At 55.4% G+C, this 57,671-nt stretch carries 41 protein-coding genes, 1 tRNA gene and 1 pseudogene (2 of these 43 cut by a window edge); 21 read left to right on the forward strand and 22 right to left on the reverse strand.

From position 1 onward, the window contains the following. The 10 genes from KQI65_07085 to istB all read left to right on the forward strand — a co-directional run. Window positions 1-147, forward strand: partial view of a T9SS type A sorting domain-containing protein gene (locus tag KQI65_07085; protein MCB2204496.1) — the 3' portion only. Its footprint begins 1,194 nt before the window's first position; 147 of the gene's 1,341 nt are visible here — the last part of the coding sequence; its start codon lies beyond the left edge, outside the window; it ends in the stop codon at window positions 145-147. Window positions 148-514: 367 nt separating this feature from the next. Next, complete coding sequence (locus tag KQI65_07090; GenBank protein ID MCB2204497.1) at window positions 515-1,483, forward strand: NYN domain-containing protein; 969 nt, start codon at window positions 515-517, stop codon at window positions 1,481-1,483. A gap of 44 nt (window positions 1,484-1,527) precedes the next feature. Further along, a complete protein-coding gene (locus KQI65_07095) occupies window positions 1,528-1,773 on the forward strand; it encodes a hypothetical protein (protein MCB2204498.1) in 246 nt (81 codons plus the stop codon). Between the two features lie 648 nt (window positions 1,774-2,421). Further along, the gene (locus KQI65_07100; protein MCB2204499.1) at window positions 2,422-4,143 is read left to right on the forward strand and encodes a T9SS type A sorting domain-containing protein; all 1,722 of its coding nucleotides are present in this window, start codon (window positions 2,422-2,424) and stop codon (window positions 4,141-4,143) included. Window positions 4,144-4,378: 235 nt separating this feature from the next. Next, on the forward strand, window positions 4,379-7,693 hold the full coding sequence (locus KQI65_07105; protein MCB2204500.1) for a hypothetical protein: 3,315 nt from the start codon (window positions 4,379-4,381) through the stop codon (window positions 7,691-7,693). Then, window positions 7,665-8,414 carry a T9SS type A sorting domain-containing protein gene (locus KQI65_07110; GenBank protein ID MCB2204501.1) on the forward strand — a complete coding sequence of 250 codons (750 nt, stop codon included), beginning with the start codon at window positions 7,665-7,667 and terminating at the stop codon, window positions 8,412-8,414. Before KQI65_07105 ends, KQI65_07110 begins: the two co-directional genes overlap by 29 nt. A 471-nt stretch (window positions 8,415-8,885) precedes the next feature. After that, window positions 8,886-9,872 carry an NYN domain-containing protein gene (locus tag KQI65_07115; protein ID MCB2204502.1) on the forward strand — a complete coding sequence of 329 codons (987 nt, stop codon included), beginning with the start codon at window positions 8,886-8,888 and terminating at the stop codon, window positions 9,870-9,872. Between the two features lie 44 nt (window positions 9,873-9,916). Continuing rightward, window positions 9,917-10,078, forward strand: a complete 162-nt coding sequence (locus KQI65_07120) for a hypothetical protein (protein MCB2204503.1) — start codon at window positions 9,917-9,919, stop codon at window positions 10,076-10,078. Between the two features lie 184 nt (window positions 10,079-10,262). Beyond that, the gene (gene istA / locus KQI65_07125; GenBank protein MCB2204504.1) at window positions 10,263-11,708 is read left to right on the forward strand and encodes an IS21 family transposase; all 1,446 of its coding nucleotides are present in this window, start codon (window positions 10,263-10,265) and stop codon (window positions 11,706-11,708) included. Next, window positions 11,705-12,514 (forward strand): IS21-like element helper ATPase IstB, encoded by an 810-nt coding sequence (gene istB, locus KQI65_07130; GenBank protein MCB2204505.1) that lies wholly within the window; start codon window positions 11,705-11,707, stop codon window positions 12,512-12,514. Before istA ends, istB begins: the two co-directional genes overlap by 4 nt. 358 nt (window positions 12,515-12,872) lie before the next feature. Here the strand turns inward: istB and KQI65_07135 are convergent, their stop codons facing one another. Further along, the gene (locus KQI65_07135; GenBank protein MCB2204506.1) at window positions 12,873-13,253 is read right to left on the reverse strand and encodes a hypothetical protein; all 381 of its coding nucleotides are present in this window, start codon (window positions 13,251-13,253) and stop codon (window positions 12,873-12,875) included. A gap of 392 nt (window positions 13,254-13,645) precedes the next feature. Beyond that, a complete protein-coding gene (locus tag KQI65_07140) occupies window positions 13,646-15,766 on the reverse strand; it encodes a hypothetical protein (GenBank protein ID MCB2204507.1) in 2,121 nt (706 codons plus the stop codon). A gap of 951 nt (window positions 15,767-16,717) precedes the next feature. Here KQI65_07140 and KQI65_07145 point away from each other — a divergent pair. From KQI65_07145 to KQI65_07155, 3 genes are all read left to right on the forward strand, one after another. Beyond that, window positions 16,718-17,929 (forward strand): glycosyltransferase family 4 protein, encoded by a 1,212-nt coding sequence (locus tag KQI65_07145; protein MCB2204508.1) that lies wholly within the window; start codon window positions 16,718-16,720, stop codon window positions 17,927-17,929. Further along, window positions 17,914-23,223: a hypothetical protein gene (locus tag KQI65_07150; protein ID MCB2204509.1), complete on the forward strand. Its 5,310-nt coding sequence runs from the start codon at window positions 17,914-17,916 to the stop codon at window positions 23,221-23,223. Before KQI65_07145 ends, KQI65_07150 begins: the two co-directional genes overlap by 16 nt. Before the next feature lie 74 nt (window positions 23,224-23,297). Next, a tRNA-Gln gene (locus tag KQI65_07155) sits at window positions 23,298-23,370 on the forward strand. Window positions 23,371-23,490: 120 nt separating this feature from the next. Here the strand turns inward: KQI65_07155 and KQI65_07160 are convergent. From KQI65_07160 to KQI65_07210, 11 genes are all read right to left on the reverse strand, one after another. Then, window positions 23,491-24,894 (reverse strand): Omp28-related outer membrane protein, encoded by a 1,404-nt coding sequence (locus KQI65_07160; GenBank protein ID MCB2204510.1) that lies wholly within the window; start codon window positions 24,892-24,894, stop codon window positions 23,491-23,493. A 158-nt stretch (window positions 24,895-25,052) separates the two neighbouring features. Next, the gene (locus KQI65_07165; protein MCB2204511.1) at window positions 25,053-26,048 is read right to left on the reverse strand and encodes a cytochrome C; all 996 of its coding nucleotides are present in this window, start codon (window positions 26,046-26,048) and stop codon (window positions 25,053-25,055) included. 190 nt (window positions 26,049-26,238) lie between these two features. Further along, complete coding sequence (locus KQI65_07170; protein MCB2204512.1) at window positions 26,239-27,405, reverse strand: 4Fe-4S dicluster domain-containing protein; 1,167 nt, start codon at window positions 27,403-27,405, stop codon at window positions 26,239-26,241. Continuing rightward, a complete protein-coding gene (locus KQI65_07175; GenBank protein MCB2204513.1) occupies window positions 27,402-27,995 on the reverse strand; it encodes a PH domain-containing protein in 594 nt (197 codons plus the stop codon). Before KQI65_07175 ends, KQI65_07170 begins: the two co-directional genes overlap by 4 nt. A gap of 80 nt (window positions 27,996-28,075) precedes the next feature. Beyond that, window positions 28,076-29,947 (reverse strand): L,D-transpeptidase family protein, encoded by a 1,872-nt coding sequence (locus KQI65_07180; protein ID MCB2204514.1) that lies wholly within the window; start codon window positions 29,945-29,947, stop codon window positions 28,076-28,078. A 110-nt stretch (window positions 29,948-30,057) separates the two neighbouring features. Further along, on the reverse strand, window positions 30,058-30,792 hold the full coding sequence (locus KQI65_07185; GenBank protein MCB2204515.1) for a phosphocholine cytidylyltransferase family protein: 735 nt from the start codon (window positions 30,790-30,792) through the stop codon (window positions 30,058-30,060). Between the two features lie 6 nt (window positions 30,793-30,798). Continuing rightward, the gene (locus KQI65_07190) at window positions 30,799-31,674 is read right to left on the reverse strand and encodes a CDP-alcohol phosphatidyltransferase family protein (GenBank protein MCB2204516.1); all 876 of its coding nucleotides are present in this window, start codon (window positions 31,672-31,674) and stop codon (window positions 30,799-30,801) included. Beyond that, entirely contained in the window at window positions 31,671-32,720 is a 1,050-nt protein-coding gene (locus KQI65_07195; GenBank protein ID MCB2204517.1) for a histidinol-phosphate aminotransferase family protein, read from the reverse strand. Before KQI65_07195 ends, KQI65_07190 begins: the two co-directional genes overlap by 4 nt. A 145-nt stretch (window positions 32,721-32,865) precedes the next feature. Continuing rightward, on the reverse strand, window positions 32,866-33,648 hold the full coding sequence (locus KQI65_07200; GenBank protein ID MCB2204518.1) for an SDR family oxidoreductase: 783 nt from the start codon (window positions 33,646-33,648) through the stop codon (window positions 32,866-32,868). Window positions 33,649-33,665: 17 nt separating this feature from the next. After that, window positions 33,666-34,460 (reverse strand): PorT family protein, encoded by a 795-nt coding sequence (locus KQI65_07205; GenBank protein ID MCB2204519.1) that lies wholly within the window; start codon window positions 34,458-34,460, stop codon window positions 33,666-33,668. A 10-nt stretch (window positions 34,461-34,470) separates the two neighbouring features. Continuing rightward, window positions 34,471-37,707, reverse strand: a complete 3,237-nt coding sequence (locus KQI65_07210) for a choice-of-anchor D domain-containing protein (GenBank protein ID MCB2204520.1) — start codon at window positions 37,705-37,707, stop codon at window positions 34,471-34,473. A 168-nt stretch (window positions 37,708-37,875) separates the two neighbouring features. Here KQI65_07210 and KQI65_07215 point away from each other — a divergent pair, with 168 nt between their 5' ends. From KQI65_07215 to KQI65_07250, 8 genes are all read left to right on the forward strand, one after another. Further along, a complete protein-coding gene (locus KQI65_07215; GenBank protein ID MCB2204521.1) occupies window positions 37,876-40,611 on the forward strand; it encodes a BamA/TamA family outer membrane protein in 2,736 nt (911 codons plus the stop codon). A gap of 1,165 nt (window positions 40,612-41,776) precedes the next feature. Continuing rightward, window positions 41,777-42,829, forward strand: coding sequence for an OmpA family protein (locus KQI65_07220; GenBank protein MCB2204522.1), 1,053 nt, complete (start codon window positions 41,777-41,779; stop codon window positions 42,827-42,829). 6 nt (window positions 42,830-42,835) lie between these two features. Beyond that, a complete protein-coding gene (locus KQI65_07225; protein ID MCB2204523.1) occupies window positions 42,836-44,239 on the forward strand; it encodes a hypothetical protein in 1,404 nt (467 codons plus the stop codon). Between the two features lie 4 nt (window positions 44,240-44,243). Next, window positions 44,244-46,487, forward strand: coding sequence for a tetratricopeptide repeat protein (locus tag KQI65_07230; GenBank protein ID MCB2204524.1), 2,244 nt, complete (start codon window positions 44,244-44,246; stop codon window positions 46,485-46,487). A gap of 374 nt (window positions 46,488-46,861) precedes the next feature. Next, window positions 46,862-47,236: a thioredoxin gene (trxA, locus tag KQI65_07235; GenBank protein MCB2204525.1), complete on the forward strand. Its 375-nt coding sequence runs from the start codon at window positions 46,862-46,864 to the stop codon at window positions 47,234-47,236. Between the two features lie 318 nt (window positions 47,237-47,554). Next, window positions 47,555-48,592, forward strand: coding sequence for a sensor domain-containing diguanylate cyclase (locus KQI65_07240; protein MCB2204526.1), 1,038 nt, complete (start codon window positions 47,555-47,557; stop codon window positions 48,590-48,592). A gap of 125 nt (window positions 48,593-48,717) precedes the next feature. After that, window positions 48,718-49,314, forward strand: coding sequence for a YceI family protein (locus tag KQI65_07245; protein ID MCB2204527.1), 597 nt, complete (start codon window positions 48,718-48,720; stop codon window positions 49,312-49,314). Further along, window positions 49,304-49,789 (forward strand): MarR family transcriptional regulator, encoded by a 486-nt coding sequence (locus KQI65_07250; GenBank protein ID MCB2204528.1) that lies wholly within the window; start codon window positions 49,304-49,306, stop codon window positions 49,787-49,789. The genes KQI65_07245 and KQI65_07250 overlap by 11 nt, the downstream gene beginning before the upstream one ends. 16 nt (window positions 49,790-49,805) lie before the next feature. Here the strand turns inward: KQI65_07250 and KQI65_07255 are convergent, their stop codons facing one another. The 9 genes and pseudogenes from KQI65_07255 to KQI65_07295 form a co-directional block, all read right to left on the reverse strand. Continuing rightward, window positions 49,806-50,555: a sulfite exporter TauE/SafE family protein gene (locus KQI65_07255; GenBank protein ID MCB2204529.1), complete on the reverse strand. Its 750-nt coding sequence runs from the start codon at window positions 50,553-50,555 to the stop codon at window positions 49,806-49,808. Between the two features lie 37 nt (window positions 50,556-50,592). Then, a complete protein-coding gene (locus KQI65_07260; GenBank protein MCB2204530.1) occupies window positions 50,593-51,072 on the reverse strand; it encodes a FixH family protein in 480 nt (159 codons plus the stop codon). Beyond that, the gene (ccoG, locus tag KQI65_07265) at window positions 51,069-52,490 is read right to left on the reverse strand and encodes a cytochrome c oxidase accessory protein CcoG (GenBank protein MCB2204531.1); all 1,422 of its coding nucleotides are present in this window, start codon (window positions 52,488-52,490) and stop codon (window positions 51,069-51,071) included. The genes KQI65_07260 and ccoG overlap by 4 nt, the downstream gene beginning before the upstream one ends. Before the next feature lie 141 nt (window positions 52,491-52,631). Next, entirely contained in the window at window positions 52,632-53,255 is a 624-nt protein-coding gene (locus KQI65_07270; GenBank protein MCB2204532.1) for a cytochrome c, read from the reverse strand. A gap of 15 nt (window positions 53,256-53,270) precedes the next feature. After that, window positions 53,271-53,435 (reverse strand): annotated as a pseudogene (locus KQI65_07275) (cytochrome C oxidase subunit III). Continuing rightward, entirely contained in the window at window positions 53,432-53,623 is a 192-nt protein-coding gene (locus KQI65_07280; GenBank protein ID MCB2204533.1) for a hypothetical protein, read from the reverse strand. Before KQI65_07280 ends, KQI65_07275 begins: the two are co-directional and overlap by 4 nt. Before the next feature lie 18 nt (window positions 53,624-53,641). Beyond that, the gene (gene ccoN / locus KQI65_07285) at window positions 53,642-55,753 is read right to left on the reverse strand and encodes a cytochrome-c oxidase, cbb3-type subunit I (protein ID MCB2204534.1); all 2,112 of its coding nucleotides are present in this window, start codon (window positions 55,751-55,753) and stop codon (window positions 53,642-53,644) included. Then, window positions 55,753-55,989: a cbb3-type cytochrome oxidase assembly protein CcoS gene (gene ccoS / locus KQI65_07290; GenBank protein MCB2204535.1), complete on the reverse strand. Its 237-nt coding sequence runs from the start codon at window positions 55,987-55,989 to the stop codon at window positions 55,753-55,755. The genes ccoN and ccoS overlap by 1 nt, the downstream gene beginning before the upstream one ends. A gap of 1 nt (window position 55,990) precedes the next feature. Further along, window positions 55,991-57,671, reverse strand: the 3' portion of a protein-coding gene (locus KQI65_07295; protein ID MCB2204536.1) for a heavy metal translocating P-type ATPase metal-binding domain-containing protein. Its footprint extends 764 nt past the window's final position; 1,681 of the gene's 2,445 nt are visible here — the last part of the coding sequence; the start codon falls outside the window, past its right edge; its stop codon occupies window positions 55,991-55,993.

Raw genomic sequence — 57,671 nt, forward strand, 5'->3', positions numbered from 1 at the left:
CGCCTAGCAGCTGAGTTGTCAAGAAATGACTTTGATGTTGGAACAAGAAACAGTGTAATAGACACGGGAAATCTTAGCTGTGGAGTGTATTTTATCCGGGCCATCGCGATGAGTCGGATGAAGGTCTTCAAGATCGTGATTCAATGAGTCTGTGCCTTGTGGTAAGAAAATGACAGGTGGATTGCGCCTTGTGTGACTTCCCTATAAATGTGCGGTGAAAACCGACAAGGTGCTTGTTGTGACCTCCTCCCTGCAAAGTTAGCCAGTGCATATGTGAGAACTATCAGCCTATTTCCCATGTCACGAAAGGGGAAAATACCTGGATGAGGATGTCCAAATTCACCGAAGAGCAGATCGCGTTTGCCCTGCGCCAGGCAGTTAACGGCTTTCGTCTAGACTAGGTCTGTTGAAAACTGATGAGTTATGTGAATCACGCCTATGTTGTTGGGATTGTCCTGTCTGCACTAATAGAGCTATATTCCATCTATCGCTCACAAAGCAGTGCACACTGGATATGCCCACACAACCTCCCAGCCCAGAAAAAGGCTACGCAGCCGTCTTCGTCGACTTCGAGAATGTTTTCTACTACCTGAAGTCGCAATACACGGACCTTCCTGATTTGACCGAGTATACCCTGGAGCTCATTCGGAACCTCCGCGTATATCTGGAACAGGAGCTTGGATTAGCTCCGATTGTTCGGTACGCTTACGCAGACTTCGAGCGTTTGGCTGCTGCTCCACTTGGATCGCTTTACCTAATGGGCATCGAGATCAGGAACGTCATGGGAGTGCAGCATAAAAATGCAGCAGATATGCGCCTGTGCATCGACGCCATGCAGATTCTGTACACAAGGCCTGACATTGAAGCGTTTGTCTTTGTCGCCGGTGATCGTGATTACATCCCAGTCATCCAGCACATCCAGACGCAGGCCAAAACCGTCAAAGCCGTCGCGTTCCGAGGGAACCTATCCGGTGATCTGCTGCAGAATATCGGTGACGACAACTTCGTTGACGCTACGAGCCTGTTCGATGAAGAATCCCTGAAGCGGCTGGAAAAGGAGGCCGCATACGCCCGGTTGGCTGAGCAGCACCGTGAGCAAGCACGGAAGGAGGCACTGGAGGCGAAGAAGCCTGAGCCGCAGGCTGTACCCGAGCAGAATACCGAGCCTGTGAAGCCTCAGAAGGAGAGTGTAGGCTCAAGGTTCCGGAGTCCGGTGCCAGTGGTCACGGAGGACCAGAAGCGCTGTCTGGATCTGATGCTCACGGAATACGGCTCCCATCCGGAAATTTGGCTGAGTCCCTTTCTGCGGAAACTGACCGATGTTTTGCCTGCCTTGGCGGATTTCGAGAGAAAGAACATCCTGTACGATCTGGAGCAGTTCGGCGCGATCTGCGTGGAACAACGGAAGGGTGAGCCTTACGACTATAGGGTCATCCTGGTCAACTACAACCATCCGACTGTTCGGGAGTTGAATCCTGGGTGAAGTTGATTATCCAAGTCTGAAACGCGCTTAACAGGGAGAATTCCGTGACAAAATCGATTGAACATGACATTTTCGACTTTGAAGCCATTCCAATGGGGCAGTCTCGACATATTGGCACAGATGAATACGGATTTTCCACGGCTTTACGTGTTCCAGGAGGGTGGATTGTGCGCCTGCATGAGCTGAGAATGGAAGCCATGATGTCGAATGTGATCCAGGGCATTTTTGTGCGGGAGCCAGAAAAACTGATTCTTGACTATGGTATCCTGAATGCGTATTATCACTTCTGAGTCGATCTGTTTGATCTGAAATGAGTTGATCGATGGGGGAACTTGTCCGACTCTGTCTGCTGTCCGCAATTCTGCTTGTGGGGGTCTCTGCATGTTCAGAGGATGCCGCTGTTGATCCGCAGCCGCCAATGCATTCCATTGACACGGCTGGTGCCGTGCATCTGGCACTGGGAACGCCAGTCGATACGGATGACTCCGATGATTACCTGATTGTCAGGCGTCAGTGTATGACGTCAGAACCTCATGGACAGATTTGGGGTAGATTCTAAGGTGGTATTTCCGTAGAATCAGATAACGACAGGAGGTACCTATGAGTGACTCAACAGACCCGAACTCAGTCGCACGAGAGATCAAGCGAAGGACATTACGGCAGCGAAAACAGTTCAATCTGCGTTGAAAGGCCCCACAGCAACGTTCAAAACTACACCTTAGCAATCAACCCGATGTGTCCAAGAAGATCTGAAGATATACACATCAGAGACCAAGCATAGGATATTACAGCAGACAAACAGAACGACTCGACTGCAACCATCAAAACGACACCAATGATATCAGTCCAATGTGTTAAAGACGATCTGACGATGTACAGTGATTACAAAGTAATAATTATTCATAGGCAAATATTAGTCACAGATAACTGGTAATAAGATGGGATACGTTAAAAATTTCAAATTGACACACCAGAGTAAAACCATACTTGTCGCTTTCTGCTGGCTGTGGTCGCTCATTGTAATGCACACTGTTATCGGGCATGCACAATCTGAGTCAAGGTGGCTTCCGAATCAGGAAACAACCGGAGATTGGGAGATACTCGAAATGCCGCCAGTAACACATTATGAGCATCCGGGATTCTCTCAGTGGTGTACGGCGCTCGGCGATATCAATAACGATGGTTATGATGACTTTGCCGTGGCCTCGTCTTACGATACTACGTTTATCTTTCTTGGAGGGGACACCCTGAACCATGAGCCAGCCCTTTTCCTGCTTGGAGGTACGACGGGCATAGCTAGTGGTGATTTCAACGGCGATGGCAGGATGGATCTTGCAACGGCGATTGAATGGAGGAACCGGGATATGGATCCTGATGGACGGGGTGAAATCAGAATCTTCCTCCACCATGAGGAACCGCCACATCTTGGACCGCATGCAGATATGATCCTCAGAGGGGATTCAGGGAGTTACTGGGGTGGTTTCACTTTTAATGATCTCAGGTGTGGTGTGCAAAGCCTCGATTTCAACGCCGATGGGTACGATGACTTGCTCGTAATGAGATATTCTGGACAGGTTGCACCTATATACCTGCCTATTATCTTTCTTGGCGGAGAGGAAATGGATGCCAATCCAGATATCGAGGTGTGGCCGGTAGATCACGGTGGTACAGACATCTACACTTGGGATTTTATGTCCGGTGACCTTAACGGTGATGGATGCGATGATATTCTTCTATGCGGTAGTCTTTATAATTCACCAATAAGAGTTGACTATTGGGATCTGTTTCTGGGGAATAAGAATGGAACAAATCCATCACCCTATCGAACACTGAGATCGGATATTGGATGGAGCCCACGGAACGTAGCTGGATCTGCTGTTTACGATGTGAATAACGATGGTATTGACGATATAATTGATGCCGGACAGCACAGGGAATATGGGGATCCTTTGGTGTTTCTGGGAAGCCCATCACTCCCGGAGATTATTCAACCAAACGATTCGATTCAAAACCCATGGCCGGACCGCTATGGAATTGTTGGGGCGTGGAGTATTCATCCAGTAGGCGATATGAACGGGGACGGGACAAAAGATTTGCTGATAAGTTGGGCAACCTACCTCATTAACACAGGGAGTCTATACTACCTTTACCCGATGTATAAAAGTGGACTCTGGCGTGAACACAGTGGTCACATCGGGATGATTCCGGATGAAGATCATGTGAAAAATGGTGCTTACAACGTTGGCGATGTCAATGGGGACGGCTATGATGATTTTGCTGTCTCTGGAAGGGGAAAAGCAGAGCCTCCTGCAGTTGGATGGTGGTTGACTCGTCGGTTTATCATCTGTCTAGGGGCAAAAAAACTAAGCACAAATGTTGAAAGTCGATTATCAGCCAATCCTCCACCAGTAGCGGTCTTCCCAAACCCGGTCCCGAAAGGCACATCGCATCTGACTCTCACTATACCGATTCGATACAGCGGCTCGGTGCCCGTTCGGATAGTGAATATCTTGGGTAAGTTAGTAGCTTCTTATGAAATACAATACAGAGAAACCGCATCAGAGTATACACTAGAGTTGCCGAAGGTTGAGGCAGGAGTATATGTATTAAAAATAGGAATAGGCGATGACGCAGCCTATTCCTTCATAACCATTTTATAATGTATATGGTGGCTCAATGAAACATGTAGTAGTACTAATGCTCACATTGTGTGTGACAGCACACGCTCAAGATCCAGACTTTTGGATTGGGTCTTATGGACTGACACCGAGTTGGGATCCGACAATTAGGACAGCCCATGGTGTAAGAGGTATGTTGAATCCCTTGACGGCACCTCCAACCCCGGATCCTTCCGCTGATCCGAGATCTAGTATGAACTGCCTATCAGATAGTATTATGTCACAGGCAAAATGGCTTGGGATGAATCTTGTCGGAGTAAGCATCAAAGGAGGTGACGCGCCCGAAGACCACGTAATACCAAGTGAGAATTATTGGAACAATAATGCGGTGGTAGAAGTTTGTGAAGCAGCGAATGCCAAAAATCTCCGAGTTCTAGTCCGTGATGGTGAGCTTAGTAGGAGATTTATGGGAGAGCGTATAATGATTAATCCAGAATCAGTTGTAGATTATGCATCTCATATCGGATCACCGAGTTACTACATCGAAGAATTTGAAGATCATTTTATCAATGATGGACCATTTTCGAAATCACTCACTGATCCAAATAGTTCTGAAAACTGCATTCTGATTAGTCAGACGTCTCAAACGGTTCATGGGATCTCGATTGATAGAATAAGAGAAATGTCAGCATACAGAGTTGGTGATGCGGATGTACCTAATCGAACATCCGGTATGTATCAACTATCGTTAATAGTAAAATATGATGATAGCTTCGGAGCGCCGCTGCCGATGGACAATACTAACCCAATATTAAATATCAATATTCAATATACAGATCCAAATACTGGGATCCAATTTTTAACTTATTCTCTGACAGGAAAACATTTCTTTCATGATACACCAAGTGGAAGGGAGCGACTTACTGGAGTACAAGAGATTGTTATTGGAGAAGTGGAATTGTTGCAGACAAACGGTAGACCAGGCGGTGAATTAATGTATGCCCAGTACGGAAACTCGCAAAGTCATTTATGGTGGAGCTGGACGGATGTTGAGTCGGTTCGAGGTACCACGCGACTTAGGGAACACAAGGGGGATCTCGAAAATGTTAGAGGCGAATTTGATATTACAATAAACTACGGGACAGCCGATTCGCGTATCTATGTCGATGCCGTTTGTCTTACAAACCCTGCCACTTATGGACTATGGAATCCAGACAATCAATGGACTCTCCCGATACATAGTTCGCACAGATCTCAAGCTGAGGAGAGATTAGCATACTTATGTCAAAATAACGATCCCGTTCTTAAGGGATCGGGTGCGCTGCCAGGGCTTAGGTATGTTGTTGGTGAGGAGCAAGTTGCAAGTAATGGGACTTATTATACGACAATATTACTTTCGAAGCTAATTAAAACGCAAACAGGTGAACAGGTGGAGTTGTTTTCTACGTACGGATCAGAGACAATCACCACTACTACTCCACTATTAGCTACTGAGATGATTACAGGGCCATATAATTACCCAATATTGGCTGATCACCCCAGACCCACACTGCCTTCCGTTGCTGCTAATGATTATCTAACGCCTCTGTATGATTATGGAGATAGACCGGATGGATATTCCGGAATGTGGGAGTTGTTGTATGCAAATATGGTCGCTAGAATAGAATATGCATCCGAAACTCCTTGGGTCCCTTACATCCAAAACCATACAAATCTGCTGCATGACAACATTCCAGATAATTGGTATGATGGTATTCCTAACAGAGAACCGTCTGCAGCAGAGCTGAGAATGCAATGTAATTTAGTGCTTGCTTTGGGAGCAGATGGTGTACTATTTTATGCATTCTCATCGGTCCCTTTCACATCGGTTGTGCCACCAACTCCACCTGCTACACCAACAGTGTCTGCGTCGGACCGCATGTTGCCTAATCCCAGTGCTGGAGTGAATTGGGATGACCCATTAGATCTGAATAATGGTACCATGGGTTTTATCGGTAATGAAGGAAATGAAGATGCCAGAAGAATCCTTGATTGGAATGGTGAAAACAAGTGGGACTCAACTCAGGCATACATTGAGACATTTCTTAAGCCTATTGGCTCATTTATATCTCAACATCTGAATTGGAAAAACGGAATTCAATGGAACAGCCGTTGGAGGCAAGAAGCAGGAGCATCCGAATTGGTGTCTATGATTGTAAGTAGAAGACAGGATATTGCCAATAGTGTTGACAGCCAAGATAAAACATACGTGATTGCTTCAGAGTACGAAGTGAAAGCAAGTAACCCACCTACTGGGTGTACCGCGGAGACAAAGTACTTGTTTGTTATTAACGGTAATACATACGATGGAGTCCTGCACTCTGCAAACGATCCGATTGGACAACGGCACATAACAATAAAGTTATCAACGCTTGGTGGAACAGTAGGGCAGTGGCGGGTTACAAATGTAGTAACAGGTGATATATGGATTGTGAAAGCAAGCGAAACTCCTGATGAGATGTCATATTCGAATGGATTTACGGAATATTTTGCGCCGGGTGCTGCGAACCTGTTTCGTCTCGACCCGATGTTGAGCGAAACCACAGATATGAATCCTATTGCAGGAGGGACTTGTGTAGATTATGATCGAAGTATCTATGTAGAACCAGAAGCCACACTCCGATTGTACGGCACAGATGAATTGTTGTTTTCCGCGGGGAATGGACTTTATTGTGACGGAGATCTCATAGCTCTTGGTACAACGTTTGGTTCATGCGATGCATTGATGCCGTGGATCGGAATTGTTGCGCGAAATGGAGGCAATGTATCATTGCAGAGTGTGGATATTATGAATGGTAGCGTAATCGCAGGTTCTGGCGGCGTGGTGGATCTCGATGAGATTTGTGAAATATCGTACGTAGACTGTGCATTATGGAATCTAGGTGGTGATCTAACTAGTACAGGAACTATTTCCCACGACATAAAAAACCATCTCATTCATGTTGGGTCATCTGTCTCACGACTGTTCCGTGATCATGCGGTTGGTATCGCAGAGTGGGGGAATTCAGCAATTACTTGTCATTCAAATGAGTATCGAATTCTCGTTGATGAATGTAAATTTGATGGTTTTTGGCGAGGAGCTTATGCTTGGGACGGTACAATCCTAGGAGATGTTGACCATAGCCCACCAGCCAGTGGCGGCAATAATAGTTTTTCATTTCTCTCCGAAGGTCTGGTCGCACTCCAAGGAGGGTGGATTCACTTCGGAGCGTTAGATGATACACTTTCTTCTACAACTGAACGTAACGAGTTTCTCTCCATCGATCCAGATGCTATCCAAGCGATGACTGAGCCATATGGGTATATTCTTGCTAAATCTTGTTGGTGGGAACCGTCCAATTGGGGTGCCACGCCGCCGTCACCACTTCATTATAGCGGTAACGTATCATACGATCCGCTGCTGCTCTCTGATCCTATCCCTTTTACAAGGACGAACAACGATTACGCTCTTAGCAAATCGGTGACGACATTCATTCCAGGTGGTACCAAGGGTCAGATTATTTCTGCCGCTGCAAAACATAATCATGGAGAGTTTGCGGCGATTATTAGCTAGTTATTTAAAAACACCGGCCGCAACCAATGTGGAATATTCCTTCCTACGCTTCGTTGCTCAAGCACTCAGTGAAAATCAGTCCCAGGAGGAGGTAAATGCTCTTCTTTCTCTGTGTCTAGCACGTAGTGACTCACAATCGAAACTGCTAGCTGCGGATATTCTTGCGAGCAAAGGATTGTTCGATGATGCGATCGCACTTCTAAATGCGAACACCTATACGAGTATGAGCAATCTACATAAAGGGGCTTGTGTTCGCAAGGCGCTTTATTACCCATGGGTGCTTGATGGAGGCTATGCTGAGGGAATAAGCGTCGTTGATACTATAAATGCAATGCAGGATAGCATTATGCTGCGTGCATTTGAGCTTTATCCTTTGGTCTATAGCCGCCTATCATATGCGACTACTCAGCAAAAAAATAATTACGAATGGCAAAGTTCATTGTCTAGTAACCAGAAGAAGGATATTAATATACTTCAATATTATCCAAGCCCTGTGGCTGATCACACAACTATTGCTTTCATGAATGAGTACGAATGCACTATAAACATAGCGATATATAATTCCTGTGGTCAGAAAATTCAGGTGCTGGCAGATCAGTATTATAGCAAAGGTGTTCATTATGTTGACTGGAATGTGGGAAATATTTCTAATGGATTGTATTTTTGTAGAATGAATGCTGATGATAATGTCGTCCAAATGAAAATGCTCCTGATACGTTAAGAAAATATACTACTTTATTTAGGGACGGAACCCATAGATCTGCAATCTATGGGTTCTGTCGTATAACAACTATCCTTGCTGGAAGTACTCGGTTGTATTAGGATATTATATAAAGAAAAAACAACACAGATTCTGGGATTGTAACCATGCGAACGATGCACAAATATAGTATCGAATCAGAAAAGTCCCTCATCCTGACTTTCTCCATGAAAACTGAGCAGGTGTAAATGTTAGTATTATCGGCATCTATCCTGTGTCACGGAGAGGACAAGAGCCCCATATGAGAATATTCATAGCCCGCCGACCAAAGAACGCCGGTGCCCTCAGGCAGTCGGAAAACGTGACCTGGGGAGATGAAGTACGTAGGAGACTTCCGAGTAACGAGAAGCACATTCATGCTACTGCAATCGCCTATTTAGGTCTAACTGAGCTATATTGTTTATATAGATCATCACAACCAAAACTGTGGACATGCCAACACAGCTCTCCAACTCAGAAAAAGGCTACGCAGCAGTCTTCGTCGACTTCGAGAATGTTTTCTACTACCTGAAGTCGCAGTACACGGACCTTCCTGATCTGACGGAATACACCTTGGAGCTCATAAGGAACCTGAGGGTCTATCTGGAGCAAGAACTGGGCTTATCTCCAATCGTCCGATACGCCTATGCTGATTTCGAACGGTTGGCTTCAGCTCCATTGGGTTCATTGTACCTGATGGGCATCGAGATAAGGAACGTCATGGGCGTGCAGCACAAGAATGCGGCGGATATGCGTCTTTGCATTGATGCCATGCAGATACTGTACACGAGACCAGATATCGAAGCGTTTGTCTTTGTCGCCGGTGATCGCGATTATATCCCGGTGATACAGCACATCCAGACGCAGGCAAAAACCGTAAAAGCCGTGGCATTTCGAGGGAATCTCTCCGGGGATTTGCTTCAGAACATTGGTGAGGACAACTTCGTCGACGCGGTGAGTTTGTTCGAGGAAGAATCCCTGAAGCGGCTTGAAAAAGAAGCAGCATATGCCCGACTGGCTGAGCAGCATCGTGAGCAAGCACGGCAGGAGGCTCTGGAGGGGAAGAAGTCTGATCCGCAGGATGAGGCTTTGCCGCAGGCTGTACCCGAGCAGAATACCGAGCCTGTGAAGCCTCAGAAGGAGAGTGTAGGCTCAAGGTTCCGGAGTCCGGTGCCAGTGGTCACGGAGGACCAGAAGCGCTGTCTGGATCTGATGCTCACGGAATACGGCTCCCATCCGGAAATTTGGCTGAGTCCCTTTCTGCGGAAACTGACCGATGTTTTGCCTGCCTTGGCGGATTTCGAGAGAAAGAACATCCTGTACGATCTGGAGCAGTTCGGCGCGATCTGCGTGGAACAACGGAAGGGTGAGCCTTACGACTATAGGGTCATCCTGGTCAACTACAACCATCCGACTGTTCGGGAGTTGAATCCTGGGTGAAGTTGATTATCCAAGTCTGAAACGCGCTTAACAGGGAGAATTCCGTGACAAAATCGATTGAACATGACATTTTCGACTTTGAAGCCATTCCAATGGGGCAGTCTCGACATATTGGCACAGATGAATACGGATTTTCCACGGCTTTACGTGTTCCAGGAGGGTGGATTATCCGTTTGCACGGCCTTCGTGGTAACGAAATGGCTTAGGTTGTGATCCAAGGAGTTTTCTTGCCAATGTCTAAAAGCGCAGATACTGATCAGCGACAATTAGATTTCCTGCCTGGCGACAATTAGAATTCCGGTATCGCGAAGCCCGTTTTAGGAGTTCACGGCTTCGCTGCACCAGCCGGAGTTCTGTATGGTCACCGACAAACAGGTAAGGAGTTTACGCATGCACTTCAAGAAGACCGGGAAGATCGGTGCATCAGCCCTACGCGCAGGAATGGACGAGAAGACCGCCCGGAAGTGCCTGCGCAGCGGCAAACTGCCGAGTGAATCGCAGCCGGACCGCTCATGGCGAACGCGGGAAGACCCGTTCGCAGAGGACTGGGCAGAGGTCACTGATCTGCTCGAGAATGAGGAGGAGCTTCAGGCAAAAACGATTTTCGCCTTCCTGCAGCGGCGATCGCCGGGCAAATATCAGGATGGGCAGTTACGCACCCTCCAGCGCAGGATCAAGCAGTGGCGTGCGCTGCACGGCAGTGGGAAGGACGTCATATTCCCCCAGGTGCACGTGCCGGGGCAGCTGAGCGCTTCAGACTTCACCCACATGGGGAAGCTCGGTGTTACGATCACTTCTCAGCCATTCGATCATTTGCTCTTCCACTTTGTGTTGACCTACTCGAACTGGGAGACAGGAACGGTGTGTTTTTCCGAGTCGTTCGAGAGTCTCTCCGAAGGACTGCAGAACGCGTTGTGGGAGCTTGGCGGAGTAACGGCTTCTCATCGCACCGACCAGCTCAGTGCTGCGGTCCAGCAGGATCTCGGTGGCCGTCGCAGCTTCACGAAACGGTACGCAGCGCTGATGGACCACTATCGAATGTCGCCGCAGAAGATCCAGGCAGGTGCCGCACATGAGAATGGAGATGCAGAGAAAAGCCACGATCTGATCAAAACGGCCGTTGATCAGGAGCTCATGTTGCGTGGCAGTCGTGATTTTGCCAGTCGCGCGGAGTACGAACAGTTCTTGCATACTCTTTTCGCCCGGCGCAATGCCGGTCGGCAGGTACGCTTCGCCGAAGAACAGTCTCAGCTGCGTGCCTTGCCTGCACGGCGATTGGAAAGCGCGCAGGTGGCACAGGTTCGTGTGCGCTCTGACAGTACGATCTCGGTGGCACGAAACGTGTACTCGGTGCCCAGTCGTTTGATCGGCGAGCGCGTTGAAGTGCGTGTGACGGCGGAAGAACTCACGGTACGATACGCGGGCACTGTCGTCGCGGCACACATCCCCCGGTTGCGAGGCACGGGCGGACACCGGATCAACTATCGGCATGTGATCAGCTCGCTGGTGCGTAAGCCCGGAGCGTTTGCCCACTACAAGTATCAAGCGGATCTGTTCCCGAGCACGCGCTTTCGTATGGCGTACGACATCCTGCTGGCACAGCGCGGCGCGGCGGCCACCCGGGAGTACCTGGGGATCCTCGAACTGGCAGCGCAGGAAAGCGAAACGGCTGTCGACGATGCCTTGCGCATCCTGATCAACAGTGCACACGCGCTGAGTGTGGAGGCGGTCACGGCGCATCTGCACGCAGGTACGCCGTCGCGTCCGGTAAGCGATGTTCATATCGACCGCGTTGATCTGACGGCGTACGATCGGTTGACACGGAGGGTGGCGTGAAAAACCAGCCTACCATCTCCGCGCAGCTGAGCGAAGCACTCAAAGAGCTGCACCTGCCGGCAATCCGGCGCGAATACGCGCAAGAAGCCGAACGTGCACGCTTGGAGTCGCACGGCTACGAGCAGTATCTGCTGCATCTTGCCCTGTACGAACGGGCTTCCCGTCAGGAGAACCGGATCGCACGGCTCTTGAAAGCCTCACGACTGCCACTGGAAAAAACGCTGGAGACGTTCGAGACGCGTCGCCTCCCGAAGCGTATCGCCTTGCAGGTCCCCACGCTCATCGAGGGCTCGTTCGTTGAACGAAAGGAGAATCTGCTGGCGTTCGGGAATCCGGGAAGTGGGAAAACGCACCTGGTCTGTGCAATCGGTCATGAGCTGGTTCGCCGCGGGATCAGCGTGTTGTTCACACCGGCCAGCCATATGATCCAGGATCTGCTTCGTGCCAAGCACGAGTTGCGTCTGGAGAAGAAGCTCAAGATGCTCCGCAAGTTCTCCGCCATCATCCTTGATGACATCGGCTATGTGCAGCATGATCGTGATGAGATGGAGGTCCTGTTTGCGCTTCTGGCAGAGCGTTATGAGCGGGGAAGCATCCTCCTGACCAGCAATCTCCCGTTCTCGAAGTGGGAAACCATCTTCAAGGATCCGATGACGACAGCCGCTGCCATAGACCGGCTCGTCCATCACAGTGTCATCGTCGAGCTCAACGTGCAGAGCTACCGGCTTGAACAGGCACAAAAATCAACGGAGAAGGCGAATCCGGTGAAGGGCAGAAAACGAAAACCAGAAGAAACAAAGAGATAACCCAAGATGACACGGCCTGAGTCCACGCTCCCTATCGTGGTGATGGCCATCTCATCATTCATTCATGTATAAAAGTGGCCAAACAGAAAACGGGAATTGTAATTGTCGTCAGACGGGAATAATAATTGTCGTTGCACAGCTGGAATGATTGGTGAATTGGCAATACGGGATATGCTCATTCAGCTGCTGTCCGCAGAATGAAGAACATCCGTGATGAGGAGATCTATTCAGATATCAAAGCCAAAATTAGTAGCAGATTGAAGGACTGGTCGATCAGCGTCCTTACCCAGTTCGCAGCCGAGTATAAAAAAATCTAGCATCAGGATGAGGAAGTAAAGAGAAGCATCGCTTCTCTTTACTATTTACCCCAATATAAGAACGTCCACATGGTGTCCGGGATCGTCGTGTTGACCTTGTACCATGTCTGGTAGTATTCATAATCCAGGGCGATGCGCTTGCTGTCAAGGTCATGTGAGAATCCGCAAATAATAGCAGCGATCAGTGCTGCATCTTCGCTGATGTATCCCTTGTATCCGGTTGGCTGACGCTCAATATAGTGTTTGATGCTGCCTGCCGTGGGGGAATTCTGGCGTAGGTTTTTCGTCTTCGGCATCTGCAGAAACCAGTCTACGGATGTTTGGACCTGTGATACGGCATCATCGGCCGTTGAATCATATTCTATGCTTGGAAATACTTTGAGCATCTCATCGATGAGCTCTTTTTTTATTTTAAATTTCATAAGGTTTTACTCCTTAATAGTGTTTTGTAGGCCTTTCGTGGCCTTATATCCCGCTTGCTAAGCACGAAAATGCTTGAAAAGCTGGGTAAGTTTGATTGGGGTGTTGAAATATTCAACACTGGCGGGTTACCAGGGGGAAAGAAAGATAAAAAGCGTCGCTTTTTATCTTGAAAGCAAGCTTTCTCACCCCCGGTGGCCAGGTACCTGGCCATACATGGCCTGTAAATAGGCGCAAAAGTGCCTATTCCAGCCCATATTCCCCAAATAGGCCAGGGAGGCCAGCTAGCCAGCTGTTTTTTCACTCGTATATTCATATATATAATATTTTCTATCATTGAAATAGGGTTTTTACCTGGCCTACCTGGCCTATTACCTAAAACAGGCTGGAATCGTTAATTATTGGCGAAAATCGGGCCATCTACCTGGCCTCCTACCTGGCCTACCTGGCCTTTTTTACTGGGATCACCTGGTATCAAGTACCCTGCGGACTGGATTTCTCGGAGGAAATCCACAGTCATTGCGTAACATGAGTAGCGGTCATCGCCAATGCGGCGCCGTACGGTATCTGATGTATGGAGATATCCTCTTTCCCGCAGCTCCTGCACGATTGATGTGACTCTTCCGCGTCGGTTTTTCGTGTATTCTTCGAGATATACCGTCGGAAGGTAGCCTTTGATGAAGAAGGAAGAGTAGTCCGTGTCATTCTCGTGCACTGGCGTCTCACGTTTGGAGGCCAGTACCACATCTTCTATGACTGCATCCGTCATCGACTCGATTTCAGTAGCATTGTTCATGAATAATGCTTCCTCATCGGCTGTAATCGGTACGGGAATGGAGTATCGGTACCCGAGCGTTTGATCTTTGATGTCTGCATAGACATCTCGAAGCACTGTTCGAACGTAGTGTCCCATCCTTGCCTTCAGCTTCTCCGGGAGATTTGGATCGATTGGCCCCTTGAAGCCGGAAAAGCTGTACACGAAGAACTGGTTGTTCTTTTCGTCCTTCGGCATTTCACCGCGCCGGACAAAAACGGGAGTTTTGCTGTTGCTCATGAGTATGACATGTAGGTTGTTTCGCACCGGCAGCTGCGGCTGACCCTTCTTATTTACTTCCATGTATTCGGAGCCTGAAAACTGCTTGAGCTGCTCGTACCTGATGCGACCCTCCCTTGTACTTTCATCGATTAATATTAGCTTTTTTTCAGCGTACGGGTTGAACTGGCCCAGAACGTCATGCGGGGTCAGGGACATAGAAGGAAAAATAGAAGAAATCATCTCGGCGGCCTTCGATTTTCCACTCGAACGCTCACCGATGAAGATCAGGGTAGGTAAAGGAGTAAAGTTCGTATAGGCATACATCGCCATCCAGCGTTTGATAAAATCTTTGTGCTTTCCGAACCATTCGTCAAGGCGGTCCTCGATGAAGTCGTTGTCCTGCAGGTCCGCAGGACGTGCTGCTATTTTTACTTTTACTTTTCCTTCGGTTTTCAGCATCTCGAAGTTCGATTCCTCGAAATCGGCTCTCGGATGGTATTCGATGGATGTAAAGTCATGGATATGCCGTTCGGTCACGAGATAGTCGAACAGATTCTCTTTTGCTTCCTTTGATTTCGTCCGTGTACGGATGAAGAATTTCTCTTTCCCTACATCCTGGAACGAAAAGACATCCCCTACTATGCCAGCTTCGTAGACTTTGGACTTATGCGACCAGAAGCTGCCACATTTCTTTTCAAGGATATCATCCGATGTTTTCTCCCACCAGGTCGTCCCGCCGTTACAGCTGCTGCAATGAATGTAGTGCTTGTATTCGGTGGAGTGGTAAGAAATAAAGGCAGACGGATTGCTGTCCGTGTGAAACGGGCAGTAGATGGCAGTCTTCTCCATGATTTCTGCGGCCATGATTTCGGATCCATCAGCACGACAAACCCTCAAAGTGGGTAAAAATTCATTGTCCAGGGCTTTGAGATTGATCTTTGACCCGGTGGCGATCGGATAATCATCCACATGAATGGGATTCCGGTCCCAGTTGCACATGAATTCTGCGTCACTGGGGCTTCCGTAGAGGAATCGACCGGCGTCGCGTACCTTCCGGTCGTAATTCGGGAAATGCTGCTCACAAAACACTTCGACAAATGCTTTGTACTCAGCACCGTTGACGATCGGGCGGTCAAGCGGGATAATAAGGTGAAATCGGTGTTCTTCGGGGGAGTGGGATTTGCTCGTGACCAGGATGTAGCTGAGGTTAAGCTCATCGAGCTTCGCTACAGCGTCATCGATCGTGGCATTGTGGTCGAGATCCACCATAATGGCATCGGCATGGATGAAATTGTCGCCTAGCCTTTTTCCATTCCAATGAATGGTGGAATAGTTTTTCGAGGTGAGAACGTCTTTTACGTCCTTGAGGGGGATTTCGGTCCATTCGAAGATCGTATTGTCGGCTCCGTCAAGTGTGAAAGGTTTGACGGATAGTGAAAGCGATTTAAGAGTGTTTGTTTCCTTCTGTTGATGTAACATCTGTTAATTGTCCTGTAGCTGTAGGTGTAGAGTAGTCAGGACCGTGCATGACGGTCAGGACTTTATGCAGGGCCTCGCTGAATGCAATGGGCTCAACCGAGGCTGCATGGCTGTAAAATTGATCGGATAGTTCTTGGAGTTCCGGCGTGTTCTGGAACCAGAAGGTGCTTCTGTTTGTCCGCGAGTGCGCGATGATCTGCGCTCCTGACAGCAATAGAAAAGCACTCAGGTACTGGTCCTGTGTCGGAAAAGAATCGTTTTTCAATTGAAATGTCTCCGGATCGGAGTGTAAGGTGAGCGGGCGCCGCACGCTCATAGTGGCAGTAGTCTGCTGTTGTCTACTTAGGTTATAAACTATTTTGTTGGAATAGTCAAGTCGGAATCAGAAGAAAATAATACGCCAGCGGGCTTACCCCTTGCTGCTCAAACCCCTGTCAGCATTGACTCAAATGCCTGAAATGGCCCCCTGAAAAAAAATGAAAAAAATATTCTATCTGGCCTTGCCAGATCGGAAAATCGCCTTAATGGGCAGGAAATATTTCAGAAGAAAAAATATGGGAGAGCAGAATGTGGGGGGTGGGTTTCCGTGTGGCCGATGATCCTGGGAAAAGGCGGAGGGTTAGGTACTAAGTACTGTGATCTCTAAAGATTAAGTTTGGAGTCGATTTCTGTCATCGTGTACTTCGCCGCCGGGCAACCTGCGCCGTTGCGAAGCAAGTCATCCCAAAGTCCACGCGCTCACGAACCTTGTGTTCAGCCTGCGTTGCCGCCGTCAGTAAACCGCAGTATATTGAAGCAGATTGAAGGAAATCGCAGTGTCCGAAAAATGGTCATTCTGGCTGATTTTCACCTCCGATTCGCCCTGTGAAAAACATCACGAAATGGTACATGAATGGTACATGAGGAAGGCGCCGCTGCAACTCATAGCCATTAAAGGACTTACAGAAGCCCATGCATATTCTCTACATCTGCCAGTATTTTCCGCCGGAGATGGGGGCGCCGGCGGCGCGGGCGTTTGAGTTCAGCCGGCGGTGGGTGGCGATGGGACACCGGGTGACGGTGCTGTGTGGGATTCCGAATCATCCGACGGGGGAGGTGTATCCGGGATACCGGAAACAGTGGCGGCGCAAAGAGGTGGTCGAGGGCATAGAGGTGCATCGCATGTGGGTGCATGTGGCGCCGAATGCAGGGACGCTGAGGCGTACCCTGAACTATGTCTCCTTCGGAATCACGGCGACGCTGGGGGCAATGGGTGTGAAGGGGGTGGATGTCTGCATTGCGAGTACGCCGCAGTTTTTTGCGGGACTCGCGGGCACAGCCGTCCGCCGACTCAAACGCATTCCGTTGCTGCTGGAAGTACGCGATCTCTGGCCGGATTCTCTCGCCGCTGTTGAGGTCGGCGCGGGAAATGGCATGATGGCGCTGCTCAGGCGCATAGAGCGCTTCATGTATCGCAGCGCGAAACGTATCGTGGTCGTGAGCCCGGCGTTCCGTGCGCATATCGAGTCCACGGGTATTTCTCCCGAACGTATCGGCGTGGTGCCGAATGGAGTGAATACGGCACTTTTTCGTCCCCATCCGCAAAATCAGAAACATTTTGCCATCCCGGGTGTCGCTTTTCTTGCCGGGTATATCGGCACGCATGGACTCGCACATGGACTCGAGTCGGCTCTCGAAGCTGCCGCACTGCTGAAGGATGAAGGGGTGCATTTCGTGTTCGTGGGCGAGGGGGCGCGGAAGCAGGAGCTGAAGCGCAAGGCCGAAAATATGCAGAATGTGCATTTTTTTGACCGGCAACCCCGTGAAACCATTGCGGAAATGTATAACGAACTCGATGCTGCCCTGGTGCTACTCCGCGACACACCGCTTTTTCGCACCGTGATTCCGTCCAAAATGTTCGAAATCATGGGGACGGGCACGCCGATTGTGCTCGGGGTTGAAGGACAGGCGCGCGAGATCCTTGATGCAGCAGGAGCGGGAATCCCGATTCCACCCGGCAATCCGCAGGCACTGGCCGAGGCCATCCGCCGCCTGCGTGACGATGAATCGCTGCGCCGGGAGGCGGGAAAAAATGCCTTCCGCCATGTACGCGAAAATTACGATCTTGACGCACTCGCTGGCTCTTACCTCAATATTCTACGGGAAACATGCGACGCTTCCTGATTGCTGCTTTCATCTGTATGGTCTTTTCCCCCGCCACAGGCGTGGCGCAGGAAAATGGAGACGATCCCGTGCGCATCGAACGGCTGGATGCACGGCACTGGCGCATCACCGTCCGGAACGCGGAACCTTCCGTTCTCCATGACCGCTCGGGTGGAGACCAGCCCTCACGCGTGCGCATTCCCGGCTATCTCGATGAATATCGTGACGGCTATCCCGTCCTGCCCCTGCGCAGTGTACAGTTTGCCCTGCCGCCTGAAGCTCGCATCGCTGTTCAGGTAAGCGGAGCGGTGGAAGAGCGGTTCTCGTTCGGTTTGCGGACATTCGGTGATCTGTCCCCGCAGGTCCCCCCTGCATCATGGACCCAAGCCGGTGAGCCACAGAGCAGGGAAGGACTCGCAATCGGTTCGGTTCTGCTGCGTCCCGTGCGCTACGATCCCGCAACGGAACAGGTGATCTGGCTGCGTTCGATGACGGTGGATGTGCGCATCGCAGGCGGCAATGCCGGCGTACCCCTCACGCATGCGGATGTGTATCCCGGCGTTGTCAATCTGGCAGATGCCATGCAGTGGCGCAAGCCGCAGCCGCTCGCACGCCGCGCTGCACCTGCGGTCCGCGCGGGAGAACAGCTGCTTAAAATCCGTACCGCAGTCGAGGGAATGCATCGCATCAGTTTTGCGGACTTTGCCGCCGCGGGTATCGACGCGTCTACGCTCGATGCACGCACACTGCGGCTGACGCTGATGGAGCAGGAACTGCCGATAGAACTGCAGGATGGGGGAGATGGTCGGCTCGGACCCGGAGAGGGCTTCCTGTTTTTCGCTCCGCGCAATCATGGCGCGGATGGCGAGTATCTTGATGAATGGATGACCGATAATGTGTTCATACTGCACTGGGGCGGAGCGCAGGGACTCCGTTACACCACCGAGGATGTGGCCCCGGTATCGCATCCCGGCGCGCAGACGGTGACATCGCTGCCGCTGAAGCTTCATCTCGAGGAAGATCACGAGTATCACAGGGGGGACTTCGAATACGGCGACATGATGTATTCCCGCAAGGTGTTCGGTGAAGGATGGGTCTGGGGATACCTGCTCAAGCAGGATTCCATCGTGACGGATTTCGACCTCAATACACCGGCTTCGGAACAGGCAACACTGCGCGTGCGCGCCAAGGGAAGTTCGCGGGACAGCAGCCTCATGCGCGTCATTCTCAACGGAAGCGTGCTCGGGGAATACGTGATTCCTCCCACCGATATGATGACGCTGGATTTCCCCGTGCCGGCGGGACTGCTGCAGCCAACGGCAAATCACCTCACGTTCTATGGCGCGGCGAAAGTCCAGTGTCCCCCCGAGAACCCGACCTGCAGCATCGAACGCTTCTATCTCGACTGGGCCGAATTGCGTTACGCTTCCAGTCTGCAGGATGGTTCCGCCCTGCGTATCGATCCCGCCGCCCGCTACAGCACGAGCAGCGTGCCGGCAGAGGCGCTTGTCGATATCCCGGTCTCAGCCGGGGGATTGGAAGGCTTCAATCTGAATGCTGGAACACGCCTCACGGGAATGGACATCACTGCGGGACGCGCACGCTTGGCGCTCGACAGCAGCGGCAGCTACTATATATATGATCCCACTACCGCGGTGCATACGCCGGCTTCCGTACAGGCCGTGACCATCGAGGGGTATGCGGAGAATGGCTTCCAGGCGGATTACCTGGTTGTCACGCATCGCGATTTCATGCCGCAGGCACAGCGCCTGGCCACATATCGCGAGCAGAGCGACGGCTACAGCACGGTGGTGGCGGATGTGGAAGACATTTACAACGAATTCAACTACGGGCATAAAGATCCCGAAGCCATCCGGCGCTTTACCGAACATGCCTGGCGAGAATGGCAGTCCCCCGCGCCGCGCTTCCTCCTTCTGATGGGCGACGCCAGCTGGGATCCGCGGCAGGTTGCCGCGTCCTCGTCCCGCGTCGACTACGTTCCTTCCTACGGTAACCCGGCGAGTGACAACTATTACGTGAGTTTCGCGGAGGATCCCGGGGATCCGTATCCGTACCTGGCTGTGGGACGCATTCCCGCTGAGTCGCCGGAACAGGCGGACGCCGTCATCGACAAAATCATCGCCTACGAAGGCGCTCCACCGCAGCCGTGGGACAATCGCTTCCTGTTTTCGGTTGGGGGACAGAATGCATTCGAGCAGATCACCCTGCGCGATTTCGCGGAAACGCTGATTGACTATCGCATCGACCCGGCCTGCCTCGAGCCGCGGCTCATCGTCAAAAAAACGCTGGATCTTGTCAGCTATGACGATCTCGATACGCTCATCCATGAGATCAATCGCGGGGTAGGATTCTTCATGTTTGCCGGACACGGCGGCACGCGCGTTATCGATGTCGGCATCGAGAGGCCGGATATCTTCGACAACAAAGACAAGTACATGTTCTTCGCCACGATGTCGTGTAACACCGCGCATTTCGCTGAGCCGTTTGAGACGGGACTCAACGAGCGCTTTGTGCTCTCGCCGGAAAACGGTGCTGTTGTGGCGTACGGGACGTCGGGACTCGGGGAGATAGGCGTCGATTTCTATGTGTCCGACGGACTGCTGAAAGCGCTCACTGACAGCCTGGTGCGTAACTACGGTGAAATGTCGGTGATCGGCAAGCGCAATGCGATGCGGGTGTACAGCGGACTCCCTCCCAGCGTCGTTCATGCCGTCAATCAGCTCTGCATACTGGGGGATCCGGCGACAAAGGTACCGCTCGCGAAAACTCCGGAACTGGCTGTGCGTGCTTCGGAAATCCGCACCGATCCGGAAATCATCACCGAACAGAGCAACACGATCATTTATACACGCATCCGGAATTACGGGATGTGCATGCCCGATAGTGCCGACGTGCGGCTGACGATTTCGCATGGCGGTGAAGGCGTTTTCACCGAACTGCGCCGTATCGCCCCGTGGTCGTATGACACGCTGGAACTGGCATGGGAATACGACTTCGCGGGTATCTGGGGTACGGTCGAAGTGACCGTGGAAGTGGACGCCGGGTTTGAGATCGTGGAGCGCGATGAAAGCAACAATATCGCGACTGCGGAATTCAGTGTCCTGCCCCGCGGCATCACGCTCATCTTCCCGCTGGAACGCGCTGTGCTGCAGAATGACGGACAGGATCGGGAGTTTCTCGTTGCCAATCCGACCTTCCTTCCCGATGAAGCGCTCAATCCCGTCGTGCAGATGGAGTATTCCACTGACCCGAATTTTGCGGGCGGAGTGCAGCAGCTGAGCAGCGAAGCGGGACCCGTTTTCACCGCCTTCGAAATTCCCACTCCTGCGCAGGATGGCGTGTACTTCTGGCGCGCACGTATTTCCACGGACCAGGGGCCGGAAAGCTGGTCCCGCCCCCGCTCTTTCACCGTTACTTCTCAGCAGGTCTCCGGCGACCTCTGGCAGCAGAGCGCGGATGCACAGTTCCCGTCCTCTGAAACCGACGCCCTTACGCTGGACCGTAATGGCGGCGTGAAGCTTGGCGAACGGCGGCTGCCGCTCGAGGTGGTGAGCGGCGGATTCAACGGTCCGATCAAACACGTCATTATTTCCGCCGGCGAAAAGATGTTCTACCCGGCCAATCGCGGTGCGAGTCGCGGTTTCAACGTGGCCGTGGTTGAGCCGGTTTTCGGCCGTATCACCGATTCGCTGACCTTTGATACCTACAGCGGACGGGACGAAGCTGCACGCATGACGAACTTCCTGCAGTCCGTGCCCGACGACCACTACGTAATCGTAGGTGTTGAAGACGACGCCAATGGCTTTCCGCCCAGCAGTATCGACGGCACGAATATCACGCCGGAATTGCGCAGTGAACTCACGCGCTTTGGCGCCACGCTGATTGACAGTGTGGGATACCGCGATTCTTACGTTCTGATCGGAAGCCGGGATCATGCCGCATCCGCGGTCGATGAACACTTCGTCCTCGGCACGGCCGTTGCGAGGGATACGCTGACCGTCCTTGCCACGCAGGGAAGCTTCACGACTCCCGTCATGGGTCCGATCAACAGCCTCGAAAGCCTCCGCTGGAACGGCACGCCCGGTGCCGCTGGTGCGGGAGTGGATATGGCGGTGCTCGCCATGACCGCAAGCGGTGACAGCGTCATCGCGTCATACGAAAACGTTGCTCCCGGAGAGCTGATTACGGTGCGGGCATCGCTGCCTTCCGCGTTTCTGCGCCTGCGCGTGACGCTGCGCGATCCCGATGCTCTGGGGAGTCCCGTCCTTCGTGAATTCCGTGCGGCTTACACGTCGCATTTCCCCGAAACCGGCATTACTTCCCAGGTTGTGCACACCGAAGCCGATTCCGTTTCCGAAGGGGAGACGATGGTAGTGACTGCGGCCGTGTACAATGCGGGACGCGAAGCGGCGCAGGGTTGGGACATGCGTCTGGTGGTTCCCGGGTCGGAAATTGCGGTCAGCAAGCCGCTGCCGACACTGCAGGCCGATCGCAATGCACCGGCGGAAATGGAGTTTGAACTTCCCACCGCGGGAATTGCCGGTCAGCAGCGCTATGAGCTGCACATCGTTCCTTCCGCATCGAGCGCGGAATATCACCTGGCCAACAACGTCTTTTCGGATCGCTTCCGTGTGGGACGCGACGGTATGCCGCCCGATCTGGATGTGCGCTTCGATGGCATGGAAATCGTCGACAATGATTTTGTTTCCCCGACGCCATTGATTGAAGTGCGACTGCGGGATGCGTCTCCGTTGCCCGTAACGGATACCAGCGCAGTTGAGATGTTCCTTGATGGACACCGCGTGTGGCTGGCGAGCGATCCCGACGTCGTTCTCAGTACCGGTGCGGGAGATGAGAAAGTGCATGTGGCATTTTCACCGACGCTGCAGGATGGACTGCATTTTCTTGCCGTTTCAGGAGAGGACGCTTCGGGTAATGCCGCCGACACCATCCCGTACCAGGTGCGCTTCAATGTCAGCAGTGAGGAGATGGTGGACCAGGTGCTGCCGTACCCGAGTCCCACCACGGGTCCGATGGACTTCACCTTCCGCGTCCGCGGCACCGCTCCACCCGAGGAAGCGCGCGTAAAGATTTACACGGTGGCGGGACGACTGATTCGCGTCATCGATGCCGATCCATCCGCATTGCGCATCGGATTCAACCGCATCCCGTGGGAAGGAAGAGACGAAGACGGCGACGACCTGGCGAACGGCGTGTATTTCTTCAAGCTTGTCGTCCGTCACCAGGACGCCTCACAGGCTGAAATCACGGGACGTTTCGCGGTGCTTCGCTGAAATCAGGCGATTTTTTTCTCCGAAGTCTTGACCCGAACGATCAAAGCCCGTATCTTTGTAGACCATATGAGCATTGCCCCTTGGTGTAATTGGCAACACGCCTGACTCTGGATCAGGAAAGTCTAGGTTCGAGCCCTAGAGGGGCAGCAGAAACAAAACCCATCGCACAGCGCGGTGGGTTTTTCTTTTGAAAAGCTGTGAGCAGATACAAAAAGCCCCCGTTCATCACCGGGATGAACGGGGGCTGTATACAACGGGGATGAAACGTTACTTGGTCATCTGCATCTGGCGGGTCTGGGTAAAGCCGGCCGTGGTGAAGCGGGCAAAGTAAATGCCTGATTCAACGGCGACGCCCTGCTCGTCTGTGCCATTCCATTCGAAGGTATGGAGTCCGGCTGAGTAGTTGCCGTCAGCCAGGGTGCTGATGCGGCGACCGAGCATGTCATACACTTCGACGGTCATGGGACCTTCCTGCGCCATTTCCACGGCGACGGTGGTGGCGGGATTGAAGGGATTCGGGTAGTTCGGGAGCAGACGGGTTTCCGTCGGCGTCGGTGCGACGTACACGCGGGCGACGGAGGAGTATTCCATGCTTCCGTCGAAATCGATCTGGCGCAGACGATAATCATATTTCTGATCCATCGCGACGCTGTGATCGGTGTATTCGTAGGCCTGCTGGTCGGTCGTCGTACCGTAGCCTTCGACGAAGCCGAGATCCTGCCAGTCACCACCGACAGTGCGGCGCTCGACATACCAACCGCGGTTGTTGTCTTCCTTCGCGGTACGCCATGCGAGACGCACGCCGTCGTCGATCTGCTTCGCGTTGAAGCTGATCATCTCGACGGGAATGAGCGTCAGGGCGCCACCGGTGCCGGTGAGCGGCTTCTGGAAGGCCTGCACAATGTTCATGCTCTTGTTCTGCGGCTGACCGTTGACGGTGAGCGTCACCTTGGTCGTCACAAACACGGTGAGCTTGAGGTTGCTGATGTCGTACGCGGAAGGAACCGAGAACGTAAAGGGATAGGTGACCATCTGGTTGGCGGTAAAGCCGGTGGTCGTCAGCTGATCGCCGACCCAGCCCGTAATCATGTCGCGCACGACGCGCTTGTGATAGTACGGATTGAGTGTGACGACGTTGCCGTTCACGTTTTTCTTCTGGGCGTAATTGAGTCCGTCTTCCGTCAGGATGATGTTGAGATAGTACTCGCCGCTCATGGCGGAGAGTGCATTCAAGGTCACCGTGGCGTTGATCAGGCGCGTGTCCTGATGATAAGTGCCACTGACGCCGATGGACATCGGGGAAGAAATCGTGTCACGCACGCTCACGGCACTGCGCCAGTATGAACGGCTGATGGCGATGCCGAGTCCCTGCGGCGTGTTCCACAGGCGGCGATCAATGGCGCCGGAGGGATACGAGCTTACGAGCAGGTGGGCAATGACATTGTCGCCGTTGCTGGTCGACATGGGGTCGCCCTGATGATAGGCGATTGCGCGTGCGTTGGGATACAGAATAAGAACACTGTCGATTTCTTCAGCGCCATAGGGACACCACTGACACCAGGTACCGGTGAACTGTTCGAGAAGAACGGTTCGGGTGGTGGACTGGGCGGAAAGCAGTGTCGGAAGCGCGAAGAGGAATACGATTGCGGAAGTACGAATCAAAGTACGCATAGGCGGCTTCCTGTGTATGTGGTGGGAATCGAGATCATCACCTTCGTTCGGATGGGGGAAATCCAGTAAAATCAACTTTTTAGCTGAGGTTCTCAGAGAGGACTTCCAACATGGAACATCGTGATAATTTCCACCAAGTGCAAGCTCGGACAGCAGTATTACTGTCCGTTGCTGCCGACCGGCGTGAAGCGCTCTACCGTATTGCTCACAGGCTTGACTTCATGCATGAGATATGCAAATATGGCCCGGAGATCGAGGTCCGTCATCCCTGCATACATGCGCCAGGGCATGATGCTGTTGTAATCCGTCGGCGCTAGCGGCTCGTCAACGTAGACGGAATCCGCATAACTGCGGAATCGCCCGACGAACATTTCTTCCGTCCATCCGCCGATACCGCTTTCTTCATCCGGGGTGATGTTCATCGAACGAACCGTTCCCGCAGGCAGCGGGAATTCGTTTCCACCGGCGTACTCCATTCCTTCAATAAATTCACCCTTTTCCATCGGCGTGTGGCAGTCAGTGCAGCCCGCGGCATTGATCATGTAGCCACCGTAGGCCACGAGATCGGTGGGATCAGGAATACGTTCGGCCGGCTGCCCGTCCCGCGGAATGGTTCGCATGATGAGGTTCATCGGGAAATTCGCTTCCGATTCCGGAATGTCATTCTCGATGGGCTCGAGATTACGCAGGTATGCAATGATGGAATACACATCCTCGCGCGTCATTTTTCCGAAATGCACATAGGGCATGATGGGGAATAACGGACGTCCGTCACGCGTCACACCCGCCGTGATGGAGCGGTAAAGTTCACCATCCGTCCATTCACTGAGATTCGCTGGCGTCAGATTCGGCGCATAGAAATTGCCGGGAAATCCCATCTGCTCGCCGAACAGCTCCCCGCCCTTGCCGTGACTGCCCGCCACGACGGGACCGGCGAAGCGACTGTAGTCACGTTCGCTGTGACACTCGATACACATGGAGACATGAAGCGCGAGATATTCACCACGGGCGATGCGCTCAGGCGTGCGCTCGATGGAGATTTCGGGCGCATCAGACACATCAGGGAAAGCGCTGTTGAGATAGACGATGCCGCCAATGACGACGATCACCAGGATGGATACCAGTCCCAGCACGATTTTTAACAGAGTTTTCATGCGATACCTTTCAGGAAAATCTGTGAAAGCCCACAGTGCGAGCGGGACCAGATACGACATACCGCAGTATCCCGGAATACTCGGACTGGTTGAAGGGATTTCAATACGTTTATTTAAAAATAGACTGATTCAATATTACAGACTTGCACGCAAATCCGCAAGTGCTGCTGGAAGCGGAGTGTTCGGAGTGTCAGCGGGGTGGAACCCAGTCGGGGAGGGGAGGAGGAGTGGGTTTGCGTCCGTAGATGAAATCATCGAGTGGGACGGCAATGCGGCGGAGTGCCGCGGAATGGCGGATGGAGTGACGGACCAGGTTGTGTACCGTGGTATCGGGGTGGGCGTAAGGACAGACGGCGATGCAGCGGCCACAGTCCGTGCCCGCCTGGTTCCAGAACAGGAAGCAGGCATCGGAATCGATCTGCCAGCGGGCGAGTCCGTCATTGTCCATGCGATCACCGTCCGGAATGGCTTGTGCGGGACAACAGTCGGCGCATTTCCTGCAGTGCAGGCAGAAATCGAGCATGGCGTCATCATGCGAAGGGGTGTCGGGTTGCAGCGGTGCATCGGTGGTGACGACGGCGATGCGCACGCGTGGACCCAGCCGCGGCGTCATCAGCAGTCCCATGCGCCCGATATCCCCGAGTCCGGCATCCCGGGCGACGAGGGGACATACCACATCATACTTCCCGTCGATATGTGCCTGCGCGGGCCAGCCCAACCGTCGCAGCATGCGCGCAGCCTGCACGGCGAGTGCAGCAGCCCGCAGATACTGATGCGACGATTCCATCACGATGGTCGCCGCCGGGGCGCGCTGCACCATGTCGTGATCCATTTCCACTGTGAGGGCGAGGGCGTAACGATGAACCGGATGCACCGGCTCGCCGTATTGTTCCCCTCGTCCATGATGCGAATAGCAATGTTCCGCGCGTAGCTCCGTGATCCCTACGCTGTGTGCCCCCTGCTGCTCGAGCCAGCCACGCAGAAATGCAGTCAACTCCGCGGCATCAATATTCGTCCGCTCATCAGCAACCGCACCTTCCGCCAGCGCATGCAGCTCATCCACTGTATCGAAGGTGGCATCCGCGGCGGCAAACATCAGGTCATGCCACTGGGTGCTTCCTTTCCGAAGGAGTCCCGGCGCTGCGCGGAAACGGGCATCCATTTCCTCCCGCTCAGGATGAGCGCGGTAATACGCATCGTAGCGCTCGGTGCCGGACTGCAGCAGGCGACGCGAGAACATGACATCGCGCTCGTCGATACGCCGCACCGCCTCGCTGCGCGGAAAGCGTCGTCCGCGATACAGCAGTAGCACGCAGAGTAATACGGCAAGAAGAGAGACAGGGAGGAAAAAACTCACGCGCGTTTCTCGAGCAGGCTGCGGATGGCGCGGACTTCTTCGAGAAGCTGCGCTGTCGATGCGTCGCTACTTGCTGCAGGAGGAACAGCGGGTTCCTCTGCTGATACGGGAGTGGACTGCCGGTAGAATGCCCTCAGCAGTGCCAGAATCTCATCGCGGAGGGCGTCGAACTCCTTCATCCCCACGATGAGCAATTCGGCGACGGCACCCTGTGCTCCGGCCGCACCCGCGGTCTGCACGTGAATGGTCCCGAGGTTGAACATGCGCTGTACCGGACCCTGCGATATGTCGATGTTCGTGATCTTCCTGAACGGGACGGTCACGCGCTTTTTCCAGAACACACCGCGCGTACCCATGACGAGATCATCTTCAATGGTGTATGACAGCGTATCGAAGTAGAGATGGATGTAGATGCGGATCAGGATGAAAATAAACAGCATCACGACGAATGCGATGCCCGAGATCAGGTACCCCGGCCAGGGGAGTCCGAGGGCGAGGATGAACAGAGGGACCAGCATGATGATCATCCAGACAGCCCAGTGCCATCGCCAGTATTTTCGCAGGTCGGGATCGGGACGCAGGGTTTTCATGATGCGGCCTCCTAAAGTTCGCGTTGCTGTCGTATGGAAAGGCGATCGTCGCGTTTGCGCGGACGCGGTCTGGGACGCGCCTACATTGTGCGCAGACGTTTGTCGTAGCGGGCGAATGCGCGCTCCATTGCGGCATCCTTGCGGTAGATATCATCCCTGAGCTGCAGCTGTCCGTCGTGATCCACCCAGGCGGTGACATAATCGATATACAGCGGCGTTTTCTGGTGGAGGAACACCGGCTTGCTGCGCACACCGCTCCAGATGGTACTCTGAATGCGTCCGACATCCCATTTCGGCGTGCCTTTCAGCAGGTAGCGCGCAAACTCCATCGGCTCTTCGATGCGCACGCAGCCGTGGCTCACGGCGCGCACCGAGCGGCGGAAAGCATACTGCATCGGGGTGTCGTGAAGGTAGATGCTGAAATCATTGCGGAACATGAATTTTATTCGTCCCAGCGCATTGCCCACACCCGGCTCCTGCTTGAACTTGTAGGGCATGGAATACGGGTTGTGCGAGGCCCAGTCGATGCTGCTGGCATCGACAACCGAGTCGCGGTAATACACCTTGTAGCGCTTTTTCTTCAGGAAACTGCTGTCGCGCAGGGCCGAGAAATACAGTTCGCGGCTCGCGATGCTGCCCGGTACGTTCCAGATGGGATTGAGGATGAAATGCGTGAATTCCCCGTGCAGCTGCGGGGTCTCATGGTCGCTGGGCTGATGCCGCCGCGCTCCGGTGCGGTGATAGCGCGCAAGCTGATCGGCGTAATACGGGGATTTTCGTTCACCCACGCACACGGCCATCGAGGTTTGCACTTCACCGTCGTCGTACGCGTTGAGCCAGAAGGCAGGGATGTTTACGACGATGTACCTGCCCTTGTCCGGATAACGCAGCCAGCGGAAGCGCTCGAGGTTCACTTCCATCTGCTCGATGTAGGAATCGATGCTGCGGTTCATGCGTCCCACCGTGCGTGATCCGATGATGCCGTCGATCAGCAGTCCATGCCGCGCCTGGTAACTGCGTACGGCACGCACCATCGCACTGTCGAAGGTAAATGCGCCGAGGTGTTGCAGCCGCAGGCTGTCGAGTTCGTACGCCTGCGTGGCGATGTCGACGATGTCGATGGTTCCGTGCATGGGGGCTTCCCCGGCACCGAACAGTTCGCCTGTGAGCATCAGGCGATGCGCGACGGAAGGAAGAATGGACGAGGTGTCGCCCGGTTCGATCTTATCGACCTGCAGATTCGGGATATGCGGCCATGCAATATTGCGCCGCATCGCGCGGTATTCAAGCAATGCGGTCTGCAGGCGGCGGTAGCGTCTGTCCCTTGGCTGAATATTGCGGAGAAAGGATACGATATCCACCGCTTCCAGCGGTTCGAGGAATTCCCGTTTGCCGGGACGACGGACGGGGAGATGATAGGCCCTGTCGAGCCGTTCCGGGTTGAAGACACCGTAACGCAGATGCTGCGCGTAGGAAAGGAGTCCATCCGACAGCAGCAATTCCATGCGCGCCAGCGCGCGGTTTTCATCTTCCACGCTGCCGCGCAGCACACCGTCGAGCAGCAGCTGCAATTCACGGGCATGATACCACGAGGGTTTGAGTCCGTGCGTCCCTGCTTCCAGGAAACGGCGAAGGATATGCAGTGCCCGTGTGGGAAATGCTTTATCGCTTATCCAGAGGGGACGAAAGTCGCGCGCACCGTAAAACTGCAGCAGCGTATCGCCGTGCTGCAGGGAAGTACGGAATTTGTCCGTGGCAAACAGTCCTTTGACCGCAGGAGCGATGTCCTCTTCGTCGATGCTGCGCGTGGGGACGTTCCCCGAACGCACTACGGCGTCGGTCTCGCTTTTGGCGAACAGCGCGTCGACATGACGGGACACGCTCTCGCAGCCGTGCAATGCCAGAATGACGGGAAGAATGAAGAGTATGTGCAGCGGACGGAGCGGCGACATGGGAAGGGGCTTTCTCCGGTCATGGTCTGAAGAAATGGATTCCTCCGTATCCTTCAAACATATTGAAAAACGGGAGTGATTCAAAGACGGGAGAGACTGTCGACGCAGGCTTATCCCAGTGCAGGAAGAATACCCTGCTCTGCTGCGCGGAAATCTTCAACAGTATCGAGCTCCATGCAGGCGTACTGGCTGATGTCGACGGCGTAGAGATCGCTGCCCTCGCGGATGACTTCCTCGAAGGCGGCCTCATAAAAGATATCGACGCGCTCTTCAAGGCGGATCATGCGCTCGAGTACGCTGAAAAGGTGCTCTCCCCAGGCGGCGGAGAATCGCTCGATGCCGATGGATTCTCCAGCTGCCGCGGCGATGTCGACCACTTTGCTGATTTCCTGGATGCGGTTTTCCCCGTCGAGACGCACCTTGATTTCCTCCTCGCCCACCTCGATGTCCCTGTTCAGTGCGATACAGTCGGCATGCGGCGACTCAAGAAGGGAAGTCACGATGCGGCGGTCAAAGAGGATGTCGCTGTCGAGCAGCAGCATGTTGCGTCCCGCCACTTCAGCCCTCGCAAGCCAGAGGGAATAGATGTTGTTCGTGCTGTCGTAGACGGGATTGTGCAGGTAGGTGACGTCCAACCGCGGCCAGTGTCTGTGTACGTGCTCCTGTATCATGTCGTCGAGGTATCCCGTTACGAACACAAAACGCTCGATACCGTTGGCGAGCAGATTGTCGACGGTGCGCTGGAGAATGGAGCGTCCCCCGAGTTCGAGCAGGCATTTCGGGGCGTTGTCGGTGAGGGGACGAAGGCGGCGGGCCATGCCGGCGGCGAGAATAAGTGCGGTCATGCGGTATCAGCTTACTTTGAAACGATGATTGATGCGGCGCTGCAGCGGATACAGCAGCAGTGCCCAGAGATTTCCCCCGATGACGAGTCCGTACACGTAGACGTCGAGACGATTCAGGAATGCGCAGATCACCATCCATGTAATCTGCGAGGTGGGACCGAGGAAAAGCCAGAGCTTTATCATGCGGCGGTTGGCTCTGCGGTATTCTTCCGGATCGGCATCGGTGAGCACCGCATGTTCGGTGTTGCCCGAGGTCAGCTTTCGCTGGAAACGGGAATATCGGAGATATACCACGATAACGATGCGTTCGAACCAGTGTCCGCCTTCCGTCCGCATCTGCGCATGTTCCTCTTCGAAGGCCTCGAGATCCTCCTCGAACGTGCTCACCCGCTGCAGCACAATGTCGAGATAGCGGTTGCGGTAGTAATCCACTTGTATCGAATGGACGGCATTGCTGCCGGCCGCGAGCAGTATCATCATCCACCAGAACAGCGGGTCGTCGGAGGTGGAGGCGAAACCGATGCCCATGCCGAGGTACACTGCTGCGGCCACGATGTAGTCAGCCACGCCGTCGAGAATGCGTCCTATCCGTGTCCCGTTTTTCTTGAGCCGCGCCAGCTGACCGTCGCTGCAGTCGAGCACATCATTTACGATAAGCAGCACGCCTGCGGCGAGGAGCATGGTCGCTCCGCCAACGCCGAAGGCCACGCCTGCGAGCACGCCGGCGAGCATGGACAGCAGCGTGATCTGATTCGGTGTCAATTCCGTGTGGTAGACGGCCTTGACGAAAAGAAAGGCGAGGGGACGATAGAAGGTGAGGTCGAAGAATTCTTCGACCTCTTTCATTTTCAACGATGCCATGTACTCGTCGTAAAGCTTCACGCCTGATTGTGCTCCTGCATGTACGTCGTAATGGCGTCAGCGAGTATGCGGTTCTGTTCCTGCGTCCCGAGCGTGATGCGCATATGCGAATGCAGCAGTTCCTCATTCATGAACTTCACGATGAGCCCCTTGCCGGTGAGGTATTCCTTCAGTGGGGCCATAAGATCTTCAGGGATTTTCACGAGGATGAAATTCGCCCAGGAACGGAATACCTTGAAGCCCGGGAAGCCGCCCAGGCGATTCAGGAACATCTCCTTATCCTCTTCCATTTTCTGCGCGACATCCTGGTAATACGCGACGGAGTCGAGCGCGGCCATGGCCACGGGTTCGGAAAGGCGGTGATATCCGAGATAACGTGCGCTGTAACGCTCCAGGGTCTCGAGTGCGGAACCGAGCACGGCGAAACCGATGCGCACGCCAGCCAGCGCATAATACTTCGAAAACGTCCGGATGACCAGCAGTTTCGGGAAGCGGCGGTTGAGTTCGCCGATGAAGTCGTTCCCCTGGTCGGCATAGGACCAGTATGCCTGGTCGAGCACCACCACGGTGTCTTTCATGTGTTCGGCGACGCGCAGCAGGTCTTCACGAGAGAGCACGTTGCCCGTGGGATTGTTGGGCGTGCTGATCAGGACGACCGCGGGACGATGTTCGTCGTAGAGTCGCAGCATCTCCGGCACATCGTACTCGTAGCTTTCGTCTCCTTCGACGATGGGATATTCTACCTTCACACCGTCCACTTCATCGGCGATGGTTTTGTAATACCACCAAGAGTGGGAAGGGATCATGATGCGTTCGCCCGCGGCGAGATAGCAATGCACGGTTTGCTTGAGCAAATCCTCGCCCCCGTAGCCGAGCAGCACCTGTTTTTCCTCCACGCCGAAATCGGCAGCGAGGCGTTCCGACAGCGGTGATTTCACTTTTCGCATGAAATCCCGCGAATAAAAGCTCATTTCCGCGATCCCGGCGTTTCGAAGCGCTTCAAAACACGCGGGTGCGGGACCATACTGGTTCTCATTTCTGTCAAAATACAGCAATTCGCTTTTCACGGTGTTCTCCGCTGATTATTTCCCTGGAAAAAACGTCTGTATCGCAGGAGCGACTCCATCACGGAAGAAAATGCATTGTAAACAGAAAGCGGACATTATTCAAGCCGCTTGCGCGTCACTCCACTGGGTCTCACGGCTGCTTATGCTACATGCCTTTGGCCATGAAGCCGCCATCCACCGCCAGGGTTTGTCCGGTGATGTACGAAGCGGCAGGGGAGCAGAGAAATGCGGCCGCCCGGGCGACTTCCACGGGGTCGCCGATGCGTCCCATGGGAGTGCGCTCGAGTACTCGTGCGCGGTAGCTGTCATTCGCGAGTACGCCTTCGACCAGCGGTGTGCGTATGTACCAGGGTGCGATGCTGTTGACGCGAATCCCATCCGGCGCCCACTCCACCGCGAGATAGCGGGTCAGGTGATCGAGTGCCGCCTTGCTCATCGCGTAGGGGGCACCGGTGGGAACGGGACGGAGTCCGGCAGTGGAACCGATCGTGAGGATGGCCGCGTCTCTGCCCGCGCAGAGTTGCGGATGCAGGGCGCGGGCGAGCTCGAAGGGAGCAACGATATTTGTGCGGTGAATAAGATCTGTCTCCTCGCTGCTGTAGTCGACGCTGGCTTTGCGAATGTTCGTGCCCGCGCAGTTCACGAAAACATCCAGGGCGGGAAATACCGACTGTACGTGCGCGACGATGCCCGTGCGTCCCTCTTCCGTACTCACATCCGCCGCGAATCCGATCGCCGTATTCTCGTTCCCATTGTCATGCGCACTGTTCCACGCCGTGAGCTGCGTATTGAGATGGCTGCGGTCGCGAGCGACGACGAGCACCTCCGCGCCAAGTGCGAGAAACAGCTCCGTGATAGCTGCGCCGATTCCTTTGCTGCCCCCGGTGATGAGGACGCGCTTTGCGTCCAGTCGAAATGCTTCCGTCATGTGTTTTCCCTTCATACCTACAATGTGAACAGCAGTGCCAGGTTCCCCTGCACATCCTGCAGCGACCAGTCATACGACGCGGTCACTGTCTGCAGGGGATAAAAATACAGTACTTCTGCGCCAAGTGCGAGACCACTGCCGAGCGGGAGCATGTAGCCGGCACCGGCGCGAACACCGAGCTGCATGCTTCGCGTCAGACCGGGATCATCGCTGTACATTTCCTTTGAGGTGGATCCATCGAGGAAGGTCGCGCCCGCGGGGGAGCGGATATTCTCGATGACGCTGAATTCTTCCGTCAACCGGAGTCCCAGCGAAGGACCCGCCATCAGCGCGAAACCGCCGCCCGCGGGATGCCACTGCAACAGCAGGTCCATGCCGCCGATGAGCAGCGTCGTTTCAAGTTCATCCTCCAGCTGCATGTCTTCGGGACGCAGGTCGCGTCCGATAATCTCCATGATGAACGGGTCGCTGGTAAACTCCCCACCGCGTTGTTCGGCAAACAGTCTGCCCGAGAGTACGAAATTCCCCGTGAGTGCCGCGTCGAAACGGATACCGAATGCGAGTCCGAGAGCGCTGCCCTCATCGTAGCGTATCAGCGGGGGCGCTTCGGCGGGAAAGGCGAGTCCGCCGCTGTGCATGGTGTAGTTCCCGCCAAGAAAAATTCCGATGGCGAGGCGGGAAGCCGAAACAGGTGTGACATCGGTTGTGGAAGTGGAGCCGGGATCGCCGGACTGCGCCAAAGCGCACTGCGCGAACGTCACCTGCGCGAGGAGAAGGACGAGAATACTGCCTGCGGTGCTGCGAAGTTTCATGATGCGTCTCCTACCTGCTGATGAGCATTGTTGCGGATTCCGAACCTGTTCCGCTGGAGATGCGGTACAGGTACAAACCGGATGGCAATCCGGCACAGGGGATGTCGACACCGTGCGCCCCGGCACGACGCCATCCCAGAGCGTCCTGCCTGACGAGACGGCCAAAGCTGTCGAACACGCTCACGGTTACTTCCGTGTCGCGCAGCAGGGAGTACGGTACCGTGACACGGTCGCGTGCCGGATTCGGGTACGGTTTCCCGAGGGTGATGCCGGTGCGTGCCGATGCGTCGATGAGGCGCTCTTCCAGCCAGGTCATGCTGTCAATGCGTACGCTGGCCGTACCGAAGCTCCCGAGCGTGAGTCCCTCCATATTCGAGGACACCGAGTCAATCATCACGCTGCATTCCGTGTCATTGCCGAGATAGGCGCGCAGCCGCAGCCAGGCGATCGTGCGTCCATTCCCCTCCGTCGAAATCGGGGCATCCTGGGCGGATCGCCGGAAATGATAGGACGTCGTAGCGAGCTTCGCCGCAGGGTCGTATCCCTGTTCGATCGATCCGCTGCCGGCATGCAGGATGTCGTTTCCTTCCGCATCCTCGGCCGGATTCGCTTCATCGGGGAAGAGCAGTGTGGGATTGTACGCGATGCGAAAATGCAGTTCTCGCATGCCATACGCCTGCTCGAGTTCCGAAGTGAAGGTCACGGGAATGCGTACGAGTCCGCCCGGTCGCGTGACGTAATTGCCTGCGACACTGACCGAAAGACTGTCCCATGCGCGTCCGTCCAGAAATACGGTTTTCTGTTCATCGCCACAGGCGTTCGTCGTCAGGCGCAGTCCGCTCACGATACTGCCGGGCAGACGCGGGGCGAAGCAAACCTGCACGGTGCGCTCCTCTCCGGGCTCAATGCTCATCGGCAGTGTGGCATCAAGGCGATAATCGTCGTGAAACAGCTCCGCCCCGGAAATGACCAGTGTTCCTTCGCCCGTGTTGCGCAGCACGAGATCCTGGCAGCTCTCCTCGCGCACACGGGTATCGGGGAAGCGCGGGAGGTTTTCGGTCACCGTGAGAAGCGAACTGACGCTCGAGCCGGAGAGGGTGAGCGTGTATGTGCGCATGCGGGACTCCGCCTGCTGCAGGGCGTGAATCTCCTGGCGCAGCGATGCAAGCGAACCCACGCTTCTGTAGCGTCCACCGGAATTGAGGGCGAGCGACTGCAGTTCGTCGCCGGGACGGCTGTCATTCATCAGCAGAACATTGCAGACAACACCGGCGCTATGAAGCAGCGACTGTACCGCAGCGGGCGTATCACCGGCGCAGGTTGACGTGTCGGCATCGCCGCGTGAGGTCAGAAGGATGATGCGAAGGTCGCGGTCCGTGCCCTGCGCACCGAGCATCTGCACGGCGTTGCGCACAGCTGAGAGCACGCAGCTGCTGTCCGTGTGCTGACGGGGAATGGCAATGGTTTCGAGTTCACTGCGTGAGCGTGTGGGGGCCTTGCCGGCGGTCGATCCGTCGTTGAACATCACCAGCCATCCCAGCTCATCGATCACCGGATTTTTGTTCGACATTCGCATCATCACATCATGAAATGCGAGCCGAGCGGCGTCCCCGTATTGCAGCGTCCCTTCAAAGGATGCATTCACATCCGCACCGAGATCTGCGATGACCACGGTGCGGGTGCGCAGGCGGGAAACGGCATCGAAGCTGTACGTGGCGAGGAAATTTCCCGTACTGCCGTCCGGATCGAGCTGGAACTCCAGCATGCGGCTGCCGCTGGAAGGAATTTCCGCTTCCCCGCTTGCCGGGAGAAACGCCGTACTGCCGCTGCGCTGCATTGTGTACGCAACGGCCGTGTTGCCCGGGTTATTGACGCGCACGAAAACTGATGCGGAATCGGAGCAGTACGTGGGCGGCATCGTGCGGACGGTATCGACGAGACTGAAGACCGGACCGATAATAATCGGCAGCGTATCGTATCCGGTGCCGTGTGCCACGAAGCTCACGGCTTCCGATCCGCAACCGTTGTACTGCAGCATCATTTCTCCTTCAAAGAGTCCGGCGATTTCCGGCGTAAACTGAACATCGCAGTGGAGGGAATCCCCCGCGTCAATGTGTTTTCCCACGACATCGAACGTCATGGACGGCGGGAGTCCGGTCAGCGAAAGGATATCCATGGGAGCGGTGCCATCATTGTGCAGCACGACCTGCTTGCTGCGCTGTGTGCGAGCACGCGTCGCGTCGAAGATGAGCCGCGGTGGGGTGATGCGAAGGACGGGAGAGACGGCTTCTCCGCGCAGCACGTACTGCTGCGGGACGTCATGATTCAGCTGCATTGCGACCGCGTCGAGCGCCTGCTGGAGGTCGGCGGCATTGCTGACGGCATTGTAGCTGCCGGATGTCTGGTCGGCGATGCTCTGCAAAGCCGCCGCATCTGCCGTCGTAAACGCAACGATGTGGACGGCGATACCGGCGGACTGTGCCGCGTTGATGACACCGGCGGAAGAGCGGGGTCCGCAGGAACCCACACCGGCATCCTCGCCGGCGAGGAAGACGATGAGCAAAGAGCGCCGAGCCTCGGTCTGCATGAAGCCAATGGTGCGGAGCATGGCGTCCCACACACAGGCTTCCGTCCCGGTCGCCTGCGTCGGCAGTACGCTTTTCACGCTCGTACGATCGGGCGTGGAAGCGCGGAGCAGGCGGTAGTCCGACGTTCCGCTGTATGTATACACCGCGCCTTCATGTGCCGGCGCACCCTCAGCCATGACCACGTCCAGAAACTGTGCGGCAGCGTCATGCGCCGCCGCGATACGCGATGCACCGTCAAAGCTTTCCGCCATTGCCGTACTCGCGTCGAACAGGAATGTCATTCCGGTCGGTACCGGACTGTCGGCGACGAGGTTGAGCAGCAGGCTGTCCCTGTGCGGCGCCCGGTCCGGCGCATACTGCAGCGTAAACTGCCTGCTGTTTCCGGGCTGGAGAATCAACGGCGCAGGGATGGCGCCGGAAAAGGGAGCGGTGACCGCCGCTGCCTGCGAAATGGTCGCGGCCTCGGTACCGATGTTTTCCACGGTCACCTGCAGCGACGCCGAGCGTCCGCACGAAACCGTATCAAACGCAGCCACGGGAGGAGTAAAGCGAAGCAACGGCCCGGTATTCTGTGCGTGTGCGGTGCCGGGGAGGATGATGATGCAGAGGATGAGGGTGCAGAGAACGAGGACAGCAGGATAAATCGGCAGGCGCTGCATGACAACTCCGGGGGGGGTGAGGGAGGGCGAATACTTTGGTCGTGGATGGGCCGAAGCCGCACACATGGTACAAATTCTTTTTCCAAGAGTAAAGCCGTAAGAGATCGGGCTCTCATATATCCTGCCGCGGGAGTTGCTTTTTGCGTGGGACAACGCGATTATGGCAGCATGAAAATGCGGGTACAACACCAGCGTGTCGCTCTGCTGATTCTGCTCTTCCTGCTTCCTTTCGTGTCGATCGCGAATATGCAGAAACTGCATATTTCCGCCGTCCCGCTGTCCGGTAGCATCGATTTTATGCAGAAAGTGCATAAAATTTCGTGCCTGGGACGCTTTGACCAGCTGTCCACGATGCACGGGAGGCCGCAGTTTATGCAGAAACTGCATAATTCTGATGCCGGTGATTCTCTTACGCATACGCTCGGGGCGGAGTATGAGGCGGGGTGGCTGCGCCGGCTGCTGCTTGGTGAGCACTGGCGGAAGGCATGGACGACGCCGATTACCGTCCCTGTGCTGCCGCTTGCATCGCGGGGCGGGAAGTGGACAGTGCTGCGTGAGGGGGGCGGATTGCAGACCCTGAAACTGTTCCTGCAGGATGCCTCGGGACAGCGATATCGTTTCAGGGCAATCAACCTGGATCCCGCCATGGTCTGGCATCCCGATCTGCGCAAAGCCATCATTACACGTGCCATGCTCGACCAGGTGACCACGCAGCTCCCGTTCGCTGCTGTCGTGGCTGCTGAACTGGAGCAGGCGGCCGGACTTTCGGTTCCACATCCGCGCATCGTGGCGTTGCCGGACAGTCCCGATCTCGGGTCCTACCGTGAACGCTTCGCCGGACTCGTGGGCACGCTGACGGCTGAGCTGCCGGCGGACACGGCGGATGCCGACGGTGTATTTCGCAGCGTGGTTGGCACCTATGCGATGCTCTCGCAGCTCGATGCCAGTCTGTCGCAGCAGGTGGATGCCATCCAGTACGCCAAGGCGCGCATCATGGATATGCTGCTGGGGGACTGGGACAGGGACGCGGAGCAATGGCGATGGATGAAAACAGAAGCTGGGAAACGCACGGTGTGGGTTCCTCTGCCAGAGGACAGGGACCAGGCGTTTTCGCTGTTCGACGGACTCATCCCCTCCTTCGTCGAGCGCGTCGTGCGTCCCCTGCAGGGCTATGACAGCGAGTTCCCCAATGTGGACGGACTGACCTGGACAGCGCGGCACCTCGACAGGCGACTGCTCTCGTCGGTTTCCCTGCGGCAGTGGGATTCTCTCGCCACCTGGATGCAGCAGCGCATCGACGACACGGTCATCGATCGTGCGGTGGCACAGCTCCCGGCAACCTGGCAGCGCGCCATCGCGCCGCGGCTCGCATCCATGATACGCCACCGACGTTCGCAGCTTCCGGCGCTTGTGGCAGAGTTCGCGTATCAGCTTGCGCGGGTCGTCGACGTCTACGGCAGTATGGAAGCAGAGAATGTGGATGTGGATCGCAGGGAAGACGGCAGTGTGGATGTGCGCCTCGTTGACGCAACCGGGCGAACGTCCTTTTTCCGTCATTTCAACGATGACGTGACGAATGAAATCCGTATCCATGCGCTGGGCGGCGATGACACCGTGTACGTCCACGGTGAAGCCGGGACCAGCATCGATACCCGCATCGTCGGCGGCGCGGGAAGGGATGTGCTGCTCGACGATTCATACGTGCACGGATATTTCATTGATATTACCCCGATCCCGCGTGCGGAATACCGCACCTTCTTCTACGACGACGATGCCGATACCGAAGTGCGGCTGGGTGCGGGCGCGACCTACGACGGCAGCGCCACGCATCCCGTCGAAACGGAAGCTGACCGCTATGAACCGCTCATCGAAGACCGGGGTGTGCGCCTGCGGCTCGATCCGCGGCTGACGTATAACTCGGACGACGGACTGGTGATCGGGGCGGGACCTGAACTGACGCGCTACGGTTTCCGGCAGCAGCCGTTTTCCTGGCGCATGGCAGGTTACGCGGCGCTTGCGACCGCATCGGGGAAACCGCAGCTCGAATTCGACGGGCAGTATCAATCCATCATCCCCGACATCTTTCTGCATCTCACACTTTTCCACAGTGAACTTTCCTTCGGGCGTTTCTACGGTTTCGGGAATGAGAGCGAGCGCGAGCAGGATCTTGACGACGCGGATTATTACCAGGTGGGACAGGAGCTGATCGACATGCGGGCTGCGCTGCGTGTGGCCGCGACACCGGAGGCGTATGCCGAGATGGGCGCTGCGTACCGCTACTCTGAGGTAATGGCGGAAGCGCAGAGCTATCTCACCATGCACCCGCAGTACGGCGAGGGATCGTTTCGCTACGCGGAAATCTTTGGTACGCTCGTTTACGACACGCGTGATCATCCGCGTGTCCCACTGGCAGGTACCTACATGCAGCTGCAGGGGAGATATTACCCCGTCATTCTTGACAACCACCGGCATTTCGCGGACCTGCTGCTCGATGCCCGCGGCTATCTGCCGGTGCAGGACTGGCTCACGCTTGCGCTCCGTATTCGCGCACAGCATGTGTGGGGATATTACCCGTTTTTCCACGCAGCAAGTATCGGTGGCAGCGAGGAACTTCGCGGCTTCAACCGCGAACGTTTTGCCGGCGATGCATCGCTGCTCGGGACTGCGGAACTGCGCCTGCGTATCAGTCGCATCCGGGTGATTTTTCCGGGGGAATGGGGCGTGCTCGGATTCACGGATGCGGGCAGGGTGTTTGTCACGGGCGAGACTTCCCGCCGCATGCACACCGGTATCGGAGGCGGAATCTGGGGAGCCTTCGCGGCAAGGCGCCTGACCTTCAGCGCCCAGGCTGCACTGTCACCCGAACGTCTCGCCCTCTCGATCAAGACGGGTTTTGCATTTTGACCGTCTCCTTGTTTGCTGAATTGGCCGTATTTGCCGATTATGCAATAAGTACACCGCATACTCGCATTTCCGCTTTATGATTGCCCTCACGCGGAACATACTGCTCCTTTTCGTCCCCTGTCTGTTTCTTCCTGTCGTCCTGCAAGCCCAGGCAACGGACAGTCTCGCCATGCCGCCGGATGGACGTCCTTCACCACTGGCGACAACGATGCCGCGAGCCGGATCCGCCCCGTCAATGCGCTTCTCCGGCCGCCTGCTTTCGCTGTACGCCGGTGGCGGTGCCGCAACGTATTTCGGTGAATTTCCCGGTGAACTCGGTGGTTACCACGCCATGGCGGCGATGGGATACGCCGTGTTCCCCGAGCTTTCGGTCGTGTTTACGGCGAATGTCGGGAACGTCGCGCTGCTGCGTGGTCCTGAAGGACTGCCTCGTGAGCTGTATGACTTCCAGTTTTTTACACATGATGACGAGGCTGTGGAAAGCAGCATCTCCTTTACTTCCTTCGATCTTTCGGCGCAGTTCAATTTCTTTCCGCAGGATTTTTCCAACCTTTTTGTCACCGCCGGTGTGGGGGTGACGCTGTATCGCTCGGATGATTTCGACGACGCCCGCCTTCGACCCAGTGCCGACTTCCCCGCGACACTCGCCATTCCCATAGGTGTGGGATACGAGTACTTCCTTCGCCGCAACATTTCGCTGACCGCGCTGCTGCGCAATACGTTTCTGCTGACGAATGATTTCGATGCGTATGATGGACTGGATGTAGCCGAGGAATACAACAGGAGGAAAGGAACGGACGTTGCCCTGCCTTCCGGTTTCGGCGACAGTTACCTCGCGCTGACCGTGGGTGCGCGTTTTTACCTGTTCGAAAACAGCGACTTCGACGGGGATCTGCTTGCGAACGAGGAGGAAGCGGAACTCGGCACCAATCCCTATGACATCGACACCGACGTCGACGGATTGACCGATTACGAGGAGGTGCGGATTTATACCACGAGTCCGCTGCGTCCCGATACCGACGATGACGGACTCGGAGATTATTTCGAAATCACGAAATACGGAACGGATCCGAACCTGGTGGATACCGATGCAGACCGGCTCTCCGATGCGGAAGAGGTGCAGGTCTACGATACCGATCCCCGCAAGCCGGATACCGACGACGACATGCTGACGGACTATGAGGAAGTCATACTGTACTCGACCAACCCGCGGAACCCTGATACGGATTATGACGGACTCGATGACTACACGGAAGTGAAGCTGCGCAACACCGATCCACTGCGTCCTGATACCGACGATGACGGGATTTTCGATTTCAACGAAGTGGTGACATACAAAACCGATCCGCGTAACGAAGATACCGACGGCGACGCGCTGCTCGATTATGATGAAATCGCGTATTACGGGACCAATCCACTGAGTCCCGATACTGACGGCGACAGCACGAGTGACGCCGATGAAGTGTTCACCACGCACACCAATCCGCTGGCGAGAGACGACGAAACGAAAGAAGAACCCGTCAGCGTGCCTGATGCCCAGCCGCGCTTCGTGCCGCAGCGTCCCTCGCAGCCATATTATGCCGAACTGCTCGAGAAGCGTCCCCTGCCCGGGGGAGGCGTTTCCTACCTCATTGCCCCTGTGCGAAGTCGTCCGGGTGCGCGTCCCTCCGCGGACCTCGACAGCATCATCGCCGCACTCCCGCATGCGGAAAAGGACGAAGCGGCCGCGGCAGGCATCTCCGGCGACGCGTACGCACGCTTCCGTCACCGGAGCGTTCAGCATGTGCAGCCCACGCCCAACGATGCGGCGGGAACACCGGTGCGTCTCGACTCGCTGCAGCTCCGTCAGGGCGACATGATATCGTTCAGCAACATCACCTTCGCCTTTGACCGCGATGAGCTGCGCGAGGAATACACGCCCATTCTCGAGGAAGCCGTGCTGCTGTTTGAACGCTATCCATCCATGACCGTGGAAATCCGGGGACATACGGATACCGACGGGGAAGAGTGGTATAATCAGAATCTTTCGGAGCGCCGTGCGGAGTCCGTCCGAAACTTCCTCGTGCAGCATGGCGTGGATGCAGAGAGACTGCGCGCGGTCGGCTACGGAGAGCGGCAGCCGATCTCCGACAGCGATACCGACGAGGGACGCGCCATGAATCGCCGGGTGGAGATGTATATCATCTCCATTGCCGACAGCGGGGAGGGCCTGCGCTAGCGCATCATGCCGGTATCACGTTGCATAGCGTTCCTGCTGTTCTGTTCGCTGACCGTGACCGGGGAGCTGCTTGCGCAGTCCGCCCTGCGTCCCGTCGGCGGCTGGCCGGGACGTCCCCGTTACGCGGAGAGTCTCTTCAGTCTCACTCTCACCGGCGGCGGCAACAAGTACTTCGGGGAATTTACCGATCAGCTCGTCGGCCTCTCTGCCGGGGCGCAGCTGCGTTTCGCCATCGTACCCGAGCTCGAAATCGGCGTGAGCGGTGAGCAGAGCAGCATCCGTTACACCCGGCGCTTTCGCCGCAGCATGGGTGCCACCTACGATTTCCAGTTCGGCAACGAAAGCGTGGTCGAACGCAGTACCGACATGCTCACCGGCGAGGGCTGGCTGCGTCTGAACCTGTTTCCCTCTGAATATCTCAACGCCTGGCTGCTCGGCGGAGCGGGATTGACGCGTTTCAAACCGGTGGATTACAGCAATGGCGAAGCCGCCTATCCCGGCGAAGCCGAAATTCAGGTGCTCTCCTTTCCACTCGGAGCGGGCATCGATTTCTATCTTTCGCATCGCCTGTCGCTGCAGCTCGGGGCTGTGGGACACCTGGTGCTGAGCGGGGAACTGGATGCTTTTGATTCGGGCATCCTGGTCGAGGAATTGCAGCGCAGCCAGGGACTCCCCGGAAATCCCACCCGCGCCAAGACGGCGAATGACAGTTACATCACAATGATGGTCGGACTCACCTGGCATATTTTCGCTGACAACGATTACGACGGTGACGCACTCAGCAATGACGCGGAAGAGGAAGCCGGGACGAATCCCTACGATCCGGATACGGACGGGGATGGACTCAGCGATTTCTACGAGGTGCGGGTGTACCTGAGCAATCCGCTGCACTGGGACAGCGACGGCGATGTGATCGGGGATTATGTCGAGGTAACGCGCTACAAGACGGATCCCACACGTGCGGACACTGATGGCGACGGACTCGATGATCGCCAGGAACTGCTCGAGTACAACACCGATCCCCTTGAAAAAGACACCGAGGGTGATGGACTTATCGACGCAGAGGAAAAACGGCTCGGATCGAATCCGAAGAAAGTGGATACGGACGGTGACGGACTGTACGACGGCGATGAGGTGGTCAAGTATCACACCAATCCCGTGCTTCCCGACTCCGATGGTGAGGGCATCAGCGACAAGGACGAAGTGCTGCGCTACGGCACCGATCCGAATGAAGCGGATACCGACAGGGACGGACTGACAGATTATGAGGAAATCCGGCTGTTCCGCACCGACCCGAAAGACAGTGACAGCGACGGTGACGGTGTCAGTGATTATGATGAAATCCGCCGTCACGGAAGTGATCCACTCAGCGGGCGTCCTGCTTCCGGCACATCAACCAGGGGAAAATGAGCGCATGCGATTCATCCTGCTTTCCATACTGCTGATACTTTCCCTCTCCTCAACTGCGCCCATTCTCCGTGCACAGCAGAACGACAGCGTGCAACGCCTCGAAAATCTCCTCGAGAGCAGGGAAGCGCGCGCGCTCAGGGATTCGGTGAACGTGCGCCTCATGCTCGATCTCGCCCAGGAATACAGAAAAGTGGATCCCGCGAAATCCGTCACCATTTCCCGTCGCGCGGCGGACCTCGCGCGTGACATTGGCGACAACATCGGTCTCGCGAACGCTCTCGCCAGCATGGGCATCAGTTACGCACGGCAGGGGAGCTGGGTGAGCGCATTGAACAACTTCCTCCAGTCGCTCAAGCTCAAGGAGCAGCTGAATGATCAGCAGGGCATGGCGGCGCTGCTGTCGAACATCGGCATCCTGCACGGCAGGCTCGGTGACGACGAGCGCGCCCTGCGTTACCATCAGCGTGCGGTGCGTTATTTCGAGCTGGCGGACGACAAGCGGGGACTGGCATACACGTACAACAACATCGGCGTCGTGTACATGGACCAGGGGAAGTATGACGATGCGCTGCGCAACTACCAGAAATCCCTCGAACTGAAAAAGGAACTGCGTGACAAGCCGGGTATCGCCAGCGGGTATTTGAACATCGGCATCACGCATTTTCTGCTCGGCGCGTATTCGCGCGCCCTGGAGAACTACGAGTATTCGTCCCGTCTCTATGAGAATCTCGGCGACAGACACGGCGAAGCCGAAGCCTTGCAGCGCATCGCCACGTTGTATCTTCGTCGCGACCAGGCGAAGCGTGCATACGACGTAGCCTCGAAGGCGCTCGGTATAGCGCGGGCGACGAATTCGCGCGTCGTCGAGCGCAACCTGCTGCAGATCTGTTCGGAAGCCAAAACCGCACTCGGCGCTCCCGCGGAAGCGCTCCGTTTTTACAGGCAGTATACCGCGTTGAAGGATTCGCTGTTCAACGAGGAAAGTTCCAAGCGCATCAGCGATATGACGGCGAACTATGAGTTCGAACAGCGTGAACGTATTGACCGGGAAAACGAACTGCTGAAAAAAGAACAGCGTATCAGGGAAATGGAGCTTGAACGGCGCTCGCGCACATTGCGTGAGCAGAAGCAGGACATCGAGCTGCTCGAGAGCAATCGGCGCATCAGCGAACTGCAGCTCAAGGAGCAGGAAGCCAGCATACGCGCCCAACAGCTGGAAACCGCCGAGCGGGACAATCAGATTCATCTATTGAACAAGGAACGTGAGCTGCTCGAAAGCGATCGCGCATTGAAGGAAGCAGAGCTCGAGCGCCAGGCCTCGCTGCGCAACCTGCTGATTGTCAGTTCCATATTTCTGATCGTCGTTATTCTTCTCCTCGCCAACAGTTACCGCTTGAAGCGGCGCTCCGCCGCCATACTCGAAGAAAAAAACAGTGCGCTGGAAAACGCGAATGCGGAAATCCGCAAGCATGAAGCCATGCTGGAAAAGCAGGCCGCTGAAATCGAGCGCACCAACCAGGAGCTCACCCGTCAGAACGCATTGCTCGAACAGCTGAATTCAGAAAAGAACGATCTGATGGGGATCGTGTCGCACGATTTGCGCAATCCCATCGGCGGTATCCGCATGCTGGCGGAATCCATTGCCGAGGAGGGACGCAGCATCGAGTACATGCAGCGCAAGGCGGTGATGGTGTATGAAACCGCCGACGAGCTTCTGATTCTCGTCAAGAACCTGCTCGACATCAACAGGCTGGAATCGGGCCGCATGGTGCTCGATTCCGAGCCCGTGCCGGTATTTCCCATCCTCGACCGTGTCATTGAGGATCACGCACGCTGGGCGGAAAAGAAAGACATCAGCGTCAACGTCCATATCCCTGAAAATGATCTGCCCATACTCGGCGACGACAGTGCCATCAAGCAGATTCTCGACAACCTCGTATCGAACGCCATCAAGTATTCCCCACAGGGCAGCAGCATCGACGTTCGCATCGCGCATGAAAACGGCTCCATCATCATGAGTGTTCGCGATCAGGGTCCCGGTTTCACCGACGAAGACCGTGCATCCCTGTACCAGAAATTCGCCAAACTCTCTGCCCAGCCCACCGGCGGCGAATACTCCAACGGCCTCGGCCTCTCCATCGTCAAAAAGCTCGTCGACACCATGCACGGCAGCATCACCTGTAACAGCCGCGCCGGGGAAGGGGCGGAATTCCTAATTCGTTTACCGGGATCCCAGCAAGCTGTCTAGGCAGCACGGCGCCTTGCAGGCAGCGTGAGCGCCTACGGCACGCGTGAGTGCCTTACGGCACGCGTGAGCTCGTCCCCTCGCTTCGCAGGGGACTCGCGCGGGACAGTGCCGAGGCAAACGATGATCACGCGTTCCGCCTGGACAAGCGAAGCGCGGAAAGGCGGAACCCACGCGTTCATCACGCGGGAGCGTGATGAACTCCTGCGCAGAATGAATTGCAGCGCAGCTGCATTCATTCTGCTCCCGCACAGGTAATTTCGTCGCCGCGCGACGAAATTACCTGCCCCCTGAATCCTTCCGAAAACACGTGCATCATATCTTCAGTTACGGCGATGAATGTGAACTGGAACAAAAATCAAAGGATACAAGCTGAAATGGAACATTTGACCAAGCAGACCTTTCTGGATAAGGTTTTTGACTACGAGAATAAGAAAGAATGGGAATTTTCCGGCGAACTGCCCTGCATTATCGACTTTTATGCCGATTGGTGCGCGCCGTGCAAGATGGTTGCCCCGATCCTCGAAGAACTGGCTGAAGAGTACAAAGGCAAGGTGAATATTTACAAGGTCGATACGGAAGCAGAGCAGGAACTCGCTGCCGTGTTCGGTATTCGTAGCATCCCTTCCATTCTTTTCGTGCCCAAAAGCGACAAACCGCAGATGGCCGCAGGCGCCCTCCCGAAAGAGAGCTTCGTGCAGGCGATCAACGAGATTCTTCTTACCGAAGACGTGGCTGTCGAGAAAAACTGATTGTAACGTGAGCGCCAGGCGCTCCTTATAGAGATTATTCTTTCTTCCTCTCCGTGTAAGATTGAATAGTGGTGGCAGAAACCCCGGTCCCAACAGACCGGGGTTTCTGTTTGAAGGCAGCCCATCCGGGCGGGAGAAATGCCTCGCTCGGGTATGGGATTGCACTTGACAATGTCACCTGAGGAGAGTAAGATACAGTTGTCTACAATCCTCCTGCCTTGTTTTTTTGCGGCTGGCGATTCCGCCGGACGCTCGTTATGCCTCTTCTCTGATTCATTTCAGTACGGTCTTCGGACCTTCATGATGAGGAGGTGTTCCATGAATGTTGAGATTTCAGAACAATGCATGGAGTTCCATGGCGAACTCCTCGGCATGCTTACGACGCACAGACATTATGAGCGCATATTCCACCTTGTCGTGGATCGCATCGCCCGCCTGTATCGATGCCAGTCATGCGCTATCATCCTGATCGATCCCGAAACGGAACTGCTCAGCGTGGAGAACTGCACAGGCATTTCGCATACGTTCTGCAAGGAGTTCCGCAGTCGCGTTTCCACAACTGCCATCGGAGAGTTACTGTGGACGGGGCGCCCGATCCTTATCCCCGATGCTTCTTCGCAGATGGACCTTGCCAGCCAGGTACAACTCGAACAGCCCTTTGCCTCCTGCCTGGCCGTGCAGCTTTCTTCCCATCACAAGACGCTGGGGTATCTGTACGCGGACACCACTAGGGTAGGTGCATTTGATGAGGAGGATGTTTCCGTGTTCAAGAGCTTCGCAAACCTGGCAGCGCTCGCCCTCTACCAGAATCGTCTCTATGAGCGCAATATGCATCTCGATGCCATCGATCATGAGACAGGTCTGCAGCAGTACTCGTTTTTCTCCGACAATCTCCTGAAAAATCTTGTCCGTGCGCGGAATTCCGGCGAGTATGTGGGATTGCTGATGATGGATATCGACAATTTCGGTGCAATCGCAGCCACATTCGGCGCGGAAGCAAAGCGTGCGTTTCTGGATGAATTCGGGAAAACAATACTCGCGCATCTGCGCAGCTACGATGCGGCGTGCCGCTATGGCGCCGATGAAATCATCGTCATGCTGCCGGATACCAGACTCGATGCAACACTGGGTATTGCCGGAGAGCTGTGCGGGCATATTCGCTCCAGGACGTTTACGAATCACCGGATTCAGACCACAGTAAGCTGCGGTGCCGCTGCCTTCCCGGGCGACGGGGATGATGCGGAATCGCTGATCCTCAGCGTCAAACGGTCTGTTTTCGAGGCGCAGCGCGCTGGACGCGACAGGATTTATCACAGGGAAAGAAGCGCCACCCCGGATCCGGCAGAACTGCCGTAATCCTCCCGGGTTGATGCAAAAAAAAATCTACAGTGGGAACTACTGCGGCAATAATGCATGTTGTAACATATATATGAATTTGAAACAAACACGCATTATTCAGTCATCACATATAGGAGTTCTCAATGAACTGGTTTAAGTTTCTTCCGTTGCTGCTTGTCGGTCTCACACTGACGGCTACTTCCCAGACCACTTGGCGCTTTGATCATGCACATTCGAAGATTGGCTTCGGAGTGACGCACATGGTTATCGCCGAAGTTGACGGGAATTTCAAGGATTACGAAGGTACGGTGACCACGAAGGGCGACGATTTTTCCAACGCCTCCGTCAAGTTCACCGTGGATGTCGCCAGTATTGATACGGACAATGACAAGCGCGATGACCATCTGCGTTCGGATGATTTCTTCAACGCGAGCAAGTTTCCGAAGATGGTGTTTGTCGGCACGTCGATGAAGAAGACCGGGAAGAACACCTACAAGCTGATGGGTGATCTGACGATTCGCGATGTGACGAAACCGGTGACGCTTGATGTGAAGCACAACGGAACGATCAAGGATCCGTGGGGCAACACCCGTGCGGGATTCCACATGACCGGTGCGCTCAATCGATTCGACTATAATCTGAAATGGAACACTCTGACAGAGATGGGTGGCGCCGTCGTCGGGAAGGAAGTCCGTCTCGACATCGACGTCGAGCTCATCCAGGAAAGCGATGAGTCTTGAACAGGATATAAAGCAGGCACGCTTTAAAAGCGAATATCACAAGCTGGCCGTGAATATACTCTATACTCACGGCTGGCTTGTGTCGCGTTTAAGCGCGATACTCAAACCGAGGGGTATCACGATCGCGCAGTTCAACATTCTGCGGATTCTCAGGGGACAGCATCCTCAGCCGGCGACGATTTCCCTGCTGCAGGACCGCATGCTCGACAAGATGTCGGATACATCGCGGCTGGTTGAGCGGTTGCGAGGAAAGGGACTGGTGGAAAGGACGGCGGATGCGGAGGACCGGAGACGGGTGGCTGTGCGCATTACGCCTGAGGGGTTGAAGGTTCTCGAGGCCATCGGCGACTTTGAGGCAGTGCTTGAGCCGATGTTCGAGGCGTTTTCCGAAGCGAAAGCAGGGGATATCAACGACGCCCTGGACGCAATGAGGGAAATGGACGCGAGGGATGTGTCCGCCAATTCAGTGAAATAGCGACGGGATGGGGTGACTACTGGCAGCAGGGAGGCGTTTCACCGGTTTGCATTTCCACCTGCGCCTGCTCCGGCGCCATGCTGCCCTTCTTTTTCATCATATCCATATCGGGACTGATAAACGGGATACCGAGGGAGAGCCCGCGAAGGATGAACAGCACACCGAGAATGACGACGCCGACGGGGATGAGCCGCGTGATTTTCCGGCGCATCTCCCCGGTGATCATTCCCCCGGCATAACTGGCGGCGAAGAGCAGGGGCAATGTGCCCAGGCCAAAGAGGAACATGTACGCAGCTCCGCCGAGGGCGGATCCCATGGCCAGCGACCCGGCGAGCGCCATGTACACGAGTCCGCACGGGAGAAAACCATTCAAGAGGCCGATGGTGAAGAGGGACGACTGCGAACTGTTGCCAAGCAGTTTGCCCAGGCGTGCTTTGAGCGTGCCCAGCACGCGATCGTAATGTTTTGTGGGCAGCACTTTACGTGCGGCCCGGGTGGGGAGAAGTACGGTGAGTATCATCAGCGCACCGGCGGCGATGCCCAGCCATTGCTGATATCCCGCAAGAGCGATGCTCTGCCCGACAAAGCCCACCACCAGTCCCATGAACGCATAGGTGATGGCACGGCCCAGGTTGTAAAGGACGCGGCTGAAGAAAAAGCTCCAGCGTTCGCGTACGTTGCCGGGAAGGACGAGAACGATCGGACCGCACATGCCGAGGCAGTGCACGCTTCCGACGATGCCGATGACAAAAGCTGACCAGATCATGTGCTAACTCCGGTGTTCCGCCGCAACGGATCACCCGCTAGAGGTACATACGTTTTTCCATGGAGTAGGCTTCACCGTTATCCATCCAGCGGAACTTGAATATCCACTGTCCGGGATCGAGTCCGCTGACGGAGATATGCTGTTTGCCCTCGCTGTTGAGTTCGAGGGGAAGCACGAGATCTCCCCGTGCGCTGGAAATGCGGAAAAAGGTCACGGTGCCGGTGATGCCGTTGTAGTCGTCCCGCTCGGGGAAGGAAATGCTGCAGCTCTTCGCCTCCCGGTCGAGCACGACAGCAGGTTTGAGGTCAAGCTGCTGTGTGCGCTGGCGTGCGTCGATTTCATCCTGATATGCGAGGTCCTTCTCATAATAATTCTCTGTAACCAGGGAATATTCCTGGTTGGAGATGAAGAGGACCACGGAAACGGTGGCAATGAGAAACACCACGATAACGATGGTGATGCCTACCGCCCAGGGCTGCCGCTTTGTTTTCTGTTCTTTCGTCTGCTGATCACTCATTTAGCGGGCCCCATGAAACCTGTTTCTACTTCTTCCAGCAGCCGGCCATTCGAGTACACGCCGATTGTGATCGGGGTTTTCACTCCGTCGAGATGGTCACGGGAGAGGTCGACGAAGAAGGCCGTTTCCGTCAGTCCGGTCGGTGGAGCGACGACCTCCTTCGTCCCGACGATGTCGAGTTGTCCTTCCGGATGCAGCAGGCGCAGTTCGATCGGGAGACGTTCACGCGTCTTGTTCACGACCTTGATCGTAAACAGGTTGCGCAGCACGTCGTCACTCTGCTTGATGTACAGTGTGCCCGGTGCACGCAGGATGGTGGTTTCCACGTCGGCGCGGGCCGAGAACAGGAAGAGCAATGCGCCCACGATGAGGGTGAGGACGACGGTGTACGCGATCACACGCGTGGTAAAGATCTTTTTGCTGCCGCTCGCGATGCCGTTGTAGGAGGCATAGCGGATGAGTCCGCGCGGGAAGCCGACTTTGTCCATCACATTGTCGCAGGCATCAATGCATGCGGTGCAGTTGATGCACTCGAGCTGCGTTCCATTGCGGATGTCTATGCCGGTGGGACACACGACGACGCACTGATGACAGTCCACACAGTGTCCGGCGTCCTCACGCGCATCAGACTTGCGGAATTTCTTTCGTGGCTCTCCCCGCTCGAAGTCATAGGAGATGACGACGGAATTTTCGTCGAGGAGAACGGACTGCAGGCGTCCATAGGGACACACCAGGGTGCAGACCTGTTCGCGGAACCAGGCGAACACGAAATAGAATGCACCGGAAAAAAGCAGGATGGCGATAAAGCCACCGAGATGCTCCGATGGAGGTTCGCTGATGATAATGCGCAGCTGATCCATGCCGATGATGTACGACAGGAAGAGATTACTGATGAAGAAGGCGATGCCATAGAAGATCACCTGCTTCGATGTTTTCTTGAGAATCTTGCTCATCGTCCATGGCTGTGAGTTCAATGCGCGCTGCTGCTGCGCATCACCTTCAATGAGGTACTCGATGCGGCGGAATACCATTTCCATGAAGATGGTCTGCGGACAGATCCAGCCGCAGAATATGCGGCCGTACACGGCGGTAAACAGGAAGATGAACACCACCGTGGCGATCATGATGAGAACGAAGAGATGAAAATCCTGTGGCCAGAAGGTGACGCCGAAGAGGACGAACTTGCGTTCAAGAACGTTGAGAAGAATCAGCTGTTCGCCGTTGACCTTGATGAATGGTGCGAGAATGAGGAAGGCCAGAAGTGCATAGCTGACGATTTTACGCCAGGTGTAGTAGCGGCCGGAGGGTTTTTTCGGGTAGACCCAGTTGCGTCCCCCTTCCTCATTTACCGTTGCAATTCTGTCCCTGAATGTGACCTCCGCCTCTTTCTCAACTTCTGCGGGATCATGTGCTTCCATAATTTGCCTTTCCAGTCACGATGTGCCAGTAAAATGCCACGCTTCCCTCTCCGCCACAAGTAAGATTCCAGTGCCCCGGGAACGGTTCAAACAAAAAAGGCATCCCGCCGGGCGACGGGATGCCTGTCAGTAACAACCGGTTTATTCTACTTTGTCTCCCTGCGGCGCTTTTGCGTTCGCGGGATTTGTGCCATGCAGTTTCACCAGAATGTAGCTGGCGACGTTTTCGATCTGATCCTGCGAGAGCGTCTTTTCCCAGGCGATCATGCCCTTGGCGGGAACACCCTTGTAAATCGTGCGCAGAAGATCCTGCATTTTATTGCCATGAATCCAGTAGTCATCGGTAAGATTCGGTCCGATACCGCCCTCACCATTCATGCCATGACAACTGAAGCACTGCGTGGTAAAGGTCTTCTTCCCGTCCGCGAGTTTCGCTGCCTCGGTGAAGGGCTCGGTGATGGTTGAGGGGATGGTGGACGAGCCGCTGGCGCTCGGCGCCATGGGCTGACTCATGACTCCGGCCTCGAAGTTGGTGTACAACTCGGGGAAGGCTTTTTTCAGCTTCTCGAGCTGCTCGGGTTTCGCCTTGCTCATGGCGCGGTAGATCTGCTCGTTGAACGGGGCGTTGAGCACCTTGTTGAGCTCTGTGCGCACCCGCGGCGTCAGATTTTCCTCACGTGCGAGGAAGGGGGAGGTGTAGCTGTTGAACACGCCACCCGACACTTCGACCAGGGGTTCGGTGTAGTTCGGATCGATTTCCTTCATGTATTCGGTGCGGGAAAGGTCTCCCGTACCGAGCACGTGGAAGTGCAGCAGATACAGCACCGCGAAAATGATGGTGCCGTAGAACAGCTTTTTCCACCATCCGGGCAACTGGTTGTCATATTCCTGGATCCCGTCAAAGTCATGATCCAGGACCTCATCCTTGGGATGCTTATCGCTCATTCCTGCTCCTTGTCCGCAGTTTTTGTATCGTCTTCAGATTCCAATGGGAGATTCTCCATCTTCGAAACATATTTCTTCTTCAGGAAGAGTGTCCACAGAACGATGCCGAGGAACAGGAGGAAGAAGAACAGCAGGGCGATGACGCCAAGCGTTTCAAATCCGGTAAAATCGACGAGTTTCTTGAACATGGTTTACCTGCTCCGCTGTCAATCGACGCGAATGTCGGTACCGAGTCGCTGCAGATACGCAATCAGTGCGACAATCTCGCGATCCCATGATGTTTCGAGGCCGCTGGCCTTCAGCGACTCCGCGATTTCCTGCGCCTGTTTCTTCAGTTCCCCGGCGGCCTTGCTCTCGAAGTCGGGAGCATAGGGCACACCGATGCTGCGCAGGGCGGAAATCTTGGACTCCAGATCGCTGTAATCGAGCTGATCGGTGATCAGCCACGGGTACGGCGGCATGATGGAGCCGGGCGACATCGTGCGTGGATCGAGCATGTGGCTGTAATGCCAGGCATCGGGATACTTGCGACCCACACGATGCAGATCGGGTCCGGTGCGTTTTGAGCCCCAGAGGAAGGGGTGATCGTACACGAACTCACCGGCCTTGGAATATTCGCCGTAGCGTTCGGTCTCGGAACGGAAGGGACGAATCATCTGGGAATGGCAACCCACGCAGCCCTCGCGAATGTAGATGTCACGACCCTCGACTTCCAGTGGCGTATAAGGCTTGACACTGGCAATGGTCGGGATGTTCGATTTGACAACGAACATCGGGACGTTGAGCAGTATCGACCCGACCGCAATGGCAACGAAAGAGAGGATAGTGAACTGAATGGGACGCGACTCGAGCCAGCGGTGTCCCCAGTAGGTTTTGCCTTCACCTTCATGCTGTGCACGCAGGGGAGGCGCTTCTGCTTCCACCTCGCGGATGAAACTTCCGGTCCTGATCGTCTTGATGGTGTTGTAGACGCCGAGCAGTGCGCCGACGATGTACAGTGAGCCGCCGATCACGCGGAGGATATACATCGGGACGATCTGCAGGACGGTCTCGAGGAAGTTCGGATACTGCAGCACACCGTCGGGCGTGAATTCCTTCCACATCAATCCCTGGGTAATTCCTGCCCAGTAAATCGGGATGACGTAGAAAAGAATACCCAGCGTACCGAGCCAGAAATGCGCGTTGGCGAGTTTCCGCGAGAAGAGCTTCGTGCCGTAGAGCTTCGGGGTCAGCCAGTAGATAATACCGAAGAGCATGAAGCCGTTCCATCCAAGGGCGCCGACGTGCACGTGCGCGATGGTCCAGTCGGTGAAATGCGACAGGGCGTTGACGCTCTTGATCGAGAGCATCGGTCCTTCGAAGGTCGCCATACCGTAGGCGGTCACCGCCACAACAAAGAATTTCAGCACGGGATCGTTTCGCACCTTGTCCCACGCACCACGCAGGGTCAGCAGTCCGTTGAGCATACCGCCCCAGGATGGAGCGATGAGCATGATGGAGAAGACCGTGCCGAGCGACTGTGCCCAGTCAGGCGTAGAGGAGTACAGCAGATGATGCGGTCCGGCCCAGATATAGATGAAGATCAGTGCCCAGAAGTGGATGATCGACAGCTTGTAACTGTAAACGGGACGCTCCGCCGCTTTTGGCAGATAGTAGTACATCAGGCCAAGGACCGGCGTGGTGAGGAAGAAGGCCACGGCGTTGTGGCCATACCACCACTGCACGAGGGCATCCTGCACACCCGCGTAAAGGGAATAGCTTTTCAGGAAGCTCACGGGCATTTCGAGGCTGTTCACGATATGCAGCACAGCTACCGTGATGAGCGTCGAGATGTAAAACCATATCGCCACGTACATGTGTTTTTCGCGGCGTTTGAGAATGGTTCCGATCATGTTGATTCCCCAGACCACCCAGACGACGGCGATGGCGATGTCAATCGGCCATTCCAGCTCGGCATATTCTTTCGAGGTGGTGGCGCCCGAAAGCAGCGTCACCGCTGCGGCAACGATAATGAGCTGCCAGCCCCAGAAATGAATCCGGGACAGCATGTCACTGAAGTTGCGTGCTTTCAGCAGCCGCTGTGCCGAGTAGTAGTAGCCGAGAAAGATGCCGTTGCCGACGAAGGCGAAGATCACTGCATTGGTATGCAGGGGACGCAGTCGCCCGAAGGTCAGCGCCGGAGAGAGATTCAGCCCGGGGAAGGGGAGCTGCAGGGCGATCACGAGGCCGACGAGAAAGCCGACGACGCCCCAGAGTATCGTCGCAAACAGAAACATGCGAACGATCTGGTTGTCATAACGGAATTTTTCCACTTCCATTAATCCGTACTCCTCTGTTCTTGAGTATCAGGTTTACTTGTATTCTCGTTTTTCACTGTATTCTCATTATTCGCTGTGTTTTCGCTTTTCACTTCTTTCTCATCATCGAAAAGGACGCGCACCGAGGGAGTATAGTGGTCTTCAAATTGTCCGTTACGCACCGCCCAGATGAATACGCCGAGAAAGGTCAGGGCGACGAGCAGACTGAAGCCGATCAGGATGAACATCACATACATGTCATCGCAATCCTTTCCGCCGTGCCATCAGCCGTGTTGCGATGGTGGTAAACGCCACCACGGTCACAGAGCTGACGGGCATGAGAATTGCCGAAACCAACGGCGAGAGCATTCCCGCCACGGCAAAACTCAATCCGACAATGTTGTATCCGAAGGAAATCACGAAGCTCGCCTTGACGATGTTCACGCTCGTGCGTGAAAACTCCAGCAGGCGGTTGAACACGCCGAATTCCCCGGCCGACAGTATTCCGTCACAGGCGGGGGAAAACGTATTGATGTCTTCGGATATGGAGATACCGACATCGGCGGCCTTGAGCGCGCCGGCGTCATTGAGTCCGTCGCCCACCATCATGACATTTGATCCGCCTGCGCGCAGCTGCTGCACGAAACGGAGCTTGTCTTCGGGCGTCTGTTCGAAATGCATGGGCACATCCTCACCGAAAACGCTGCGCAGCCGCGACTGTTCGCGGTCGGAGTCGCCGGACAGGATGTAAAGATCGTAGTGTTCGCGCAGGGCGGTCACCAGGTCGGTCAGTCCGTCGCGGTACAGATTCGGAACGGTGAAATGTCCCCGTGGCACGCCGTCGATGGAGACGTACACAGCCGTGCTGCGGGTGTCTACCGGGGAAGCATTTTCCCGCCAGGCCCATTCGGCGGACCCGATCAGCACGCGCCTGCCTTCGATCACGCCTTCAATGCCCTTGCCCGGGACTTCCTCATACGACGCGACCTCATGTGTGACGTCGCCGGCCAGCGAAGTGAACACCTGGCGGCTCAGCGTATGCGTACTCTGCCGCAGCAGGGAGCGTACGAGCATGCGCTCTTCATCCTTGAGTGCCGGTCCATGCCAGTGCACCTGCGTGCTGCCGGTCTGCGTCAGCGTCCCTGTCTTGTCGAAGACAATGCTGTCGACGCGCGCAAGCATTTCCACCGTCTCGGTGTTCTTGGTGTAAAACGCGTTGTTGCCGAAGATGCGCTGTGCGGAGCCGAGTGCGAAGGGGGAGGACAGTGCGAGGGCGCAGGGACAGGCGACGATGAGCACGGCGGTGAAGACGGTGGTCACGATGGAGGGATCCACGATCCACCAGTACACGGCTGCGCCGAGTGCGATGGCAAGCACCGCTGCCGTGAAATGCCGGCTGATGCGGTCGACCATGGCGGTCAGCCGTCCATGCGATTCCTTGGTGAACACGTCGTTGTTCCAGAGCCTTGTCAGGTAGCTCTGTTCGATATCCTTGATGACTTCAAGCTCGACGGCCTGTCCGACCTGCCTGCCGCCGGCGTGAATGCGGTCGCCGCTTTTCTTGGCGATCAGATCTGCCTCGCCGGTCACGAAGCTGTAGTCGATGTTGGCTTCCCCTTTGAGAAGGACGGCATCGGCGGGAACCAGCTCCTGGTTGCGGATGACAATGCGATCCCCGATCTCCAGGCGCGTGAGGGGTATGTTGTGCTCGCCCTCATCGTCTTTCACCGCGACGGAAAGCGGGAAGTAGGAACGGAAATCCCGGTCGAAGTTCAACGCATCGTAGCTTTTCTTCTGGAAGATTTTCCCGATGAGCAGGAAAAACACCAGTCCGGTAAACGAATCGAGAAAACCGGGTCCCACATGCGCGAAAATCTCATACAGGCTGCGCCCGAAGAGCATTGTGATGCCGAGCGAAATCGGCACGTCGATGTTGAGA

This window comes from bacterium (assembly GCA_020444325.1).
Taxonomy (GTDB): Bacteria; Bacteroidota; Ignavibacteria; order SZUA-365; family SZUA-365; genus BM516.

Coding starts and splice junctions, on each gene's coding strand:
- KQI65_07260 (MCB2204530.1), bottom strand. CDS start 51,072: ATGAGTGATCAGCAGACGAAAGAACAGAAAACAAAGCGGCAGCCCTGG.
- KQI65_07115 (MCB2204502.1), top strand. CDS start 8,886: ATGCCAACACAGCTCTCCAACTCAGAAAAAGGCTACGCAGCAGTCTTC.
- KQI65_07175 (MCB2204513.1), bottom strand. CDS start 27,995: ATGAAAACCCTGCGTCCCGATCCCGACCTGCGAAAATACTGGCGATGG.
- KQI65_07135 (MCB2204506.1), bottom strand. CDS start 13,253: ATGAAATTTAAAATAAAAAAAGAGCTCATCGATGAGATGCTCAAAGTA.
- KQI65_07150 (MCB2204509.1), top strand. CDS start 17,914: ATGCGACGCTTCCTGATTGCTGCTTTCATCTGTATGGTCTTTTCCCCC.
- KQI65_07280 (MCB2204533.1), bottom strand. CDS start 53,623: ATGTTCAAGAAACTCGTCGATTTTACCGGATTTGAAACGCTTGGCGTC.
- KQI65_07220 (MCB2204522.1), top strand. CDS start 41,777: ATGCTGACGGACTATGAGGAAGTCATACTGTACTCGACCAACCCGCGG.
- ccoN (MCB2204534.1), bottom strand. CDS start 55,753: ATGGAAGTGGAAAAATTCCGTTATGACAACCAGATCGTTCGCATGTTT.
- KQI65_07215 (MCB2204521.1), top strand. CDS start 37,876: ATGAAAATGCGGGTACAACACCAGCGTGTCGCTCTGCTGATTCTGCTC.
- KQI65_07270 (MCB2204532.1), bottom strand. CDS start 53,255: ATGAAGGAAATCGATCCGAACTACACCGAACCCCTGGTCGAAGTGTCG.
- KQI65_07145 (MCB2204508.1), top strand. CDS start 16,718: ATGCATATTCTCTACATCTGCCAGTATTTTCCGCCGGAGATGGGGGCG.
- KQI65_07105 (MCB2204500.1), top strand. CDS start 4,379: ATGTCACAGGCAAAATGGCTTGGGATGAATCTTGTCGGAGTAAGCATC.
- KQI65_07245 (MCB2204527.1), top strand. CDS start 48,718: ATGAACTGGTTTAAGTTTCTTCCGTTGCTGCTTGTCGGTCTCACACTG.
- KQI65_07255 (MCB2204529.1), bottom strand. CDS start 50,555: ATGATCTGGTCAGCTTTTGTCATCGGCATCGTCGGAAGCGTGCACTGC.
- KQI65_07230 (MCB2204524.1), top strand. CDS start 44,244: ATGCGATTCATCCTGCTTTCCATACTGCTGATACTTTCCCTCTCCTCA.
- KQI65_07250 (MCB2204528.1), top strand. CDS start 49,304: ATGAGTCTTGAACAGGATATAAAGCAGGCACGCTTTAAAAGCGAATAT.
- KQI65_07160 (MCB2204510.1), bottom strand. CDS start 24,894: ATGCGTACTTTGATTCGTACTTCCGCAATCGTATTCCTCTTCGCGCTT.
- ccoS (MCB2204535.1), bottom strand. CDS start 55,989: ATGTATGTGATGTTCATCCTGATCGGCTTCAGTCTGCTCGTCGCCCTG.
- KQI65_07210 (MCB2204520.1), bottom strand. CDS start 37,707: ATGCAGCGCCTGCCGATTTATCCTGCTGTCCTCGTTCTCTGCACCCTC.
- KQI65_07240 (MCB2204526.1), top strand. CDS start 47,555: ATGAATGTTGAGATTTCAGAACAATGCATGGAGTTCCATGGCGAACTC.
- KQI65_07205 (MCB2204519.1), bottom strand. CDS start 34,460: ATGAAACTTCGCAGCACCGCAGGCAGTATTCTCGTCCTTCTCCTCGCG.
- KQI65_07225 (MCB2204523.1), top strand. CDS start 42,836: ATGCCGGTATCACGTTGCATAGCGTTCCTGCTGTTCTGTTCGCTGACC.
- KQI65_07180 (MCB2204514.1), bottom strand. CDS start 29,947: ATGTCGCCGCTCCGTCCGCTGCACATACTCTTCATTCTTCCCGTCATT.
- KQI65_07165 (MCB2204511.1), bottom strand. CDS start 26,048: ATGAAAACTCTGTTAAAAATCGTGCTGGGACTGGTATCCATCCTGGTG.
- KQI65_07090 (MCB2204497.1), top strand. CDS start 515: ATGCCCACACAACCTCCCAGCCCAGAAAAAGGCTACGCAGCCGTCTTC.
- KQI65_07185 (MCB2204515.1), bottom strand. CDS start 30,792: ATGACCGCACTTATTCTCGCCGCCGGCATGGCCCGCCGCCTTCGTCCC.
- KQI65_07140 (MCB2204507.1), bottom strand. CDS start 15,766: ATGTTACATCAACAGAAGGAAACAAACACTCTTAAATCGCTTTCACTA.
- KQI65_07110 (MCB2204501.1), top strand. CDS start 7,665: ATGGAGAGTTTGCGGCGATTATTAGCTAGTTATTTAAAAACACCGGCC.
- ccoG (MCB2204531.1), bottom strand. CDS start 52,490: ATGGAAGCACATGATCCCGCAGAAGTTGAGAAAGAGGCGGAGGTCACA.
- trxA (MCB2204525.1), top strand. CDS start 46,862: ATGGAACATTTGACCAAGCAGACCTTTCTGGATAAGGTTTTTGACTAC.
- KQI65_07200 (MCB2204518.1), bottom strand. CDS start 33,648: ATGACGGAAGCATTTCGACTGGACGCAAAGCGCGTCCTCATCACCGGG.
- KQI65_07100 (MCB2204499.1), top strand. CDS start 2,422: ATGGGATACGTTAAAAATTTCAAATTGACACACCAGAGTAAAACCATA.
- istA (MCB2204504.1), top strand. CDS start 10,263: ATGCACTTCAAGAAGACCGGGAAGATCGGTGCATCAGCCCTACGCGCA.